Origin of the sequence: Candidatus Methanoperedens sp. (genome assembly GCA_027460535.1) — an archaeon.
Classification (GTDB): Archaea; Halobacteriota; Methanosarcinia; order Methanosarcinales; family Methanoperedenaceae; genus Methanoperedens.
Genome location: JAPZAR010000011.1, coordinates 221,718 through 270,731, shown reverse-complemented (window position 1 = coordinate 270,731; position 49,014 = coordinate 221,718). Strand labels below are relative to the sequence as shown.

At 46.6% G+C, this 49,014-nt stretch carries 55 protein-coding genes, 1 tRNA gene and 1 pseudogene (1 of these 57 cut by a window edge); 33 read left to right on the top strand and 24 right to left on the bottom strand.

Going from position 1 to position 49,014, the window contains the following annotated elements; all coding sequences use genetic code 11:
• The 14 genes from O8C65_05975 to O8C65_05910 form a co-directional block, all read right to left on the bottom strand.
• Positions 1-209, bottom strand: a 209-nt coding sequence (locus O8C65_05975; GenBank protein MCZ7356462.1) for a hypothetical protein, incomplete at its 3' end; no start/stop codon positions are given.
• A gap of 242 nt (positions 210-451) precedes the next feature.
• Complete coding sequence (locus tag O8C65_05970; protein ID MCZ7356461.1) at positions 452-1,369, bottom strand: cobalamin biosynthesis protein; 918 nt, start codon at positions 1,367-1,369, stop codon at positions 452-454.
• The gene (gene cobD, locus O8C65_05965) at positions 1,366-2,769 is read right to left on the bottom strand and encodes a threonine-phosphate decarboxylase CobD (GenBank protein MCZ7356460.1); all 1,404 of its coding nucleotides are present in this window, start codon (positions 2,767-2,769) and stop codon (positions 1,366-1,368) included. The genes O8C65_05970 and cobD overlap by 4 nt, the downstream gene beginning before the upstream one ends.
• Before the next feature lie 54 nt (positions 2,770-2,823).
• Positions 2,824-3,765, bottom strand: coding sequence for an ADP-ribosylglycohydrolase family protein (locus O8C65_05960; GenBank protein MCZ7356459.1), 942 nt, complete (start codon positions 3,763-3,765; stop codon positions 2,824-2,826).
• A 20-nt stretch (positions 3,766-3,785) separates the two neighbouring features.
• Positions 3,786-7,178, bottom strand: coding sequence for a GAF domain-containing protein (locus O8C65_05955; protein ID MCZ7356458.1), 3,393 nt, complete (start codon positions 7,176-7,178; stop codon positions 3,786-3,788).
• A complete protein-coding gene (locus O8C65_05950; protein ID MCZ7356457.1) occupies positions 7,175-7,540 on the bottom strand; it encodes a response regulator in 366 nt (121 codons plus the stop codon). The genes O8C65_05955 and O8C65_05950 overlap by 4 nt, the downstream gene beginning before the upstream one ends.
• Positions 7,541-7,858, bottom strand: a complete 318-nt coding sequence (locus O8C65_05945) for a hypothetical protein (protein MCZ7356456.1) — start codon at positions 7,856-7,858, stop codon at positions 7,541-7,543. It lies immediately after the preceding gene.
• Positions 7,855-8,082 carry a hypothetical protein gene (locus tag O8C65_05940; GenBank protein ID MCZ7356455.1) on the bottom strand — a complete coding sequence of 76 codons (228 nt, stop codon included), beginning with the start codon at positions 8,080-8,082 and terminating at the stop codon, positions 7,855-7,857. The genes O8C65_05945 and O8C65_05940 overlap by 4 nt, the downstream gene beginning before the upstream one ends.
• A gap of 23 nt (positions 8,083-8,105) precedes the next feature.
• Positions 8,106-9,572, bottom strand: coding sequence for a hypothetical protein (locus O8C65_05935; protein ID MCZ7356454.1), 1,467 nt, complete (start codon positions 9,570-9,572; stop codon positions 8,106-8,108).
• 330 nt (positions 9,573-9,902) lie between these two features.
• Positions 9,903-10,187 carry an antibiotic biosynthesis monooxygenase gene (locus tag O8C65_05930; GenBank protein MCZ7356453.1) on the bottom strand — a complete coding sequence of 95 codons (285 nt, stop codon included), beginning with the start codon at positions 10,185-10,187 and terminating at the stop codon, positions 9,903-9,905.
• A 31-nt stretch (positions 10,188-10,218) separates the two neighbouring features.
• Positions 10,219-10,626: a hypothetical protein gene (locus O8C65_05925; protein MCZ7356452.1), complete on the bottom strand. Its 408-nt coding sequence runs from the start codon at positions 10,624-10,626 to the stop codon at positions 10,219-10,221.
• Between the two features lie 7 nt (positions 10,627-10,633).
• Positions 10,634-11,026, bottom strand: a complete 393-nt coding sequence (locus O8C65_05920) for a carboxymuconolactone decarboxylase family protein (protein ID MCZ7356451.1) — start codon at positions 11,024-11,026, stop codon at positions 10,634-10,636.
• A 22-nt stretch (positions 11,027-11,048) separates the two neighbouring features.
• The gene (locus O8C65_05915; GenBank protein MCZ7356450.1) at positions 11,049-11,312 is read right to left on the bottom strand and encodes a hypothetical protein; all 264 of its coding nucleotides are present in this window, start codon (positions 11,310-11,312) and stop codon (positions 11,049-11,051) included.
• A gap of 279 nt (positions 11,313-11,591) precedes the next feature.
• A tRNA-Ser gene (locus O8C65_05910) sits at positions 11,592-11,680 on the bottom strand.
• A 65-nt stretch (positions 11,681-11,745) separates the two neighbouring features.
• Between O8C65_05910 and O8C65_05905 the strand changes: the two genes are divergently transcribed.
• Positions 11,746-12,390 (top strand): S4 domain-containing protein, encoded by a 645-nt coding sequence (locus O8C65_05905; GenBank protein ID MCZ7356449.1) that lies wholly within the window; start codon positions 11,746-11,748, stop codon positions 12,388-12,390.
• On the top strand, positions 12,390-13,370 hold the full coding sequence (gene dph2, locus O8C65_05900) for a diphthamide biosynthesis enzyme Dph2 (GenBank protein ID MCZ7356448.1): 981 nt from the start codon (positions 12,390-12,392) through the stop codon (positions 13,368-13,370). The genes O8C65_05905 and dph2 overlap by 1 nt, the downstream gene beginning before the upstream one ends.
• A 7-nt stretch (positions 13,371-13,377) precedes the next feature.
• On the opposite strand, the gene tmk is transcribed toward dph2, so the two are convergent.
• On the bottom strand, positions 13,378-13,980 hold the full coding sequence (gene tmk, locus O8C65_05895; GenBank protein ID MCZ7356447.1) for a dTMP kinase: 603 nt from the start codon (positions 13,978-13,980) through the stop codon (positions 13,378-13,380).
• A gap of 84 nt (positions 13,981-14,064) precedes the next feature.
• Here tmk and O8C65_05890 point away from each other — a divergent pair, with 84 nt between their 5' ends.
• On the top strand, positions 14,065-14,454 hold the full coding sequence (locus O8C65_05890; GenBank protein ID MCZ7356446.1) for a secondary thiamine-phosphate synthase enzyme YjbQ: 390 nt from the start codon (positions 14,065-14,067) through the stop codon (positions 14,452-14,454).
• A gap of 5 nt (positions 14,455-14,459) precedes the next feature.
• On the opposite strand, the gene O8C65_05885 is transcribed toward O8C65_05890, so the two are convergent.
• A complete protein-coding gene (locus O8C65_05885) occupies positions 14,460-15,656 on the bottom strand; it encodes a methionine adenosyltransferase (protein MCZ7356445.1) in 1,197 nt (398 codons plus the stop codon).
• Positions 15,657-15,758: 102 nt separating this feature from the next.
• Between O8C65_05885 and twy1 the strand changes: the two genes are divergently transcribed.
• From twy1 to scpB, 3 genes are all read left to right on the top strand, one after another.
• Positions 15,759-16,682 carry a 4-demethylwyosine synthase TYW1 gene (gene twy1, locus O8C65_05880; protein MCZ7356444.1) on the top strand — a complete coding sequence of 308 codons (924 nt, stop codon included), beginning with the start codon at positions 15,759-15,761 and terminating at the stop codon, positions 16,680-16,682.
• 115 nt (positions 16,683-16,797) lie between these two features.
• Entirely contained in the window at positions 16,798-17,490 is a 693-nt protein-coding gene (locus O8C65_05875; protein MCZ7356443.1) for a ScpA family protein, read from the top strand.
• On the top strand, positions 17,487-18,581 hold the full coding sequence (gene scpB / locus O8C65_05870) for an SMC-Scp complex subunit ScpB (protein MCZ7356442.1): 1,095 nt from the start codon (positions 17,487-17,489) through the stop codon (positions 18,579-18,581). Before O8C65_05875 ends, scpB begins: the two co-directional genes overlap by 4 nt.
• 4 nt (positions 18,582-18,585) lie before the next feature.
• Here the strand turns inward: scpB and O8C65_05865 are convergent, their stop codons facing one another.
• Positions 18,586-19,182, bottom strand: a complete 597-nt coding sequence (locus O8C65_05865) for a YIP1 family protein (GenBank protein ID MCZ7356441.1) — start codon at positions 19,180-19,182, stop codon at positions 18,586-18,588.
• A 238-nt stretch (positions 19,183-19,420) separates the two neighbouring features.
• Between O8C65_05865 and O8C65_05860 the strand changes: the two genes are divergently transcribed.
• Positions 19,421-19,924: an amino acid-binding protein gene (locus tag O8C65_05860; GenBank protein ID MCZ7356440.1), complete on the top strand. Its 504-nt coding sequence runs from the start codon at positions 19,421-19,423 to the stop codon at positions 19,922-19,924.
• A gap of 77 nt (positions 19,925-20,001) precedes the next feature.
• Here O8C65_05860 and O8C65_05855 read toward each other — a convergent pair whose 3' ends face one another.
• Positions 20,002-20,829: an acyltransferase gene (locus tag O8C65_05855; GenBank protein MCZ7356439.1), complete on the bottom strand. Its 828-nt coding sequence runs from the start codon at positions 20,827-20,829 to the stop codon at positions 20,002-20,004.
• Between the two features lie 93 nt (positions 20,830-20,922).
• Between O8C65_05855 and O8C65_05850 the strand changes: the two genes are divergently transcribed.
• The 3 genes from O8C65_05850 to O8C65_05840 are packed head-to-tail and all read left to right on the top strand — an operon-like array spanning position 20,923 to position 23,364.
• The gene (locus O8C65_05850; GenBank protein MCZ7356438.1) at positions 20,923-21,135 is read left to right on the top strand and encodes a CooT family nickel-binding protein; all 213 of its coding nucleotides are present in this window, start codon (positions 20,923-20,925) and stop codon (positions 21,133-21,135) included.
• Positions 21,136-21,162: 27 nt separating this feature from the next.
• Positions 21,163-22,191, top strand: coding sequence for a type II glyceraldehyde-3-phosphate dehydrogenase (locus O8C65_05845; GenBank protein ID MCZ7356437.1), 1,029 nt, complete (start codon positions 21,163-21,165; stop codon positions 22,189-22,191).
• 36 nt (positions 22,192-22,227) lie between these two features.
• Positions 22,228-23,364: a hypothetical protein gene (locus O8C65_05840; GenBank protein MCZ7356436.1), complete on the top strand. Its 1,137-nt coding sequence runs from the start codon at positions 22,228-22,230 to the stop codon at positions 23,362-23,364.
• Here O8C65_05840 and O8C65_05835 read toward each other — a convergent pair whose 3' ends face one another.
• Positions 23,365-24,471 carry a hypothetical protein gene (locus O8C65_05835; protein MCZ7356435.1) on the bottom strand — a complete coding sequence of 369 codons (1,107 nt, stop codon included), beginning with the start codon at positions 24,469-24,471 and terminating at the stop codon, positions 23,365-23,367.
• Between the two features lie 114 nt (positions 24,472-24,585).
• Between O8C65_05835 and O8C65_05830 the strand changes: the two genes are divergently transcribed.
• From O8C65_05830 to O8C65_05790, 9 genes are all read left to right on the top strand, one after another.
• Positions 24,586-24,777, top strand: coding sequence for a hypothetical protein (locus O8C65_05830; GenBank protein ID MCZ7356434.1), 192 nt, complete (start codon positions 24,586-24,588; stop codon positions 24,775-24,777).
• A 44-nt stretch (positions 24,778-24,821) separates the two neighbouring features.
• Positions 24,822-25,121 (top strand): hypothetical protein, encoded by a 300-nt coding sequence (locus tag O8C65_05825; protein MCZ7356433.1) that lies wholly within the window; start codon positions 24,822-24,824, stop codon positions 25,119-25,121.
• A gap of 60 nt (positions 25,122-25,181) precedes the next feature.
• Positions 25,182-25,991, top strand: a complete 810-nt coding sequence (locus tag O8C65_05820; GenBank protein MCZ7356432.1) for a hypothetical protein — start codon at positions 25,182-25,184, stop codon at positions 25,989-25,991.
• Entirely contained in the window at positions 25,988-26,524 is a 537-nt protein-coding gene (locus tag O8C65_05815; protein MCZ7356431.1) for a metallophosphoesterase, read from the top strand. The genes O8C65_05820 and O8C65_05815 overlap by 4 nt, the downstream gene beginning before the upstream one ends.
• 56 nt (positions 26,525-26,580) lie before the next feature.
• Positions 26,581-27,852 carry an ATP-binding protein gene (locus O8C65_05810; protein MCZ7356430.1) on the top strand — a complete coding sequence of 424 codons (1,272 nt, stop codon included), beginning with the start codon at positions 26,581-26,583 and terminating at the stop codon, positions 27,850-27,852.
• Positions 27,849-28,589, top strand: coding sequence for an MBL fold metallo-hydrolase (locus O8C65_05805; protein ID MCZ7356429.1), 741 nt, complete (start codon positions 27,849-27,851; stop codon positions 28,587-28,589). The genes O8C65_05810 and O8C65_05805 overlap by 4 nt, the downstream gene beginning before the upstream one ends.
• A gap of 370 nt (positions 28,590-28,959) precedes the next feature.
• Positions 28,960-29,508 (top strand): hypothetical protein, encoded by a 549-nt coding sequence (locus O8C65_05800; GenBank protein ID MCZ7356428.1) that lies wholly within the window; start codon positions 28,960-28,962, stop codon positions 29,506-29,508.
• A gap of 59 nt (positions 29,509-29,567) precedes the next feature.
• Positions 29,568-30,452, top strand: coding sequence for a serine/threonine protein kinase (locus tag O8C65_05795; protein MCZ7356427.1), 885 nt, complete (start codon positions 29,568-29,570; stop codon positions 30,450-30,452).
• Positions 30,437-32,419, top strand: coding sequence for a DUF460 domain-containing protein (locus tag O8C65_05790; protein MCZ7356426.1), 1,983 nt, complete (start codon positions 30,437-30,439; stop codon positions 32,417-32,419). Before O8C65_05795 ends, O8C65_05790 begins: the two co-directional genes overlap by 16 nt.
• A gap of 4 nt (positions 32,420-32,423) precedes the next feature.
• Here the strand turns inward: O8C65_05790 and pth2 are convergent, their stop codons facing one another.
• Entirely contained in the window at positions 32,424-32,771 is a 348-nt protein-coding gene (gene pth2 / locus O8C65_05785) for a peptidyl-tRNA hydrolase Pth2 (protein MCZ7356425.1), read from the bottom strand.
• A 12-nt stretch (positions 32,772-32,783) separates the two neighbouring features.
• Positions 32,784-33,137 carry a hypothetical protein gene (locus O8C65_05780; GenBank protein ID MCZ7356424.1) on the bottom strand — a complete coding sequence of 118 codons (354 nt, stop codon included), beginning with the start codon at positions 33,135-33,137 and terminating at the stop codon, positions 32,784-32,786.
• A 408-nt stretch (positions 33,138-33,545) separates the two neighbouring features.
• On the opposite strand from O8C65_05780, the gene O8C65_05775 reads away from it, so the two are divergent.
• Complete coding sequence (locus tag O8C65_05775; protein MCZ7356423.1) at positions 33,546-34,295, top strand: DUF72 domain-containing protein; 750 nt, start codon at positions 33,546-33,548, stop codon at positions 34,293-34,295.
• A 48-nt stretch (positions 34,296-34,343) separates the two neighbouring features.
• Here the strand turns inward: O8C65_05775 and O8C65_05770 are convergent, their stop codons facing one another.
• The 3 genes from O8C65_05770 to O8C65_05760 all read right to left on the bottom strand — a co-directional run bounded on the left by O8C65_05770 (position 34,344) and on the right by O8C65_05760 (position 36,721).
• The gene (locus O8C65_05770; protein ID MCZ7356422.1) at positions 34,344-34,952 is read right to left on the bottom strand and encodes a DUF169 domain-containing protein; all 609 of its coding nucleotides are present in this window, start codon (positions 34,950-34,952) and stop codon (positions 34,344-34,346) included.
• Between the two features lie 63 nt (positions 34,953-35,015).
• Entirely contained in the window at positions 35,016-35,243 is a 228-nt protein-coding gene (locus tag O8C65_05765) for a hypothetical protein (protein MCZ7356421.1), read from the bottom strand.
• A gap of 110 nt (positions 35,244-35,353) precedes the next feature.
• A complete protein-coding gene (locus O8C65_05760; GenBank protein MCZ7356420.1) occupies positions 35,354-36,721 on the bottom strand; it encodes a hypothetical protein in 1,368 nt (455 codons plus the stop codon).
• 224 nt (positions 36,722-36,945) lie between these two features.
• Between O8C65_05760 and mcrD the strand changes: the two genes are divergently transcribed.
• The 13 genes and pseudogenes from mcrD to O8C65_05695 form a co-directional block, all read left to right on the top strand.
• On the top strand, positions 36,946-37,461 hold the full coding sequence (mcrD, locus tag O8C65_05755) for a methyl-coenzyme M reductase operon protein D (protein ID MCZ7356419.1): 516 nt from the start codon (positions 36,946-36,948) through the stop codon (positions 37,459-37,461).
• Between the two features lie 11 nt (positions 37,462-37,472).
• On the top strand, positions 37,473-37,631 hold the full coding sequence (locus tag O8C65_05750; protein MCZ7356418.1) for a hypothetical protein: 159 nt from the start codon (positions 37,473-37,475) through the stop codon (positions 37,629-37,631).
• Positions 37,632-37,778: 147 nt separating this feature from the next.
• A pseudogene (locus O8C65_05745) lies at positions 37,779-38,342 on the top strand ((Fe-S)-binding protein).
• Positions 38,343-38,417: 75 nt separating this feature from the next.
• Entirely contained in the window at positions 38,418-38,837 is a 420-nt protein-coding gene (locus tag O8C65_05740) for a (Fe-S)-binding protein (GenBank protein MCZ7356417.1), read from the top strand.
• Positions 38,834-39,403 carry a 4Fe-4S dicluster domain-containing protein gene (locus O8C65_05735; GenBank protein ID MCZ7356416.1) on the top strand — a complete coding sequence of 190 codons (570 nt, stop codon included), beginning with the start codon at positions 38,834-38,836 and terminating at the stop codon, positions 39,401-39,403. Before O8C65_05740 ends, O8C65_05735 begins: the two co-directional genes overlap by 4 nt.
• A complete protein-coding gene (locus O8C65_05730; protein MCZ7356415.1) occupies positions 39,400-40,332 on the top strand; it encodes a CoB--CoM heterodisulfide reductase iron-sulfur subunit B family protein in 933 nt (310 codons plus the stop codon). Before O8C65_05735 ends, O8C65_05730 begins: the two co-directional genes overlap by 4 nt.
• Positions 40,329-43,382, top strand: a complete 3,054-nt coding sequence (locus O8C65_05725; protein ID MCZ7356414.1) for an FAD-dependent oxidoreductase — start codon at positions 40,329-40,331, stop codon at positions 43,380-43,382. Before O8C65_05730 ends, O8C65_05725 begins: the two co-directional genes overlap by 4 nt.
• Positions 43,379-43,828: a hydrogenase iron-sulfur subunit gene (locus tag O8C65_05720; protein ID MCZ7356413.1), complete on the top strand. Its 450-nt coding sequence runs from the start codon at positions 43,379-43,381 to the stop codon at positions 43,826-43,828. The genes O8C65_05725 and O8C65_05720 overlap by 4 nt, the downstream gene beginning before the upstream one ends.
• Entirely contained in the window at positions 43,825-45,831 is a 2,007-nt protein-coding gene (locus tag O8C65_05715; protein MCZ7356412.1) for a CoB--CoM heterodisulfide reductase iron-sulfur subunit A family protein, read from the top strand. The genes O8C65_05720 and O8C65_05715 overlap by 4 nt, the downstream gene beginning before the upstream one ends.
• A complete protein-coding gene (locus tag O8C65_05710; GenBank protein ID MCZ7356411.1) occupies positions 45,828-46,280 on the top strand; it encodes a hydrogenase iron-sulfur subunit in 453 nt (150 codons plus the stop codon). The genes O8C65_05715 and O8C65_05710 overlap by 4 nt, the downstream gene beginning before the upstream one ends.
• Positions 46,280-47,431, top strand: a complete 1,152-nt coding sequence (locus O8C65_05705) for a Coenzyme F420 hydrogenase/dehydrogenase, beta subunit C-terminal domain (protein MCZ7356410.1) — start codon at positions 46,280-46,282, stop codon at positions 47,429-47,431. Before O8C65_05710 ends, O8C65_05705 begins: the two co-directional genes overlap by 1 nt.
• 3 nt (positions 47,432-47,434) lie before the next feature.
• Complete coding sequence (locus tag O8C65_05700; protein ID MCZ7356409.1) at positions 47,435-48,838, top strand: hypothetical protein; 1,404 nt, start codon at positions 47,435-47,437, stop codon at positions 48,836-48,838.
• A gap of 5 nt (positions 48,839-48,843) precedes the next feature.
• Positions 48,844-49,014, top strand: partial view of a hypothetical protein gene (locus O8C65_05695; protein MCZ7356408.1) — the beginning only. It continues 177 nt past the right edge of the window; the window shows 171 of its 348 coding nt (coding positions 1-171); its start codon is at positions 48,844-48,846; its stop codon lies off the right edge, out of view.

Here is a 49,014-nt window from a genome sequence, read left to right as displayed (position 1 = left end):
TGAAAATATGCAACCGGTGATTTCGTGTTAAACCCCGCCAGCGGCGGCGCATCCGTTGGGGTCTGGGGTCGTAACCCCAGCGCCGTTAAGATAATGCTGACCGAAAGTGTTAATAGTACGCTTATCTGCGGTTTGTTTTTCAAAACTAATAATAACAATCTCTTGATACGTTTTATCATTCTCTTCAATCCAATAATCTGATAATCCATTCAGTCATCTGCGGCTCGCTAGCTCAAAATTTAATCAAGAACTCTTCAATTACGCTCTTCCGTATAAATTTTTTCGAAAATTGAAATTTTGATGAACACTCTCGTAATCTCATGTATGCAGTTCCATAAACCCTAACAACCTTATACATAATCGCCGATTCATTAAATCTGCGTTCATCTGCGTTTATCTGCGGTTTGTTTTTTCAAAATGCAAGTGTCAGAAGAATTCTGCGGTTTGTTTTTTAAAATTTGACTAATGGCACTTTCCCTATCAAAAAGCTTCCTGCAATCACCAGAAACGATGAGAAGCCCACAATATAGACAGCTTTTCTAATCTGAAATGACCGCGGTTCATCATATCGTGCTCCTAATACATGATACCCTACCTTTTCAAGCCTTACCTGCAGGGCGCCTGAGACCGCAGACATCGGCCACCCTGAATTTGGCGAGGCGGTCTTATCATGGTCCTTCATGCATGTCCTCACCGCATCCCATGGCTTGCCAAAGAATATCGAGGCAATGGCAATAAACACCAGCGAAAGCCACGCAGGCACCCAGTTCGCCAGGTCATCGAGCTTTGCAGCAACATATCCAAGTTCGATAAATGGTTCTTTTTTGTAACCCACCATGGAGTCAAGGGTATTGACCATACGGTAGGCAAGTGCGCCCGGAAGACCGAATAATAAAAAATAAAAAAGCGGTGAAAGGATGCCGTCCACAAAACTTTCTGCCAGTGATTCTATCACAGCAGAAGCGGATTGGTATATATTCATTTTCATGGTGTCTCTCCCAACGAATGTTCTCAAATCTTTTCTTACCTTTTCAATCCTGCCTTCATCGAGGTCTTTTCTTATCCCGAGTGCGGAAACCAGAAGCATCCGGATGGAAAAGCAGGATTTTAAGAAAAAAGCTGAAACCAACATACCAGGCCTGCCCAGAGAAATCAGCACCAACCCTGCAAATAACGCTATTCCCACACAGAAAAAGACCATAAAAAACCCGTACATCTTCCTGTGGCTGTGGGGTGCGCGCGATACAAGCAAACCTATCAGTTTTCCCATCCACACCACCGGATGAATAACCTCTGGCGGCTCCCCGAACAAAATATCAAATAATAACGCGAGAAGCAGGACCTGGAGCCAATAATCCAAAACGATCATGCATCCATCACAAGTTTCCTTACATCGTTGATTTCCCTGCCATCCATCAAAGCTTTGAGCACTTTCTCCGCGATCTTTCCCCTGTGGATTATCTCGCATTTAGCGCAGCTCCAGACCGCACCACCTGTGGATTTCTGGACGAATTCCCCTCCGGTTTTTTCATTTTCACAGGGATACAAGGGGCAGAAACAGAACGTGCAGTCCTGGCCTTCAAAGTGGCAGGGATAATATTCGCATTCGACCCTGCTCCTGGCTGTTACGCCGCTTTCCAGAACCCTGCCAATCTCTTTTTCTGCAAGCTCGCTGCCCCATTCAGAGATGACTTTGGCAAGAGCGCGGATCAACTCCTGGTTCTCTGCTCTTCGCCTCACCGCAACCCTGATATGATTATCAAGGCCAAAAGAAGCACAATCACGGATAATAATGCCGTGTCTTAACATCCTCTGCGTCAATTCCGAGGCATCAAGCGCGAAATCCCTGATATCCACCAGAATGAAGTTTGCATCGCTTGCATAAGGTTTAAATCCGCGTACTGAGACGAGTTTGGACGCCAACCACTGCCGCTCCTTCCTGATCAATTCAAGTGACCTGCTAAGATACTTTTCATGGTCCTTAAGTAGATGCTGCCCGACTTCAAGCCCCACTGAGTTCAGGTTCCATGGAAGACGGATGTTATTCATGATCCCTGCAAATTCGGGAGATGCAACAGCAAAACCAATCCTCAATCCCGGGACTGCGTAGGTCTTGGTAAGTGAACGAAGGCAGATGACAAAATCGCTCGATGCCGCAAGATCAGCAATAGTTTCGCCCGGGTCTGATAATTCGATGAACGCCTCATCGACGAAAAAGAAAACCTCAGATTCAATGCATTTCTCTGCCACTTTTAAGACCTCATCTCTTTTGATGAGCTTGCCCGTGGGATTGTTCGGATTGCAGAGGAAAACCGCTTTACAGCCTTGCGGTTCAATCCCTGTGAAGTCATCGTATTCTATATTTCCAACTCTTGCCCCAAATAGCCTGGACTGGAATTCATACTCTCCAAACGTAGGTGACGGAATTATTACTTCATCCCCCGGCTCAATCACCGTCTCGGCGAAGAGGCGGATCAATTCCGATGAACCGTTCCCTGGAACGATATTCCCGGGTGAAACATCGAGGTATTCAGCAGCCGCCTTTTTGAAGCCCTGATACCTGTTGTCCGGATAAATTGCCACGTTTCTCCAGGTTTTTTCCAATATTTTTTTCAACTTTGGCGGCCCAAGAGGATTCAGGTTTACACTGAAGTCAATAAGCTCATCTGCCCTTTTTCCCGAAGCCTCCGCGCTTTCCTCAACCCTTGCCCCGTGTATGCATGGAGCGAGTTTGATCGCGGCATCCCTGACTTTATCTTTAAGAGGCACATGCCCTTTTTTTGTTCGCTGGTATTATTAAGGTGCTGTAAAGAAATGACCAGATCAGAAATATCTTGAGATCGATCTTTCAAAAATCATTTCAGCAAGATGGGCTATCATATCTTCATTCTCAAGCCCGTTTATCCACGTCTCCGGGAAAGAGGCGATGCCGTGCAAAGCGCCGCACAAGGCCCCCGTGATACAGGCTATGGAATCCGTATCCCCGCCTGCATTTGCTGCTTCCATGATCGCCTTCCCAGGATCATCAAAATACCGTGAAAAGCAGTAAAAGGCACATGGAACCGTCTCATAGACCGAATACGAGGTCCCGAGTTCAGAGAACACCTCCTCTGGCCCCGTATTTCTTTTCGTGAATGATAGCTTTATCTTTTTTCCAAGGCCGCTGTCATATTTTGATGCCCTTTCGGTTACATCTTTTATGATTTTTTGGAATTCCATACCCAGAAGCGCACCTCTAACCCCGATTGCCACGGCTACGGCGCCTGCAATCGCACCTTTGCTATTATGAGTTGGGATTGATGAGAGGGCAGCATTTTTCTCGATTTCATCCGGGTCTTTGTAAAAAAGCCCGATGGGCGCTACCCTCATGGCGGAGCCGCACGTTGGAACGTGGCTTCCCGAATACTTCCAGCCCATCCCGGAATTCAACCGGGTTACCGCTGCATTACTTGAAGGTCCAACCAGGGATTTCCTCTCCGGGTCATTCAGGGCATCCACACCCCATTTAGCTATCCCGGCTGCAAAATCCCCTGCATCAAAACCATTGCACTTTATTATCGATCGCGCCAGTACGATCATCTGCTCAGTATCATCCGTGTATTGACCTGGCCTGAGTTTAAATCCCGGACAGCCAGCTGGTGTCCTCCCATAATCTGCTGCACATCCTTTTTTGAGTATGTCTTCCCTGCTCAACCCCTCATTCTGCTTGCCCAGCGCATCTCCGATAGCCGCACCCACCATGCAGCCTATATATTTATCTTTCATTGTCCGCTCATCACTGTAGACTACATTTTCCTGGGCAATCTGACATGAACTGTTGTCCCCACGCCCACCTTGCTTTCTATCCATATCTCCCCTTTATGGGCTTCGATGATACTTTTGCATATGTATAATCCAAGACCCGTGCCGCCGTATTTCCTGGTCAGGGAAGCGTCGACCTGGTAAAACCTCTGGAAAAGGAAAGGTATCACATCTTCAGGGATCCCTATGCCCATGTCAGTAACAGTTATATGTACGCTGCTGTCCTCTTCCCTGGCGGAAATTGTAATCTTGCCCCCGGGATGAGTGAATTTTATAGCGTTGTCTATCAGATTAAGGAAAACCTCTGTCAGCCTGTCCCTGTCTCCCATTACAATAAGGCCCGGAGGCACATCTTTTATCATACTAAGGTTCTTTTTCTCTGCCTGGACCTTCATGTCAGACATGGAAGCCGTAATTATTTCATCAATCGCCTGCGGCACAGTCTTCATCCTTATCTCAGGTTTTCCCATCTGCTGCGTGCTCAGGAACAAGAGACTATCTATAAGCCGGGTGAGCCTGTCTGTGTTTCTGATTATGGCTTCAAGCGCCTTCTTTTGTGTCTGGGGCAGGTTCCCGAGTTTTTCATCGTATATCAGTTCGCTGAATCCCCGTATGGAAACGAGTGGGGTTTTGAGCTCATGGGAAACATTGGAGAGGAATTCGCTCTTCATTTTGTCCAGGGACTTAAGTTCCTCGTACGCAGCTTCCAACTTTTCATACGAGATCTTTGCTTCCTGGTAGAGTCTGGCATTTTCGATTGCCACACCTATCTGGCCCCCGATAGAAGCCAGAACATCAAGATCATCTTTTGAAACTATCCGCCTGCTGCGGTTTGCAAGGTTCATGGCCCCTACTACCCTGCCTTTGGCCATGAGCGGCGTACCCACAAGTGTTATCAGCCCCTCTCTTTCTAAAAAGGGAAGAAGATCGCGGCTTGGATAATGATCAATATCTGTGACGAAAGGTCTCCTGGAAAGCGCCGCGGCTCCTGCAATACCCTCCCCCATCTTTATTTCAGAAACCTCCCCGGCAAAATCCTCGGACAGGTTTGTAAAAGTCTCCAATTTCAGCACATTCGCGGTTTCATCGAGCAAATAAATCGCGCCTGCGTCGGAAGATGTGACCTGGATGGTCTTAGCAAGTGCTTTTTTGAATATCTCCTCCAGATCTAAAGACTGGCTGACCACCCTATCTATTTCAAAAAGTGTCTCCATAGTCTCATCATGGTACTTGAGTTCTGAGTATAAACTCGCATTTTCAACCGCTACCCCTACCTGGCTGCCTATAGATGACAGGACATCAATATCTTCTTTTGAGAATATCCTGTGCTTTCGGTTTGAGAGTACCATGGCCCCTAAAATCTTTCCCTTTACCGCGAGAGGGATGCCCACCAGTGAACTTATGCCATCTTTTTCCATAAGCGGGAGTAACCACGGATACGGATAGTTTTCAATGTCCATCGTTACAGGTTCACCCGACGCGACTGCCATTCCCGATACTCCCTGCCCTATTTTCAATGTGGAAGCTGCCGCTGCCAGCTCAGAGGATATCCCCTCATAAGCTCTCAGGTTCAGGGTTTCACCGTCCTCCTGGAGAATATATATCCAGCCCGCATCCGAAGATGTTACCTGAATGGTTTTCGCGATCGCCTTTTTCAATAACTCTTCCTGATCAAGCGATTGGCTCACCACCCGGTCTATTTCAAAAAGAGTTGCAAGAGTCTGGTCATGACGCTTGAGCTCAGAATACAGGTGGCCATTTTCAATAGCTATCGCCACCTGGTTGGCGATAGTCTGGCAGATATTTATCTCCTCGACCTGGAATCCCTTAACCTCCTCGATGCTGCTCAACAACATCATGCCCAGTGTCTTCTCTCCCAGGACAAGCGGGACTATAAGAACGGACCGCATTCTCAACGTTTCTGCTATTTCTCTCTCTTTCGGGGACAATTCCGCTTTGGTGGTATCTTCGATCAGGACGTATTGTTTTCCCTGATACGCTTCATTCAGTTTCGGGCAGTTCTCCAGATACAGCATTTCTCCCCGGGATGATTTTAAGTGATCTTTTGGACTGTATTCTGACGCAACAGTGCCGTATTCCTTTCCCTCTTCCACCAGTATAATAGAACAGTAAGAGACATTGACTATTCTTACGGCTTCCCTGACCGCAATATCCAGAACCTTCTTCAGATCAAGACCCGCTGAAATGCTCTGGTTCGTTTTGATGAGGGCAGAGAGTTCAAGATTCCTTTTGTTCAAATCCTTGGTCCTCTCATTTACCTTCTGCTCAAGGCCTTCGTATACCTCTTTTAACCTCTGTACCATTACATTGAATGATGCTGCGAGTTCCCCGATTTCATCCCTGCTTTCTGGCTCGATGTGGACGGTGAGATAACCTTTGGTCACTTTCTTGGAGGCATCTGAAAGTCTTATAAGTGGACCTGTGAATCTCCTGCCGAAGAGATAGGCCAGGACTGCTACCACCGCAAAATAAAATATACCAAGTGCAATAGACCTCTCATTAAACCTGGTTAGTGGAATTAACGCCTCTTCAGCATCCATCTTTACTACGAGTCCCCAGTCAACGACAGGAATATATGTATAGGCCGCAAAAACCTCAATTCCATGGTAGTCAAGAGCCCTGATGGTACCGTTCCCTCCATTCGCAGCAAGTATAGCAGGCTTAGCCCGTTCGGAATCGAGAGGATATTTCAAGTGCAGAGTTGCATCTGGATTGTAGCGCAGTGGATTTAAATAGACGATATCGTTCCCCCTTTTCTGAACCAGAAGCGCTTCACCACTGCGTCCCAGACCTGTATAATCACTGGTAACATCGTATATGAAAAGGGGGTAAACAACTGCTACCAATACTCCTATGGGTTTCCCTGTACTTCTATTCAATACAGGATATGAAATAATATATCCAGTTCTGTTATCATAGAAATCTAGGTTTCCAATATACAGGCCGTTCTTGGCTTTTTTGAAGAAGTCTTCTTTACTATAATTAACATTCAAAAGCCCGCTTTCGGTAGAAGCCAGAACAATACCGTTTACGTCAAGGGCGGATAGCTCATAAAATTCGGGGATCTCCCTTCTTACCCTTAAAAGATTGAGATTAATGTCACCTGTATTCCTTGTTTCTATCTGTTGCAGGAAACTTGAGGTAGAGACCTCCTTTACCTGCTCTATTCTGAAGTTAACGACTGTTGAAATATGGGTCCTCTTTGCCTCGACGAGCGCGCTCAGGTCCTGGAATACCGTTTTCTCGAGTGCATCCCTCTCTGCAGAATAATTGATATAGCTTATTACGGCATAAGGCAGAATCGATATTAATATAAAAAATATTATTAATTTTTGAGTGATGTTCAGACTTTTCACAGGTTTACCATCTTTTTAACTCTTTCAACCAGTTCTTTTCTCCCAAAGGGTTTGGTGATATAGTCATCAGCCTTAAGCACATGCAGACCTAGCATTTTATCGATGTCCTGGCTCCTCACCGTGAGCATGGCTACTGGCAGGTCTTCATACTTCTGCCTGATTTTTTTAAATAACTCCCAGCCGTCCATCTCCGGCATCATAATATCAAGGAGCACGGCATCCGGCTTATCGAGTTCAAGTTTCTTCAGGCACTCACTCCCGCTGAATGCTGTCATCACCTCAAAACCTTCTGTTTCAAGTACGAGTTTCACCAGGTCAACGGTATCCGGTTCATCATCCACGACCATTATTTTTTTATCCATTTATTTACCTCCCTTTCCACTTGTCCATACCTCATTTTTCAACCACCACCAGTACTTAAAAGAAGCAGCCATGGCAAGAATATTTCCTGCTGTGAGCAACGCTAGCAAATTATTTTCAGGGCTCCTATCATTGGCATAATAGATTGACCAGCCCAGAGGTATTGTCAGTATTATGGCTAAAATAGCGATGTAGTAAAGACGGTAATATTTCGGAAGGCGCATCCCTTCACCCATTCTTGAACTCAATCGTATCAAAACTGAATACAGTATGAGTATGCCCAGAATGCCTACCAGGAACATGCCCAGATCTAGTATCATTTCCCCCTCCTGGTCATTACATTGTATAGCCTGAAACTTGCCCCCCCCAGAATAACACCCCCCATGGCAAAGGACAGATTCCCCCACGAATACTGGAATGATGAAGCGATATACAGGACGAGAGCGATCAAAAAAAGATAGGGATAAGTATTTCTTTTGAAGATCCGCTGGTAAAATAATGCTATGCTGTAAGGTAAGAGAAGTAAAAGGGCTGTTGATATCATATAGAGAATAAGTAAGGGATAATTCATGATTTCTTTCCGCCGAACAATTCCATGAATATATCTGCAGCAGGCTTCCTTGCCATACCCACGAGCACGTTCTCGTACCCTTTTATTGCGACCTTCACAACGATACCTTTATTTGTTATTTCGTATTCCCTGATCTCTTTATCGTGGTCAGAACCCCTGGATTTCAAAAGGCTCAGGGCTTTTCTCATCTGTCCCTCCACTTCTACGTGCCGCAGCAATACTATTACATCAAATGTGCCGGAAAGTGCTTCATGGGTTAACCTAATCGTACCGAAAAGTTCCGGGATCTCGCTCGTTAATAGCGTTGTGACATCCTGGGCTGAAAAATAATTAACAAGAGCATGAATGTAGTCTCTTCTTTTTATTTGATCTGGCAGGGCCGTCTCTAAATTCTCAATCCCGTCAAAAAAAATCCTCCTGATGCCATGTTGTTTCAATATATCCTTTATCAACAATGCATGTTCATCCGCGTGATACATGATAGGTGAGAAATGCAGGAATTTAACGAGACCTTTTTGTTCAAACTGTGCAAAGTCCCAGCCCAGGGTAGCTGCGTTGCGTATTATTTTCTCAGGCCATTCCTCGAAGGAAATGATCAGGCCGGGTTCTCCCTTCATTGCCCCCTCTCTTATGAAGTGAAGCCCGAAAACCGTCTTGCCTGTTCCGGGGCTTCCTGAAAATAAGATGACGCTGTCCCTTAACATACCACCTTTCAGCATGAGGTCCAGACCTTCTACACCCGTGCTCACCCTGGACATGGGAACCTGTCTCCTGAATTCCATCTCGGGAAGCAGTCTTGGGAACACCGAAATTCCGTTATTGTCCAGTTTGTATGTGTGCCTCCCCGAGATATAATTCCTCCCTCTCATTTTAATAACGCTGAGATATCGTTCGCTTTTGTCACCGATAAATACCTCGGAAATATGTATGACGCAGTCCACGAGATAGCTGGCCGGGTTTTCTTTCAAGGTCTCAAGACTGAACTCACCTGTGAGAAGGACAAGCAGGTTCCAGCTTTTCATCCTTGTAAGGAGTTCGAAAAGAAAAAGACGCTTTTCTAATTCATTTTGTCTCGATTCCGCAAGCACAGTGACCGGGTCTATTACAAGCCTGTTGGGCTTGTACATCCGTATTTTTTCCTCAATAAATTTCAAAACCTCGGGTGCGCCAGCCTTAAGCATGCTCTCTTCGATGTTAAATAACCTTATTTTCTTCTTCTCAATCAATGAATAATCAAAAAATGAGTAATTGGATACGAAACTTTCCATCATTGCCACAGGTTCTGAAATGGCCGAAATGAAAAGGCAGTTCTCGCCTTCCTTGGCGGCATTGAAGAGTGATTGCATCACGAACGTGGTCTTGCCGGCCCCAGCCGTCCCTGCTACCAGAACAGTGGAAGGATGGTTGAACCCCCCATTGAGAACCTGGTCCATACCCTTTATTCCAGTAGGTACTATTTTCATTTGACCACCCTGAACAGGACAATTGTTCTCTCACAGGCTTTCGATGATGCTATGCTTCTTTTACAGACCCCAATATGAAACTTCAGATGTTCTTTTACCACATAATTATGTATAGCTTGTGCATTACATATAGGTTTTCGCAAAAGCTATCCGGTTCTGGCATTATTTTAAGCGCCTGTACCACATAAGTCTTTGAATAATTCGCCAGGGCAAGCAAGAAAATATTTATATGGGGCCCCGCTGAAATTTATTGCCACCCAAGGTGAAACCGGCTATCATATACTTCACGATGCGTGCCTGATGGAAGCAGATAGTTCCGTGTCTTTAAAATCACACGGAAACTCTTTCAACTTCTTCCAGGAAGTACACATCAGGCTTGTCATTAACGCCGGCTCGCTGCATCGTCTTCCTCAGATCCTCGGACTGGGCGAATTTTTTTGCCTTTTCAATGCTCTCCCATTCAAAGATGATGATTACCTCATCCGGATTATCAGCGCTGCGGAAGAGACGTCCCCCGGTGGAGCCTCCTGCTTTGCGGGTAGCGGCATGCTCATCGAACACAGGTTTCCACCTGGAAAAGTCTTTGACTTTATGCCGCACAAGCAAATATGCCATAATATATTTCCTCCATTTTCAAGTATTTTACCTATTTCCATTCCCACAGTTTTGCATGGGTCTTTCCATTCTCATCCATTTCATATTCGAAGATGACTGCTACACTGGCAAGACGTGCAAGTTTCTGAGAAGATGTCTGGAAGTAAAGGGATCCCCTGAAGCTAACAGCACTGCCACGCCCGGTAAACTTTCCAACTCCCTGTGCTGTGTAAGTCAGTGCCTCTCCGTCCCTGGTCATTTCAACCCCATTTGCTTCACCGTACAGCCCTCCCCCGGCGCGCATGACAGAACAGTATGTTACTATATCCGTTACATCCATTCCCAGGAGCTTGCCGCTCTGCTTAACTGATGTTTCGACCTTCGGGCCAGGCCCGTCATATGAAAGCACGCGCTGGCCTGTCATTTCACCATGCAATTCACCTATCATTTCTCCCAACATTTCTCACTCACCTCTTGCTCCTCTTTTGCAGATGTTCTCCCACCTGTTCGACCTCTTTTTTGAATGTTTCATAGTCGTAGTTTTGAGCATGTATCATTGCGCTCCATCTTGCGGTAAGGCTTGCCAGATAGAATACTTCGGATAGTTCCTCGTTTGTGGCGCCATGGAGTTTAGCCATTCCCGTGTGCATGAGCTGACAATATGGACATTTAATATTAGCTGCTGCTGATAATCCCATCAGTTCCCTGTATTTGGCCGGGATCTCAGTTTCTCCCAGTGAATATTTCTTCCAGAGCGCCCAATCCTTTACAAGGACGTCTGCCGGGAGTGTTTTCATGAATCCCGGCACTATCCCCATTGTGCTTTCTATATCCTCCAATGTGTCTTCATACTCTCCCATTAAAATCACCTCCAGATAATGCCTACGCCTTGTGCGCTTCTTTGATCTGCTGCGGGGTGAACTTAGTCACCTTGACGATGCGTGCCTTGCTGCGCACAAAATCAGGAACCATATTACGGGCTGCTGATTCGCTTCCCGCTTCCACGGTTGCCCAGCCTGTATGCTCCCCTGCCATGCAGCCCCAATCGAACTTTGCGAGTAAATCCGATCCTTTTCCGAGGGTTTCATCCAGTGCCTGCAGACACTCTTCCTCGGTGTGCGGCGATTCTATCAAGTATTTTGCCATAATATTTTCCTCCACTCTCTTCTTAGTAAAATCTACGTGGATACATCGCTGTATCTCATGATTTTTTTGAACCTGTTGGTATTTATAGTTTGGGTAAATGAATTCTTGAAAAAAAGCTCCGGTGAAAAAACGGCTGGTCCATATAGAAAATTTCTTTCTGGTTAGCGTGATATATTGTAACCTTGGTTTTTTTATTTATGTTGAGTGCGCAGGGATTCGGAAAGAAAGCTTGCCGTTCCATAATGACATCTAACAAATCTTATTCAGGGCATTGTGTGATGGCGCCGAGGTAGGGATTTGAACCCTAGCTTACCAGAAGGTAAAACAGGTCTCGAGCCTGCCGCGTTAGTCCGCTCTGCCACCTCGGCACGGGTGTGTTTTTAATATAGTTTGTAGGCTATTAACCTTTGTAATATGCATTATCAGGTGTCCGATGAGACTTGACTCTTATCTTGTAGAACTTGGCAACCTTGGTTCGCGCGGTCGGGCAAAACACGCCATCGTTGAAGGGCATGTCAGAGTTAACAATATGGTCGTTACTAAACCCTCATATGATGTCGCCTACTCAGACAAGATCGAGGTAGCAGAAGGTCAGGACAAACCCGCAGGATACTGGAAACTCAAAGAGATCCAGGAGAAAGCAAACATAATCAGATCGGGCGATAACGTCCTGGATATAGGTTCAAGTGCTGGAGGATTCCTGCTGTTTGCTTCGGAAATCGCTTCCCGTGTACATGGCATAGAGTTCAGTCATGAATTCCGTTCGGATCTTGGAAAAATAGCACATGAACACCCCAACGTGACAGTGGAATTCGGGGATGCGTTCACAATGCATATAGTGGGAGAATATGATGTTCTGCTTATGGACATTACTGTGGAACCTCTGGCTTCAATAAAAGCCCTTGAGAACGTGCTCCCTGCGCTGAGAAATGGAGGAATGCTTCTGCAGGTACTGAAGTTGCAAAAGAAAAGTGATAGAGAGCCCATACTGGAAAAGCTTTCCTCGCTCGGCCTGGAAATTATCGAAATACTTGAGCCTGAGAAAAAAGAGGCGTATATCATAGCAAGGAAGTTTTAATGGAAACATTCGATTTTGACCTGGAACGCGTATTTGAAATAATAAAGGATAAGAATTGTAAAACTGTGGGGCTCCAGTTCCCCGAAGGCCTGAAAAGGCGCGCGGTCAATATTGCCAGGGAAATCGAAGAAAGAACCCGGGCAATTACAGTTATTTCAGGCAACCCCTGTTTTGGGGCCTGTGATATCGATACAGTCCTTGCAGGGAAAGTGGATGTGCTCTTCCACTTCGGGCATGCAGGAATGGGAAAACATGAAAACGTGGTTTTCATCGAAGCGCGCTCGAATATCGATGTTTTACCCGCGGTCATGGCTGCCCTTCCTCTTTTAAAAGCCTACAGGATAGGTCTTATTACCACGGTACAGCACGTTCATAAATTGGAAGATGCATGCCGGGTTCTCAAAGAACATGGAAAAGAATGCATCATCGGGAAAGGAGATCCAAGAACCGTTTACCCCGGGCAGGTCCTGGGGTGTAATTTCGCGGCAGCACGGGTTAACTGCGAGGAATACCTTTACATCGGGGGCGGCCTTTTCCATCCGCTCGGCGTAGCCATCGCCACAGGGAAAAAGGTGATCGCGGCAGACCCTTATCTGAGGATGGCCCGGGAAGTCGATCCTGAAAAGTTTCTCCGAAAGCGCGGCGGGTATGTTGCAAAGGCAATGGACGCCAGCGTTTTCGGGATTATCGTTTCCACAAAAAGCGGGCAGAACAGGATGGAACTTGCCCTGAAACTCAAGGACCTTGGAGTTAAGCATAAGAAAAAAGCGTTCATTATCCTGATGGATCTTGTTACACCTGAACAGTTGCTGGCATTCAAGGCCGATGCCTATGTGAACACTGCCTGTCCCAGGATTACGATCGACGATGCAGAGAGATTCCATGTGCCAGTCCTGACGCCGCAGGAGTTTGAGATAGTGATCGGAGAGAGGGAATATGAGAATATGGAAATGGATGAGATAGTTGAGGAGACAGATTGATGTGCGCTTATTTGCCCAGGAATTCTCTTATTACAGATTCAGCTTCACGCCCTACAACTTCAAGCTCCTGACATGCATCTATCACCACAAACCTCAGCGGTTCCCTCTCCGCAAGTCTCATAAAATTCCCCTGGACTGTCTTCAGGAATCCTATCTTTTCGAATTTCGTATGAGAGCCGCGAAAACCGCATCGTGAGACTGCGATTTCCGGGTCTATTGTAAAGAGAATGGTGAGATCCGGAACTATCGTCCAGCCTCTATGGATGCTCTGCACCCAGTCCATTGCATCTTCGAATTTGTTTGAAAGTGTTGCCCCCTGGTAAGCATACCTGCTATCGGAGTATCTATCCGATATTACGATCTTTCCCCCCTCGAGAGCGGGTCTTATTACCTTGGCTATATGTTCTGCATGGTCCGCTACAAATAAAAAGAGTTCAGCAAGTGGATCGGTATCTGAATCTATCGACTTTTTTACCGCTTTTCCTATCCAGCTCCGGGTAGGCTCCCTTGTAAAAATCCCTTCTGGAAATTTGGATTCGATCATCGCTGAAACGCTGGATTTCCCCGTCCCATCGATACCTTCTAGGGTGATCAATTTTCCTTTTGGCATTCTGGCTATATATTAAAGTTATAATGAAAAAGCTTATCCATTTTCCAAAATAGTTTACTTGTGGGATGATTTATTGGAGGTAATATGGACATCCAGACCACCGCCCGGACTGAACTGATCGACATAACCGACCGCGTGCGCGCAACGGTGAACGACAGCGGCATAAAAGATGGCGTCTGCATCATCTCCACGCGCCATACCACAAGCAGTATCATAGTTAACGAGAACGAACGGGGGCTCAGGGAAGATATTCTGGAGATGCTGGAAACCCTTGTTCCCGAGAATAAGAGCTACGCCCATAATTCCATAGACAATAATGCCGACGCGCACCTGCGCGCTGTGCTTCTGGGCATGAGCGAGACATTACCCATCAAAGACGGGCACCTCGTTCTCGGCACATGGCAGAGCATATTCTTCGTTGAACTTGACGGGGCGAGGAAACGCAGCGTGAATGTGACGATAATAAAGAAATAAGAGAGTTAGAAGGTATCCAGCTCTCCCCTGGTTATCATCTCAGTTATCTTCGTGATATCCCTGAGCCATTTATCGATGATGGCTTCAGACTCTGATTTAATAACTTTCATATTCGCGCCGTCCTGGGGTATCACCTGCGCGCTTGCAATCAGCGGCTGGTCAATGGGCTTCCCTATCTGGGAAAGGATGCGGATATACACATCTTCGATCCCGGGAACGTTCTTTGCAATATCAATCGCTATCTGGTTGGAGAGAAGATTGTACAGTTTACCCACATGGTTTATCGGGTTCTTGCCGCTTGTGGCTTCCATGCTCATTGGCCTGTTCGGGGTGATTAGACCATTGCACCTGTTCCCGCGGCCAACCGAGCCGTCATCGCCCATCTCTGCTGAAGTTCCGGTAACAGTCAGATAGACCGATCCGCTCTTTTCATCATCGCCGGTATTAACAAAGACCTCTACTTCGCGGTCAGTGTATTCGCCTGAAAGGTCGAGGATCTTATTTTGCAATTCATCTTTTATCGAAAAATAGTGGTCCTGGTCGTCGATATGCTTCCCGATCATCGCACAGGCGACCGTGAGGGTTATATTATCATTCTTTCTCATACCCATGACCTTGATATCCGTCCCGATGGCGGGAAGGTCTTTCTTGAAATTCAGCACCATCTGCCTCTCGGTATTGTAGACTATCTGTTCGACCTCTGAGAATGGGGCGTGCCCCACACCGAAAGAGGTGTCATTGGCCATCGGAGCCTTTCCGCGCTTGAACACGCTCTGGAGGTCTGTTGAGCCCACGCCAAGTCTGCAGTCGATAATTATGTCATGTTCAGAATCAATATCGGGAAGAGTTGCCTTCAGGTACTGCTTTGCTGCCTTTACCGCCGTAGTATCTGTCGGGATTTTTATGTCCTTGAATTCTTTCGTCGCCCTTCCCACCAGAAGAACATAAATGGGCGATATCAGCTCTCCGCCCCTGTACTGGGGATGCGAGCGTCCTGCCACGACCTCTACCTGGTCCGTGTTATGATGAAGGACAGTTCCGCATTTTTTGATATATTCATTGCAGAGCGCCCTGCTCACCGCTTCTGCAAAGCCGTCCGCCATGCTGTCCGGGTGCCCAACCCCTTTCCTTTCGACTATTTCTATTTCCTGTTTTTCGATCGGGGTTTGTGTAATCTTTTCAACGCGAATGTTTCTTGCCATCTAATTACCTCTAACGGTTTTCTTCAAATGATGCTATTTTGTATTATAATACCTTTCGGTTTGGGTAATCTATTTATCAAGCCTTAATATTATGCTGGATACATGACCCCGGTCCCAGAACCCACAAAGGCGCTCCTGAAAAAACATGGCTACCATCTCGCTGGAAGCCACGGGGCGGTTAAAACATGTCTCTGGCTCAACAAAAGCCTGCGCAATGAAGGGAGCTGCTACAAATCAAAGTTCTACGGCATTGCTTCACACCGCTGCATCCAGATGACGCCAACGCTTGTATGCAACCACCGCTGCCTGCACTGCTGGCGCGCCGTGGAGATGACGGCGGAAGTACCACGAGTCTGGGATTCCCCTGAAGAAATAGTTAAGAGCTGCCTTATCGAGCAGCTCCGCCTGGTCTCAGGCTATGGCGGTTCGGAAACCATGGACAAGGCAAAGTGGAAAGAGGCTTTTGCTCCGAAGCATGTCGCTATATCCCTATCCGGGGAGCCCACGCTTTATCCATATTTACCCGAACTTATAGAGGAGTTCCATAATAAGGGTTTGACCACATTCGTGGTCTCCAACGGGACAAACCCGGAGATGCTGGGCAAAATAAAGCCTACCCAGCTTTATGTGAGCCTGAATGCGCCTGATAAAGATGCGTACGAAAAAGTATGCTTTCCTCTCGGGGACACATGGGAGAATTTGAAACAGTCACTGGAAATACTGGGAGATGCAAGCACCAGGACAGCCATAAGGATAACCTTGACGAAAGGGATAAACATGGAAAACCCGGAAGGTTTCGCGCATTTAATAAATATTGCAGAACCCGATTATGTGGAATTGAAAGCTTATATGAACCTTGGATTTTCACGAAAACGGCTCTCCCTGGACAATATGCCCTCCCACGAGGAAGTGCTGGATTTTTCAAAAAAGGTGGCGCAGGCTCTGGGTTACTGCATTGCCGATGAATCTGAGGCAAGCCGGGTCGTGCTGCTGTCGAAGGATGGGACAAAGCATAGCATTGTGTGATCTTAGCATCCTTTATACAGTAATTGAAAACTATCCAGACTGATGTTTCCTGGGCAAAAAGCAATATTGCATAACAAAATCCTTATCTGCTTTTATATAGTTATATAAACTGAACATGACCGATGGCGCTAAAGGAGAGGCTCAAATAGTTTCCAATGTGCTCGAAGAGCCGATCGAGATCCTTGTGAACCTTGCAAAGAACGGCGAGATAGACCCCTGGAATATCGACATCGTTGAGGTCACAGACAAATTCTTGCGTCAGGTGGAAGAACTCGAAAAGATGGATCTGCGTGTGTCAGGGAGGACATTGTTATATGCATCCATCCTTCTGCGTATGAAGTCCAATGTTCTTGTGGAAGTGGATGACACGAATGAGACAATTGATGATGACCTTTCGCAATTTGAGGTCAGCGATTACCCCGTTCCGGCACTGCCTCTTCGCAGATCATCAAGACGCCCTGTGACGCTCGAGGAATTGCTTTTGGAGCTGAAAAAAGCCGAGTCAATAGAAAAGCGCAGGTTTGAACGTTTTGAAAACCGGAAGATTGAACGCCGCACCACAATCGAGGAAGTGCTTTCAATAGCTCATGAAGAAGATATCGAAAGTCGGGTCGGCAAGATGAGGAATCTGCTTAACGAGCTTTTTGAAAAACAGAACATTATCAGATTCTCGGACCTCGCAGGAACACTTGACAGGACGGGAAAAGTGATGGCTTATCTTGCGCTTCTTTTTCTTGCAACGAAAAAGGAGATATGGCTTGACCAGGAAGAGCTTTTTGGTGAGCTTTTTATCAGGAGGGCCCATTGAGCGGGGATAAGGACATTATCGAAGCCGCTCTGTTCGTCTCCGGTGAACCCCTGGATGTGGAACAGCTTCGCAACCTTATGAGAGGGAAAAATGTACGCTTACTGCTTCAGGAACTGATGGATGAATATTCACAGCGCAACTGTGCCCTTGAAATTAAGGAGATCGAGGGCAGGTTCGTAATGCAGGTCAAGCCCGAATATGCGGAAATGGTCAGATCTGTTGCGCCCAAGGAACTTCGCTCCCCGGTATTGCGTACACTGGCGATGATAGCTTATCACCAGCCCATAACAATGGCCGAACTTGTGGATAGGCGCGGCGGCGCAGCTTACGATCATGTCAGGGAACTTGAGGAGAGCGGGCTTGTATCAGCTGCGCCTCAGGGCAGGACGCGGCTTCTTCAAACAACACAGAGGTTTGCAGAGTACTTCAATCTCGATTCCCAGGACCCTGAAGCCATCAGGAAGAAGATCATAGAACTTGCGAGAGAGCAAAAGATGGGACTTGATAAGTGGCTCGGAAAACAGGGAATAGGCGTCACTCCAATGTACGAATCATTGATGGAGCTTTGCGGAATTGAAGGATATGAGGTGGTAAACCCTTATGATCCTACAAACGGGGAACGGGATAAGATACAGGAACTTGGAGTCCTTTTGATTCCAAGAGGATATGAGAACAGAGTGGGTTCATACTTTGACGGAAGGATAATCGAGATCACTGCCGCCACTTTCGAAGACCTGATCAATTCGATAAATATCCTTGCTGAGTACGGAAGTAAAATGAAAGTCAAAGAGAGTATCGACCGGATCTTGGGATTGAAAGATGAGTATATCGAGAGAACTTTTTCTATCACAGCAAAAACCGCCCCGCAAACAGAAATGGTATCGCGCATGGTAAATGAACTGCGCCTGGGTATTTCATCCGATGGCGTGAAGATCGCGCCTGATTACGGCACGTCAAGCGAAGGAAAAGAGATTGGGGGCGGGGCTGATATCCTGATCCCCACACATAAAAATGCAGAGGTGGATGTCGTTAAGAGAATATGTCAGAGGTATGATGCTGTGATCGTAGGTTTGAAAAAGATAAAGAAGTAGAGGATTAATAACCTCTACCATAAGGTCCACCTATTCCGAACATAATTGCTGCAAAAATAATTGCAATAACTATGGCTATTATAACAGCTATTATGACAGGTATAAGCACAGCAAGAGCCGCTTTTCCGGTGGTGAGTTCCTGAAGCTGGCGTATTCCGAGAATCTCAAGAACTAATGACCATATGGTTGCGATAAAACCTATGATTGGAATCCAGCCAAGCAATAACAACGGCGTTAATCCGTACATAACAGCTTTTATTGTCTGTTCAATTCCTTTTCTTCCGCCTAAGAGATATACGAAAATGTGAAGGATTGCCCCGCCTATGAATGCGCCTATAATTACTAAAATCATGGACTCTATAAAGAATAGTATCGCCGCACCAGCGCCTACACCCATCATTATCATCCCAAGGCCCCTAAATCCCATCATCGAGCCAAGAAGGGCACCTGCGAATGCCAACAATACTGCAGAAAGTGCGGAATTTATAGCCGCAATAATAGCGTAATATTTTATTGTCTCTTCCAGACTGTCTTCTTTCACGGCGTCAAATGTCTTTGCCGGCTCTATTAAAAATCCCTTTACTTTTTCAATGAAATCCAATATTACCACCGAAGATTAATCAGCTGTTTAATTATATATATTTGCGTATTACATGAAAATTTTTAATGCATGCGGTAAATACAAAATCTTGCATCGATCAGGAAATGTTTGTAGTTGTGATTTTCCCTGATTTTAGCCACAGGATTGTATAAGGTGTACCCATTATCATTATTCCACAGAGCCATCTTCCGAATCTCGCAGCAAAGCATTTGTATTCAGCTTTACCATATTACTTGTAATGTGGAGCGTACTCCAGGAAAAATTCAGGAACCATCCGGCACAGGAAAAGGTAATCAGGCTGCTTCTCGAGAGAGGGTTCCAGATCAATGATAAAGGCAGGGTGGTCTCCGGGAACATCGAAATAGCCCATACCCAGATCGCAAAGGAGATCGGGGTGGATAGAAGGGTAGTTGATGCCACATGTGAAACCATTCTCAAGGATGATCAGCTCATGGCGATATTTAAAAATGTGCGTACCATACCTTTCCTCAGGGACGTTGCGCCCCAGCTCGGTCTGGGAGTAATAGTCATCATGCCGGACAACGCAGCCCAAAAAGGTCTTCTGGGAAGCGTGTCATCCACAGTAGCAGAGCACGGAATATCCATCAGGCAGGCTGTATCGGAAGATCCCTATCTATCCGAAAATCCAAAACTCACTATAATAACCGAAGGCAAGGTGAGCGGAGAGCTTGTGAGCGCGCTTACCAGGATAAAAGGCGTACAGAGTGTAACGGTTTACTGAACGGAAAAACCGCAAATCCTGAAGACAGAAAGCCCAACTCCTGACGCATTGGTGCGTTGTTCATTTTTTCCAGCCGACTAGGGATTTTCAAGCAGCATGAATCCATAGAACAGCTTCTTTTCGAGATCATCCAGACCTTCGAGGTCGTCCTGTTCTATTGTTACCCCATTTGCAGCTATTAGATCTCCATCAACTCTGGACGATTCATGAACCAATATGGAATCTGCGGTCACTTTTCCTAGAACGTTGCAGTTTCTCCCGATTTTAACTTTCTCCCTGGAGGCCAGATTACCATGGATGGTGCACCCTGCGCCTGTGGTGATATTACCTGTCGTGCGGATACTTCCGAACAGAGTCACATGGTTCCCTACGGAAATGGAACGGGCGCGGATATTGCCCACCAGCTTGCAGTGGTTCCCGATAATGGCGCGCGTGGTGGTCTTTATAGCTTCAAGGTCGATCTTTGCCCTGTTGGGTACGACCATGACCTTATTTTCAGGCATATCATCCGAGAACAGCTCCTCAAGCGCTTTTTCCACCTCCTCTTCGCTGCCAAGGCGCAGCAATGCCATCATATAAAAGAAAATGAACATCACAACTGGTAGCGGGTTTCGGACAACGAGCCATCCTTTAACTTCGTAGCCCCCACTGATCGTAACATCATTTCCCACATCCAGGTTCCCTGCGGCAAAGAGTTTTCCATTTATCTTTACGAATTCTCCAAGATATGCATCTGTCTTTGTCCTGACCTCACCAGTTATCTCAGACCACATGTCTATCCGAATATCGCTCTCGGAAATGATGTTGCCGTTGATCCTGACATGCTCCCCTGCAACTACCGATTTGGCAATCAGGCCGTAGCCAAGTTCTGAATAATTCCCTACCAGGACGTCACCGTCAACCAATATGGAATGCTCCTCCATAACCGTATGATCCGGTATTATCAAGCCTTTGAGTTCAGGGATATCTAAGTCTCCAGAGTATAATAGTTCCTTTATATGATAAATCTTAATATCAACAAGACCGATTTAGCTGTCATGTGCGAGCTCAAGGTGATCTTTAAAGGAAAAACCATTATGGAAGATGTAGTGAGAATAACTGCAGATAAGAATTCCATCCGACTTCAAAGCCTTCTGGGTGAAACAAGAACCGTATCGGGAAGGATAATCGACGTCAATCTTACAAAACAGGAAGCTGTAATAGATACCTGAATGATCTGGTTTCTGGGAGAATAACAGATGAAAGCAAAAGTCGCAATAAACGGATATGGAACAATAGGGAAACGTGTTGCAGACGCAGTAGCGGCACAGGATGACATGGAAATCACGGGTGTGGTGAAGACAAAACCGAGTTATGAAGCGCGTCTCGCCATTGAAAAAGGATATGACGTTTATACGGTATCCGGGGAGAATACCGAGCAGTTCAATAAATCAAACATCAAGATCAGTGGAACGCTGGAAGACCTTCTGGATAAGGCAGACATCGTGGTTGACGCCACTCCCGGGGATTTTGGGGAAGAATATAAGAAACTTTATAAAAAACATGGCATAAAGGCCATCTGGCAGGGCGGGGAAGAGCACGAACTGACTGGGTTCTCCTTCAATTCCGAGGCAAATTATGAGGACGCATTGGGGCGGGATTTTGCTAGAGTGGTCTCATGCAATACGACCGGGCTTGTCCGGGTGCTCTATGCCCTTGATACTGCTTTCGGTGTCAAGAAGGCAAGGGTAACTCTGATGAGAAGGGCTGCCGATCCCAATGATATAAAAACGGGCCCCATAAACGCCCTTGTTCCGGACCCGATCAAACTCCCTTCACACCACGGGCCGGATGTGAACTCGATTCTTCCCGATATTGATATCACGACAGTGGGTGTAAAAACCTCAACCACTCTCATGCACCTCCATGCGCTGAACATAGAGTTAAAAAAGAGATGCAGTGAAGATGATGTCGCGGAGGTTTTTGAGAAAAGACCTCGTATCAGGCTCATTAGCAGCAAAGACAGGATCAAATCAACAGCCGAAGTAATGGAATTCGCCAGGGACATGGGAAGGCCGAGGGGGGACATGTGGGAAAATATAGTATGGAAAGACTCGATTTCCATCAACAAAGGGGAGCTTTACTTCTTCCAGGCGATACACCAGGAATCAGATGTGGTTCCCGAAAATGTGGATGCCATCCGCGCGCTGCTTGAGCTTGAGAAAGATGGTGCAAGCTCAATAAAAAAGACGAACAGGGCACTGGGAATAACAAATTCAAAATATTGAGAAAAGTTTATCATGTTTCACTTATAATCTATGCTCATGGGAAAGGTATCTCTCGGAATCTGCCTTATCTTATTGTTCTCCACTGTCAGCGCAGCCGGGGCTGTTTCCATAGAGAACCTGAGAAAACTCAATATCTCCGAAACAAACCTCTGGGATCCTGTGCTCAGCCCTGATGGCACGATGATAGCTTACGTATCCTATGATGATTCTTTCAACCAGCAGATATTTATTATAAACGCAGACGGTTCTGGAGAGAAAGCCATTACCAACGACACGACTAAAAAGTGGGGTCTTGCATGGGGGCCGGAAAAGATAGCTTATGTTTCTTTTGGAAAAGACGGTCTGGAAAAGATATTTGTTATAAATCCTGATGGGACAGATAACAAGCAGCTCATACTGGATAATACTAGACAGGGCAACGCTGCGGAAGATAAGCCTCCGACCTGGGCACCCCCCTCCTGGAGCCAGGATGGAAAGACGCTGCTATATACCTCCCTTGATGAGACTTCAAACCCGAAGATGTATACGGTCTATGCGAATGGAACCGGGAAAAGGTTAATTTTTGTAGATAATTTCAAGCAGTGGAGCCCTTCAATCAGCACTGATGGAAAGAATATCGTGTATGTATCCTACACCGCCAATTATGAAATTGAGCTCTTCAAAGTGGATGCAGGAGGAACATCAAGAGAGCGGCTGACCTTTGATACCATCAAGAAGAATAACCCAGTCTGGGGGCCGGATGACACAATAGCATACATTTCATATGAAAACGTCACGTCCTCAGGGGAGAAAATCTTTGCGATCAACCAGGACGGGACAAACAAGAGACTGTTCGTTGATTCCGATTTCAAACAGCGAAGCCCTTCCTTCAGTCGTGACGGAAGCAAGTTCGCGTATGCGGCGATAGATGCTGCCGGTACTGTTCAAATCGCTCTGGGCGATGTGGCAGGGAGAATCGCAGGAACGCCGATTGCAGCGCCGACAATTGCAGAAGGGACAACAGTGGCCACTGCAACACCGGTCACGACGGTGGTCCAGACTCCAGAAGTCAAGGAAACTCCGGCTGCCAGTGCTCTTAAGGATGTCATAACAACTATGCTGATAATCCTGGCAATAATAGTTATAGCGATGATAGTGATCCTGGGAATTTCGAATCTTATTTCTAAGAAATGATCAGTCCACTTTGAACGGCAACAATCCTTTCCTCTTAATCCACCAGTAAGCCGCCCATGTAGAGATTATTGTGGATACAATGAGAAGGACGGAATACCATATTTTGTCCTGCGGTCCCATATTGAAAGCCGGGTTGCTGAATACAGTCGCCAGGGTATTTGGAACTAACACGGCGGTTCCAAGTATGGTAAGCCATGTCATCACAAGAGCAAGCCTGTTGTTCAATATCTGCAGCTGGTTGTTGTAGATGCTCTGGAGCACCTCAAGACCTGACGCCAGCACGTCCGACATGTGCTCGCTGAGCGCTATGTGCCTGTTCACATCGTCGGAAAGTATGCCCACCCGCGCCAGTAATTTAGGGCTGTCGGTTATGAGTTCCGCATCCCCATGTCGCAGTGAGTTGACCACATCAAGGGTAGCCCAAAGCGTATCCATGTAGCTTATGAGAGCATGCTTCATGTTATATATCTCTGGGGCGATCAGTCCTCTTGGAGTATTGGTGTCCAGGAGAATCTTGCTCAGCTCGTCCCCCTGGGCCTCTATCTCCCGCAAATGGTCAAAGTTCCTGTTAATGTTCTCATCGATTATTCTTGTAAGGACTATTGTTAATTTATCTTCAGGTATGAGATTGGGTTTTATTTTTCTCATGAAGGCATCTGCATAGCGGGAAAGACGGATAAAACGGTCCACATTCTCCTCATGGATCGTGACGATCAGGTCTTTTCTTATCAGAATCAGAACCGGGCTTATTAAGACATCGAATTTTTTTACAGCCACTGCAGGGAGCATCAATCCCATTTCGGTGTCGCGGTCTTCATAAGCAGACAGGTAATTGGAGATGACGGTGGGTACGAGAGAAGAGCTGAAACCAAGAGAAACCGCAATCATGTCCGCATCTTTTCTCATGTCCGTCACCGGAAAATTCAACCAGGCTACAGATGAGTCTTTAAGGAACTGGATAAATTCGTGCGGGTTATCGCCCATTAATTTTAACGGTTTTCCACCGGATACCGGGAGCGCCACGCAAAAGGCCCGCTTTCCATTGGTCTGAGGAACTGGAACCTGTTCTTTTTTTTCCTCGACTATCGTCTGAATCTCCTCGCTCATATAATAGTTCAGGTAGTATTATTATGAATGTATTAATCTTTCTATAGTTTGGATAGGGATTGTGTTTGAATTCAGGGAAAGATATTTGCTATAATAAAGCCATGTGTTTATTTCATGGAAAAAAAAAGTCCTTTTTTTACGGCATCGGCGGCTTCAGTTGTTTTTTTTATCATTTTTATTGCCTTGAAATATCTCGTCTCTGTAGAAAAAATCCTGGACTGGAAAGGAGCTTTGGAAGGAGCGGTTATTTTCTGGATAGTTATTTTTCTTGTACATCAGTTCTTTCTCAGAAGAACTGCCGATTAAAGAAATCCCAAGTTTTATATTCTTGATAACTCACTATGTTTTTAATGGTAACAATTAGTGCAAGGAAGAGGCTTGAATCCATAGAACGGGACGTTCTGCCCGCGATGTTCGTTGGGGTCTTGAACAAGGATGACGCATGGTTTGAACATACAATTAAGGAGACACTCCCAATGCTTGAAGCGCGTGCCCTGCGTCTGGCACAGGAATGTAAAAATGGCGGAGAATGTGGTAAAGATGAGGCGCTGTGCGATGAAGCCCACATCAAAACTGTTTTCGAAGAGACGCGCTCCAAGCTTGAAAAAGAGCATTTGACACGGGAATCCCGCACAAGGTTCTACCACTGAACCAATGTAACCTGGATCCAGGCCACTAACTATTTATCCCGCGGTTGCGATTATTCACTCATGCAGAGACAGCTTTCCAGGAAGGAGTTTGAAGAAGAGTATACCCTGTGGATAGAATCTGCTGCAAAGGACGTAGCTTTCGCAATAAGCCAGTTAAAGCCCCATGAAATAAAGAAAATTGTCAGCCTGAGCGAGCAGTACCTGGAGAAACCCGAATCCGTATACGGGACCGATGGCCTTGATGTCGTGAAAAAACTCGCCCCCGGGAAAATCCTGCTGCTCTCGACCGAAGCGGTGGTCTTCTCACAGAGCATCTTCGTTCCGATGCCGTGTGTTTTTGATTACGCCGTGGCGCTGAACAGGCGGTATTACCTGGGTTCATGGTACTCGATAATAACCCTGAATAGAATGTACCTGGAAGAAGCCAGTGAGAGCATGTTAAGATACACGCTTGAACATGAACTGCTCCAGAAAGAGATATACGAAGAGAACATGAGGAACGATGCTCGTAAATTCACGCCTGAGGAAAAGCGGAAAATCAGCGACCATACATTGGATAAAGCCATTGAAAGGAGCGGGATAACCCCCGATGAACTTGCAAAAGAAAAAAAACTCATGCTGAAAATCTCCCATGTATCTCCCCTTGTCCCAAAACCCTATGCTGAGACCGCACTTTATTGGTATGTTGAAAGAAACCTTGAAGATCTCAAATGTTTGGGTGAAGCCAGCATGACAGAAAAAGAGGATATGCTTGGAAGGAAATTGAATTCCGATTTCAAGGAATGGATTGATTTTTCCAGTGGTGTATACAGGATATTTTTATCGGATATTAAAAAAGAATTGAACTACTCGGATTATGGTTACGCATGAGAATCATAACAATCGCTGACACGCATATAAAGGATGGACCGATCAAGGGACAGATACCACCAGCCCTTATTGAGTTATTCAAAGAAGCTGACCTCTTGATCCACGCGGGAGATTTTGTCTCGAGGGATGTATATGAAGAACTCTCAGGCATTAAAAGGCTTGAGGCCGTGTATGGGAATATGGATGAAATGGCATTAAAAAATATATTGCCACGGCGTAAAGTCGTAGATATCGAAAACATAAGGATCGGAATCGTCCATGAGGCTGCCCTTTCTCTCCAGGATACCACGGGTGCGCGCTATATGGCAAAAGAAATGGGCGTGGATATCCTGGTATTCGGACATATACATAAACCTGTGATCGAAAAGTCAGATGTGCTCCTCGTTTGCCCCGGAAGCCCCACCGCCCCCAGATTATCAGAGCCGAGTGCTGTCGAATTAATTATAGATGAACGTGGCGTATCAGGAAAAGTCATCACGTTCGAGGGGGAGGGATGCAGTGCAATCCAGAGTGCCAGGTATTTTATGAAATAACCGATTTCTTTTGAGTAAACTATATCTCGTTCAGTTACCTAATAATGAAGTTTAACATGACCGATGATAAACTCTTAATAACGGAACTGGTACTGACCGCATATCTTTATAATGAGACAGATAGGCTCGGCATTGACGATCTTCCCCAGAAAATAAGGAAACACTACTGGGACGAGAATGAAAAAACCGTAAAGCGTCCCATATATGTCACAGAAGGGGACATAAAAACCATATACGGACTTGAGAATGTAAAGAGCAGCACTAAAGCATTGCCTTTCCTCGAATTCGAAGAGTTCGGTTCCCAGATTAAATTAACAGTTTTCGACCTTGCGGCAAAATGGTTCGCGAAGCACGCTGAAGGTGTTGACAATATCAACAGGAATCCGGTTCTTGCTTCTTTTTTTGAGAATTATGACTCGCTTCCTGTCAGCTACGAAAAGGCAAAGGCATCCAATATGCCGAAGGAGAGCGGAAGGGAATGGATTAACTCCCTCCTCAAAGGTATTGAATCTGAGAAGGGGGCAGAGGATACACTGAAACTAGTCCATATCGATGCCCCCGAAGACATCAAACAGAACCTGAAAGACCTTGTCCTGACAAAGGGACAGGAAGAAGAAATCGAGAAAATGTCAAAGGCTATCCAGTACCGTGACTACCTGAAACGCATCGGTCTTCGCGAAATAGGTAAACTGTTATTCGTAGGTCCGCCAGGTACAGGGAAAACCTCAACTGCCAGGGCTCTTTCCGGAAGACTCGGGATCCCGATCGTTGAGGTGAAACTTTCCCAGGTGACCGACCAATACCTCGGTGAGACTGCCAAGAACATAGACCGGGTTTTTGAACTATCAAAACGCCTGAGCCCCTGCATACTTTTCATAGATGAATTCGATTTTGTCGCTAAGGCGAGGGCTACGGATGAACACGCGGCACTGAAAAGGGCTGTGAATACGCTATTAAAAGCCATAGATGAGATAAGTCTGGTCGAGCATGGCGTTCTACTCATAGGCGCAACAAATCATCCTACGATACTTGACCATGCGGCCTGGAGGCGGTTTGACGAGATAGTGGATTTCTCGTTACCTGACAAGGATATGAGGAAAAGGATACTCGATATAGTACTGCGCCAAATCGAAGGAAGCTTTGATACCGCGGAGATCGCGGAAAAGACCGAAGGATATTCCGGCTCGGATTTGCGCCTGATAGTCAGGGAAGCTGTTCTGAACGGCCTCATAACAGAAAGAACTGTTCTTACGCAGCAGGATTTATTGCGGGGGGTCAACGAATTTAACAAGAGGATCCTGATTCGGAAAATGGATGAAACGGGATGAAGATAACTCTGCTTGGAACGGGCGATGCGGTCGGTACACCTAAGATCGGATGTTCATGCCCTACATGCATGGATGCGCATGCTGGAGGCAAAAGCAGAAGACTGCGGTTCTCAATTCTGGTCGAAAACGAAGACGGAAGAGTCCTTATTGATACCAGTCCTGACCTGCGATGGCAATTGCTGAAATGCAATATCAGCCATATTGACGGGGTGATCTGGACTCATCCGCATTACGATCATTTCGCAGGCTTTGGGGATTTCTACCGTGTTCAGAACAATGTCAATGTCTATGGGCTGAAAAGCACGATTGATTCTATACTGAGTTATCTCTATTTCATGAAACCGGTCAGGCATGATGTGGATTTTTTTGCACCGTTTGATTTAATCAAGCTTAAAATAACATTGCTGGAGGTCACGCATCCTCCCATTAAGGAATCTGCCGGTGTGGTCATTAGCGATGGAAAAAGTAAGATTGTAATTACCGGCGATACTTCCAGATTCATTCCTGAAAAAAGCCTCAAGTTGATGTTCGAGCCCGATCTCCTCATCGCAGATGCCATAATCCCTCCCAGAGGAAATATACCCAAGCACATGAATTCCAAGGATGCTATGGAACTTTCATCTTTCTTGAAAGCAAAGAAAGTTGTTCTTACACATTTGAGCCACAATTTCCCGCCCCATGACGAATCAATAAAAGAATGGCCTCTGGGGTACGACGGCATGGAGTTTGAGTACTGAACACTCGGCCCGTTGATCAATTTTTATGTAGTTGGGGTTTGCTTCCTTCCATGTGCGAAGAACGCGCCGTCTCTTGAAGCAACCGCACCCATATATCTTTCCCTAAATCCTTAAACTCTTTTTCTTCCATCTAGATTTTTCGACCATTAGTCAAAAGGTTTTTAAAGTATATTAATTTTATGGAAATATCAAAAAATATATAGACTATTAAAAAAACTCCACCATAGCCTTTAATTCCAGATTCTTATGCGGAAACTATATTAAATACACTAACATTAATGTGTTCACTTCTTCTGACTCAAGAACAGGTGAATGAAATTCCATCTGGGAAATAGCATGAGGGAAGTTAAAATCAAACAAAGGTAATAAAATGGAAACGACTGCTACCAACACGGCAACAAATTTTAATGTAAAAGACCTGACAGAAAATTCAAAAAATGTTAATGCTACCCTTAAAGTAATCGAAATCGGAGAGACTAAGGACATCCAATCAAAGTTTGGAGATAAACGCGTATGCGAAGTTAAAGTCGCCGACGCAACAGGAAGTATAATCCTCTCCTTATGGGATGACCAGATCGGAAAAATAGCGGTCGGGGATACTATATCGATTCAAAATGGTTATATTTCTGTCGTCAGGAACTCGATGCGATTGAATATCGGAAAATATGGAAAGATGCTGTTATCTGAAGAAGCGCTTACCGAAGTCAACACTGAGAATAATGTTTCGGACAGGCATGTTGAACAGCCCGAGCGAAAACGCAGCAGCTTCGGGGGTGGAGGCGGCGGCGGTTACGGAAGCATGTACGGCAGTGGCGGAAGTGACTTTGGCGGGTTCAGGCGCAGCGGATATGGCGGAGGAGGAGGCGGCCGCAGAGATTCCCGCGGAGGGGATAAAAAAGGCGGGCGCGGAAGAAGGTGAATGCCTTCCTTTTCTTTTTTATAATTACTTTTTATAGTCAGAATCGCTTCTAGTAATTAATGCTGGAAAATATTCCTGAGACATTTCTCAGCACTTCGAACAAAGAATTTCGGGTTCTCATTGCCATAGAGAACAAAATGAAATTCTATGAGTGGGTTCCGCTGGATGAGATAGTCAAGTTTACAACATTCGATGTAAAAGAAGTCGGGTTCATCCTATCCAATCTTGCAGAAAAAAAGCTTGTCCATAAGAACATACCTGGCTATGAAGGATACAGGATATACTTTGAAGCTTATGATCTGCTGGCCCTGAAAGCCCTGGTAAGCCGGGGGTCTGTCAATGCGATTGGAGATGTGGCGGGAGTAGGGAAGGAATCGCGCGTTTATAGCGCTACAAGCGGTATTACCAACAGGGAGGTCGTCATCAAGTTCCACAGGGAAGGCATGATGAGTTTTAAACAGGTCAAAGTAAAAAGGGGGCATTTATCCGGAAAAAAACATCTTTCATGGCTGTATGCCTCACGCCTTGCTGCAAAAAGAGAATACGATGCACTGAAGATCCTCTATCCCGAAGTGAGTGTTCCCGAACCGATAGATAATAACAGGCACGCTATAGTAATGTCCATTGCAGAAGGGCGGATACTTGCGCACACAAAAGTGGATGAACCTGAGTGGTATCTGGATGAGATATTGACCGCAGTAAAAAAAACCGCCCGGCTGGGGATCGTCCACGGGGACCTGAGCGAGTTTAATGTTTTCGTTAACCCATACGGATGTGAGATTATCGACTGGCCGCAATACATTACCCTTTCGCATCCGAATGCAAAGGAGATGCTTTACCGGGATATCGACAATGTCCTGACCTTTTTTGCGAAGAAATACAGGGTAAAAAGAGATATTCAGGGAGTGATAAACAGTATAATAGAGATATGGCCGAAAAAATAATCTTCGGGATAGACATAGCAAAAGGTTCTCTCAGGTCGAAAGAAAAGCCCGGATATGCGCTCGTGGTCCTGAAGGATGGTGAGGTCGAACACCACCGCATGGTAAGCCTGCATAAATTCCTGAGAATGGCCTGGAAAGAAAAACCTGATTTGATCGCGGTCGACAATGTTCATGAACTTGCTTCGGACAGGAATGAGCTCGTTTCACTTCTGCGGAAATTACCGGCAAGTACCAGACTCGTACAGGTGACCGGAGGTGAGCATCTCGAACCGCTGACAAAGCTTGCAAAGCAGCAGGGATTCTCATTTGACAGGTTTGACCCGAATGCTGAAGCTCTTGCCTGCGCCCGGCTTGCAGAACTGGGAATCGGGCATGAAGTTTCCGCATTTGAGGATAAGACAACGATCAAAGTGAGCAGGGGAAGATCGCTTGGAAAGGGGGGGTGGAGCCAGAATAGATACAGGCGAAAGGTGCACGGATATGTGAGGCAGAAAGCCAGGGAAATTGAGGATTATCTGAATGAACAATCAAAGCTTCGGGGATTCACGTACTCGCAAGATGTGGTCGAACGTTTCGGGGGATATTCAAAAGCCGAATTTTTTGTGGATGCGCCGCGGCGCTCCCTTCATATCAGTTCGGGCAAGTACGGGGATGTGCAGGTGAGCGCAAAGAGTATTGAACGTGATACTCTGGCGTTTAAACCTCTAACCACAAGGAAAAGGGATTATATTATTGTAGGAATAGATCCAGGCACCACAACCGCAATTGCTGTGCTCACACTTGAGGGGGAGTTGAGAAGGCGACACAGTTCAAGGACCATCTCGATACCTGAGGTTATAGAGATGATCGCTGAGGAGGGGAGACCGCTCATTATTGCAAGCGACGTGTTTCCCACTCCGAACGCTGTGGAAAAAATCCGCCGCGCATTTAATGCGGTACCGGGTTCGCCTGATGATATTATCACGACAGAGGATAAGATAGAATTTGCCAGACAGTATGAATATTCAAATCCCCATGAACGTGACGCCATAGCTGCTGCAGTATCCGTGTATCGCAAGAATAAGAACAAGTTTGAACAGATCAAGAAAAAGCTCCCACCGGGAATTGATGCAGATGAAGCGATCGCCCTCGTGGTCAGGGGCAAGTCCGTTGATGCTGTGATCTCAGAACTTACAAGAAAAGAGACAAAAGTTGCGCAAGCCGGGGTGGTCAAAGAAAAACCCGGGGAGGGAGAACTCCATTTAAGGGAATTGCTCCGAAGATATGAAGAAAATATCGAGGAAATGAAAAGGTACCAGGATGAGCTGAAAAACGAACTTGGGTCAAGGAAAAACGAGATCCAGGGATTGGAAGAATTGATCGGACGGCAGCGAAATCAGGTATATAAAGAGCTTAAAAAGGAAAAGGCGATCAGGATCCGCGATAAGGAAATCGCAAGCCTGCGCGGGAAAGTTTCTGAGAACAATAAACGGATCTCATTCTTGAACGAAAGAATAAATAAGTTGAAACATGTAAGACGGCTTGAGATCAGCGGACGAGTTCTCCCCGTGAAAATCATCCAGGCTTTTACAAAAGATAGCATCCTCAGGACGCGTGAACAGTTCGGGATCAATAAAGACGACCTCATTCTCCTTAAAGACGCAAGCGGAGGAGGTTCGATGACCGCCAGGATTCTTGCCGACCTCGCGGTGCGTGCTGTGATAATCTGCAATGAGATGTCGCATGCAGCGGAAGAAGAGCTGTTTAAGCTGAAAATTCCGGTGCTGTCATCAAAGGATGTAAAGATCAGTTTTGATTCGGCGGAGGAGATGGCCGTGATAGATCCTGAGGAGATAAAGAATGCGATCGAAGGATGGAATAAGAAGGCAGAGGAGAAGCGAAAGGCTGATAAAGAGGAGTGGCTCGCATCGCTTGTGGATGAGTACAGGAGCGAGAGGAGGCGTGCCGTGAAAAGTTCGGGAACATGAGCGTTCAGAGAAGCTTCAAATGCCCTGTTATCTTATCAAGTTCGCCGGCTTCCGCAGGACCGATGCCCAATACCGTGACCGTTCCAGGGGGCACTTCTGTAAGTCCCGCATCCTCGATCAAAGCCGTAGACAGACCATGCTTTCTAGCTATCTCCTTTAATTCAAAAAGTTCCCGCAGCGTGTTTACTCTCAATACGACTTTTTTTTGTCCCCCTTCCTTCCATGCCTCTCGGACATCCCTTCCTGCAAAATCAGAAGCTGAGACAGCGGCATGTGCTACCTGGACAGCAAGTTTGCCTTTTGAGAGCTTGAGATCATCCCGCACAACGATGCACTGTTTGTATTCTGGCATGTCCAGTAAGAATTATTGAGGCTCGGGTTTGTTTAAAATAAGCATTCCCTTATCATCAAATTTCAGGGTATCCTTTTTTTCAAACCACTCTTTTCCAAACTTCCGGGATTCTTCCATGTCAAAATCACCCACGACAATTTTTTCTGCGTTGGTCTGGATTTTTTCAAGCGGGATGGAAGAATAACTATCCGATTTCTTTATTATGAGCCTTCCCCTTTCAACAGCAACACTTTCACCTATTTCAGCCCCGTTTTGGACCACGAACTTTCCCACATAATTATGGATTTTGACTTTGTCTTCTTTTCCCGGAGCATACGTCCGGTCTTTTTTCTTAAAAAATTTTGAAACCTTATTGATGAGAGACATTAGTTACTTATTCGCTTATTCTAAAATAAATATGTTGGTATAGATAATACACCCTGTGAGAATTCAAATTTATTCAAGCGTTCGCAGAACCCAGCAAAAGAGCAAGAAGGATGAGCAACAATCCAAGTATCAATCCTGTTCTTTGATCTATATGTATTTGTGGTGGGAAATAATACTTTAACTTTTTCATGTACCAGCCTCAAGATCTCCATCACAATATAGTATATTCGTAGATTTATATCTTTCTATGAATTATTCAAAAATCTTATTTCTGATCCTGACTTCAGTGACATAAGTAATAGAAATCACACTTTCATTGCTTTCCTTTGATGCAGATCAAAAGCCCGCAGGAAAAGAAGCGGGAGAGATAAGATTAAAGAGGTAAAACAAACTCTTATAATGAAATAGATGAAAGAAAAGTTGCATATAGGTACCATGGGCTGGAGCTACGATTTCTGGACTGGCAGTTTCTATCCTGAGAATACCAGTGCTGGAGACCTCCTTCATGAATATGCGAAGGTTTTTAATACAGTCGAGATAGACAGCACGTTTTATCGAATACCCTACGCGGAAACGGTCAAGAAATGGAATATGCAGACACCAAAGGATTTTACGTTCTCGGCAAAATTCCCCAGGGTAATAACACATGATAAAATGCTGAAGGATTGCGAAAGAGAAATGGAGGTCTTCATCGAACACATGTCTTTGCTGGAAGATAAACTCGGGCCGATGCTTATGCAGTTCCCGGCGGGATTCAAACCCGATCAATTCGATATCCTGAAGGAGTTCCTGTCCATTCTGCCTGCAGGATACCGCTATGCTTTGGAGGTGAGAAATAAAAAATGGCTTGAAGAAAAATTTTATGATTTGCTCAGGGATCATGGAGTGGCATTGGTCTGGATAGACGCCTCATCGATGCCCAGGATAGATACTTTGACTGCTGATTTCACTTACATAAGATGGGAGGGGGATAGGAAAACAATAAACGGGATGCTCGGAGAGGTGGAAAAAGATAGGAAAAGTGATATAAGCCTTTGGGCAGAGCGGATCAGAAGATTGACGGGAGAGTCTATTGAAGTTTTTGGATATTTCAGTAAATATTATTCAGGCTTTCCACCTGAAGATGCCAGAATGCTGCAAAGTTTTTTGGCCGTTTAATTTCTAAAAGTTTCATCCTTATTCAAAAGACCTAGACAACTACGACAGTTATGAGTGTGTCTCCGGGATCCTTCCAAGGGCCTCATCGATTTCGCAGGCAATCTGAAAGGGTACTCCCACTACAACTTCATCATCCGGGTACTTGCTGTGTTTTCGCGAGCCTTTGCAGCCAAGAGATATCCCTAACCTCCCCTGTGTCGGACTTGATGTGCAGTCACTGCAAATCGAGGCTATACCTCCGGTTTTAATTTCAACAGGTATACCGCTGCTGTACGTGTAAGCCTGGATGAGCCTCATCGCCCTCTCAGGTTTCAGGAAAAGTATAAGAATATCGAAATCTTCTCCTGAGTAAGGGGTTATTTTTATTGAGGTTCCTTTTCTTGAAAGTCTATTAAGATTAGAAACCGCCCTTTTTATTGCCTCCTCGTCCCTGTATCTCCCTGAGCTATAATAATAATCCCCCGGGCTTTTTTCTGTTTCTCCCAGCACATACGCCCCTACACTGCATCCCTGGTTTTTTATAAAAAACGACTCTCCGGACCTGGCTTTCTGTATCAATTCGCAATACAATAAAGCGGATTCAATTCCCTCTTCTTCGGTAAAAAGAACCGCGACTGGTTTGCCTGAGCCCATTAATGCCGGGATGCGATGTAACATATGTGTTAATTGTATCAGTGATTAAAAGGGTTTTGCAGGAAAAGTACCCGCAACCTTCCCATATCATGCGATTACGGAAACCATTTCTCGCGCCATGCACTTTTTTTCCGGGATTTCAAAATCAACCTGTTCAATAGGGATAGAAAAAAGTACTATTTTGAAACCGTTATTTTTGATATAGAGCATCTCGATTTCCTTTCCAGCGAAACCAGCCTTCAACAATTTTATCCTTTCTTCTCGAGTTCCCAATATTAAATCTACTTGACAAGGTCGTTTATTAGAATCCATCATTATCTATATGAGTATCATGTAGATTAATAGTTTTCGCTGTAAGATTAATAAAAATTAATATATAAAATCAAAAATGTGCTTGGGTTTAAAATCCGGTTTTTGATAAAGGTTCAATGGGCCAACGTCGTCAGCCCATCAACATATCCGGCTTTCCGCGCAGCCACATTAATAGTTCCCGTGCTTGCGGCATTAAGCAGCAGTGTTACCTGTCCTGCTGAATTCGTCATGCCGTCCATCCCGATCCCGCCGCCTGATACGCTAACACTTGCTCCGCTGATAGCCGAACTTCCGCTCATAACCGTGAATGTTACGTACGTTGGCACACCGTTTGTGATATTTGATGGTGCCGCGCTAACACTCAACGTCTGCTGCCCGGTCGCGCTTATCTGTGTACTTGCACCAGAGTATCCTGTCTTGCTTACGGACGCAGTTATTGTTCCCGAAGATGTGGAATTGACCATCAATATGACCTGCCCATTCTGATTTGTGACACCGTTACCGCTCGCTGCGCCGCTGAGCGTGACATTGGCTTCGCTTATTAAATTGCTGCCGCTCGTGACCGTGAACTGCACGTAGGTTTGAAATCCCGCCGTTATAGATGCCGGACTCGGGGATATTGATAATGACTGTGTGCCTGCCGAGGTTATCGTGGTCGAACCGCTGGCATATCCTGTCGCAGTTGCTGAGACGGTTATTGTTCCTGATGACTGCGGGGTGAACTGGATGATGACTTTCCCATCCTGGTTTGTGATCCCACTTCCAGATGCTGGACCGCCAAGTGATACCCTGGCATCAACCACAGGCGAGCCCCCAGCCGTTATCGTGAACATGACAAATGCAGGGACACCGATAGTAACAGAACCCTGGCTCGCCGATACGCTCAATGTCTGCTGACTCGTTGAGCTTAAGGTCGTTGAACCCTCTGCATATCCAGCCTTTCTGGCGGCTGCAACGATCTGGCCTGTGTTCGGGGCATTTATTTGATGGATTATCTGACCATTTGAGTTGGTTAACCCATCCAGAGATACCCCTGCGCCTGAAATGTTCACTTCGGCTTCATCAACGGGTCTGCCAATGCTTGTGATGGAAAATGTCACATACGTGGCTGTTCCGGAGGTAATTGAGGCGGGTGAAGCGCTGATTACCAGTCCCGGCGTTGCCGTGATATACGAAGTAGCATTTCTAAATCCTTTCTTTTCAGCTGTAACATTGATGACGCCGCGCGTAGAGGCATTGACCAAAAGTGAGAGCATTCCTTCAGAATCCGTAATACCGCGCGCATTTCCAGAATCATCCAGCGTTATGTTAGCGTTACTCGCTGTTGCATCATTGCCGAATGTGAAGAAGGTAACACTGGTAATCTTTCCAACACTTATGTTAGTGGGTATGCTCACCACATACAACTGCTGGGATTCCGGCCATACCACGTCTCTTACAATGCCGTCAAAGGCAAATCCCGCTATTATTCCTCCGATCAACGCGATTAAAATAAAACTTCTTGTTTTTCGGTCGTCATCGTATCCACGAATAGTACCATCCTCCGATTAACCTGTTTATTACAAGGTAGATAGATATAAAGATTCCCGGCTCAAAATCACGTCTCCAAGGTGATAACTATCACGATTATATATTTTATTCGTATAAGTACGAACCAAAACACTTAATATTCATGACATCGTTTATTTGGACAAGAAGGAATTAGATGGAAAAAACTACTCCAGACAAACCCATCCAGGTAAGGGTATTTCCGCAAAGACTGTTACAACCAGAGACTGCGGAAAAAGTTTTGAACGAGATCGATAAGACAAAAGGTGTAATCAGGATGCTCATCAATGGGAAAAATCTGCCCAGAAAAGTCACATGCGGACCCGGTACTGGTGCAGACGTGAACCATCCTGACAGGAAGGTCATCCATGTCGGAGATTGCGCTTTGGAATTGCATATCATAGTTGGAGAGATCCTTGTGGAGGTCGAGAAGGAAAGCGTTGTGGAAGATGTGAGGGCAGCATGCGAACGGTCGCTTCCATTCTCCTTTGAGTTCAAGAGAGGGCATTATATTAAAAGAAGACCCACACTGACAGATTTCGGCAAATACGGGTTCAAAAGCAAGACAGATGAAAGGATCAACCTTGAAGACGAAAGGCTGCTTGGTCTGGTAGACCCTCATGCAAAAGCGGAAAATAACCTCTGTATTATCCGGGCAGAGGAAGAAAAATAGATTATAATAATATGACAAGATATGTCAAAAGAAAAACGGCGGACAGACTTCACTGCACTTACAGTGCAATAATAGATGTCTTTGAGCTTGAAAACAACAGAGAACCCACGAGTCAGGAATTGAACAACATTATAATTGCGATAGGAGACCGTGGAGCCATATCAAAGTAACATTATTAATAATTATGCTCCATTATTAATAATGATGCTCTGCATCGTTAAAAATCGAAATCTTTAAAACCAATTATATCTTCTAATCATTAAGAAAGTTATAAACCATAGAAATGCTGGAGGGTACAAACGAGTAACGTCCAAGTCTGTTATCAGTGCGGCAAATGCACATCCATATGCCCCATGCGCCGAGTCTCAAAAACATCTCCGCGCAGTTCTATTTATAATTCCAATGTCTACGGGCATGAAACAAAGGACATCTGGACATGCCTCACATGCGGATTATGCCCGCAGGAGTGTCCACAGCAGGTGGATTTCTTAAGTTTCATAAAGGAGGAAAGGGAAGGGAAGCAGCCCCTTGAGGTAGCACACCTCGGGGTTTTCACGGAATTTGCGGAATTGAGTTCCAAACTTGATGGGAACAAACCTGAAAACAAATCCGATTCAAAATATGGTTACTTCCCCGGATGTGTGGATTCGCTGGGTTTATTCCTTCACGATGTCAAAACCGATTTTGGGGAGATAACCACCTCATCGCTAAAGCTTCTTGGAAAAATAGGCATAGAACCCCGGATCATGCAGATGAAGTGCTGCGGTCATGATGTGCTATGGCAGGGGAAAAAAGATGTTTTTGACAGGCTTAAAAATCACAATACCAGATATCTGAAAGATAGTGGTATCGAGACCCTTATCACAAGCTGTGCCGAATGCTACCGCACTTTATCGAAGGATTACGATCTTGGTATCAGGGTGATCCATATAGCCGAACTCCTGGACAAGCTTGGAATGAAGATAAACTCGGAAGTGACCTACCACGACTCATGCAGGCTTGGGAGACATATGGGCGTGTATGATGCGCCCCGAAATGCTCTTTCCGCGAACGGTGCGAAAATAAAAGAGATGGATCATTCAAAGGAGAATGCCCTTTGTTGCGGGGTGAGCAGTTTCATGAATTGCAATGAGCAGACAAAAGCCCTGCGAATAGCCCGTATGGATGAAGCTGAGGCGACAGGTGCAAAAACGTTGATCACAACCTGTCCAAAATGCCTTGCGCACTTTAATTGCCTTAAGAATGAAAAGGATGCCGTGAAGAAATATGATCTTGATGTTGTCGACCTGAGCGTGTTCCTTGCTCGACAATTGGATGAACCCATCAAGAATGACCAGATATCTGCGGGTTTATCAAAACTGGAGGCTGGCGAATGATAAAGACAAGCGAGCTTGATCCTGATTTCAAATATGAAATTGCAAACGAGGCGGGCGGAGAAAATATCAAGAAATGCTTCAACTGCACAGGCTGCACGGTGGGCTGTCCCGTGACCGAGATTGACAAAGGATACAATCCGAGGATGATACTTCGGAAAGCTCTCCTCGGTATGCGAAAAGAAGTCCTGACCGACGATTCAATCTGGCTTTGTGCGTCATGCTACATCTGCTACGAACGCTGCCCTCAGGATGTCAAGATAACAGAGGTCATTGGAGCTATACGGGCCATAGCCCAGCGCGAGGCAAAAGCCGGGAAGATAATAATCAATAATCCCAAACCTGTCTTTGATAATCTTTTTATTGATTCAGTCAAAAAGAACGGCAAATGGTACGAAGCCGGGGTGAGCGGTACGTTCATGCTGAAAACCAAAGGTATCGGAGGGGCAATTGGCTACGCTCCTATGGGACTTGGTTTGTTCAGGAAAGGGAAATTGAGCATTCTTCCGCATAAAATAAAAGGCACTGACCAGATTAAACGCATCTTTGAGGAAGTGGAGAAAAAATGAAGCTTGCCTATTATCCCGGTTGCACCCTTCATGGCACTGCGCGCGAATACGATGCATCCACAAAAGGAGTGTGCAAAGCGGCAGGCATAGAGCTTGTTGAAATAGAGGACTGGAACTGCTGCGGCGCGCTTGAGGCGATATTTGATAAGGAACTGTCCATGGGTCTTTCTGCGCGCAATAACATGCTGGCACAAAAAACAGGTCTTGACCTTGTGATACCATGCAGCATCTGCTCGCACAACCTTTCAAGGGCCGACAGCGCCATGAAACAAGACGGAGCCTTCAGGGCAAAGATAGAAAAAGCACTCGGAGAAAAATATAATGGTATTAAGATCAAGCATCTTCTGGACGTTGTGGTAAATGATGTGGGAGTGGATGCGTTATCCAGGAACTTCAAAAAAACTCTGAAAGGCATCAAAGCCGTGCCCTACTATGGATGTCTTCTCGTCCGCCCCTCCGAGGTATCAAAATTCGATAACCCCGAAAACCCGATGTCTCTTGATAACCTTATCAAAGCTACAGGTGCTGAATGTCTCCCTTTCACCCAGAAGACTAAATGCTGTGGCGGGAATCTCCTGATGAGCAAACAGGACTATGCATTCATACTTACAAAGAAACTCTTCGATGAAGCAAAAGCTGCAGGCGCTAACTGCATCGTTGTGGCATGTCCCATGTGCCATATGCTGCTTGACGGCCAGCAGAGCATGATAGAGAAGGCACATAACACTGTTATCGATATGCCTGTTCTTTATTTCACCCAGCTTATCGGCCTTGCCATGGGTTTGAGCGAAAAAGAGCTTGAACTTGACAGGAACATGGTGTCGCCTGCCAGGCTCATGGAATCCATCGGGAAAGTAAAGCCCGAAGAAAAGAAGGTAGAGACCAAAGGCGAAAGTAAACTTGAAGCGGAAAAAGAGGTGGCAGAATGAAGGGCTCGGTAGCGGTCGTAGGTGGAGGAATAGCAGGCATCCAAGCTGCCCTTGACCTTGCAGACAGCGGCTTCAAGACCTATCTTATAGAATCAAGACCGAGTATCGGGGGAACGATGGCCCAACTCGACAAGACCTTCCCGACGAATGATTGCGCCATGTGCATACTTTCTCCCAAACTCGTTGAGACCGCAAGACATCCTAACATCGAATTGCTCTCATACAGCGATGTAACATCCATCACCGGCAAAGCCGGGGATTTCAATGTAAAAGTGGTTAAAAAAGCTCGTTATGTTGATGAGACAAAATGCACGGGCTGCGGCACATGCACTGAGAAATGCCCCTCGAAAGTGGCGGATGAATATAATGCAGGAATGAGCAAGCGCAAATCCATCTATATTCCATTTGCCCAGGCGATCCCGAGAGTGGCGACGATAGATTCCGCTCATTGTTTGTATCTCACAAAAGGGAAATGCGGCGTATGCAAGAAGGTATGCGGGCCAAAAGCAGTGGATTATGAACAGAAAGATAAAGAGATCGAACTCAACGTAGGTTCCGTAGTCCTCGCAACGGGCTTTAAACCCTTTGACCCCTCAGTTCTGAGGCAGTACAGGTTCGACCATCCAGATGTAATTACATCGCTCCAGTTCGAGCGTCTCCTGAGCGCAAGCGGCCCCACGCAAGGCCATGTGACAAGGCAGTCAGACGGCAAAGTCCCGAAAAAGATCGCATTCATACAGTGCGTTGGCTCCCGCAATCCGCGCATCAACAGGAAACACTGCTCCTCGGTGTGCTGCATGTATGCCACCAAGGAATCCATAATCGCAAAAGAGCATGACCCTGAACTGGATATCACGATTTTCCACATAGACATACGCGCCTTCGGCAAGAACTTTGAGGAGTTCTACAACAGGGCACGGAGGGAGTACGGCATCAAATACATTAATTCCAGGCCACCTGAAGTTATCGTAGATTCGAACAATGCTTTATCTTTGAAATACGAAGATTTCAATACAGGGGATCTGGTGAACCGGGATTTCGACATGGTAGTGCTCTCGATCGGCCTTGATCCCGCAGATTCGACCCGTAATATTGCCCAATCTTCCGGCATTGCACTTGATGATTTCGGGAATATTGCCACAAGCATTGAAAACCCCGTGGAGACGAGCGTTGCCGGGGTATATGTCTGCGGCGTGGCCCAGGGGCCGAAAGATATTCCCGACACCGTGGCCCAGGCAAGCGCAGCGGCATCCAAGGCTGCAGCGTTATTATCCGGTGAAAGGGGAACCCTTATTAAAGAGAGAAAGTTCCCTGTAGAGAAGCCGCTTTCTCCCGTGCCTCGCATCGGCGTTTTCGTCTGCCACTGCGGGATAAACATAGGAAGCGTTGTCAATGTCCCAGCCGTCGTAGAGTATGCAAGAACGCTGCCCGGTGTTGCGCATGCGCAGGAAATGCTGTACGCATGTTCCTCAGACTCCCAAGTCACGATAAAAGATGCTGTCGCAAAGAACGATCTTAATCGTGTTATCGTGGCATCATGTACTCCGCGAACCCACGAGCCTCTTTTCCAGAATACATGCCGCGAGGCAGGACTTAACCCGTATCTTTTCGAACTTGCCAATATCCGCGAGCACTGCTCCTGGGTACACATGAAAGAGAAAGAGAAAGCCACCGAGAAGGCAAAGGGGATCGTGCAGATGGCAGTTGCAAAATCAGCCCTTTTCCAGCCTCTATACAAGCAAAAAGTGTCGCTTATCAACAATGCGCTAGTTCTCGGCGGCGGGGTGGCCGGTATGACAGCTGCGCTCGATATTGCCAATAATGGTTATAATGTGACCCTTGTCGAGAAGGAAAAGGAACTTGGCGGGATGCTCCGGGAAATGACCGAACTATACGATGGAAAGAAACCTGCAGATGTGCTAAGAGACCTTATCAAGAGAGTTGATGAGAATAAGAAAATCAAGATCGTAAATGAGGCCAAACTCATGAAGGTGGAAGGCTATCTTGGTAACTTCAAGGGAGTTGTGCTTTCAAAAGGAAAAGAAATACCAGTTGACTTTGGGGCGGCCGTTGTTGCAACGGGCGCACGGAACTTTGAGCCTTCCGGATTGTTCAATTATGGCAAGGATAGCCGTGTGGTCACGCAGGCGCAGCTTGAAAAAATGCTTGGAAAAAGTATTACAGCAAATACTATCACGATGATCCAGTGCGTCGGGGCGCGAAATAAAGAGCGTGAATACTGCGGGCGCACATGCTGCGTGGATGCGGTGAAAAACTCAATAAGGATCAAAAAAGGGAAAAGCAGCGCAAACGTCTATGTGCTTTACAGGGACATGAGGACGTACGGAGTGATGGAAAAGCTTTACGAGAATGCAAGAGACCTTGGCGTAATATTCATTAAATATGATGCGGAAAATCCCCCAAAAGTTCAGGGCAGTTCAGTTGTCGTGCATGATTCCATGCTCAACGATGATATCGAGATCGCTTCAGATCTTGTGGTCCTGAGCACACCTCTCGTTGCGGGCGAGAACGAAGAGATTAACCAGCTATTCAAGATACCTCTTGATAAGAACAAATTCTTCCTGGAAGCCCATCCCAAGCTTCGCCCGGTGGATTTTGCCACTGACGGCGTATTCCTGTGCGGGAGCGCCCAGGCCCCGAAGCTCATGGATGAAGCCATATCGCAGGCAAGCGCCGCTGCATCCCGTGCCTGCACAATTCTATCCCGGAAGTTCATCGAGACCGAGGGCGCGATATCCGTTGTGAATGAGGCAAAATGCATAGGATGCGGAACGTGCGTTACTATGTGTCCATATAATGCACCATCGCTGCAGGATGTGACGGTCAAAGTCGAAGAGGTCACTTACACCACTAAGAAATCGCGCATCAATCCTGCTGCGTGCAAGGGCTGCGGCTCTTGCGCGGCTGCATGCCCCGCTGGAGCAATCACAGCCCAGCATTTCTCATCAAAAGAGATAGGTGAGGCGATCAATGCATTTGATAAGGGCGTAAAGAGCATTTCCATCGGCGTTGTGGAGGTAACGGTATGAGCGCAGAAGCGGCGTCAGGCGCGCAGGCGGGAAATGGCTGGGAGCCGAATATCCTGGCATTCTGCTGCAACTGGTGTTCATATGCTGGCGCAGACCTTGCGGGCGTGAGCAGGTTCCAGTATCCTCCGACTGTGAAGGTACTCCGTGTTATGTGCTCAAGCCGGGTCGAACCCGCATTTATCCTGAAAGCATTGAAAGACGGAGCAGACGGAGTGCTCGTGGCTGGATGCCATATCGGTGACTGCCACTACATCGACGGGAACAAGAACGCAGAGGTCAGGATAAATAATACAAAGAAAGCACTGGCAAAACTGGGGTTTGATAAAAGGCTTCGGCTTGAGTGGATCTCTGCCAGCGAAGGATTACGATTCTCAGAAGTTATTCGAGATTTTACAGAAGAGATCAAGAAATTGGGGCAAAACCCTGTCAAGGAAGTGAAGAAATGAGCGATGGTACTGAATCAAAAAGTACTGATATTAAGAAGGATAGCGATGAAAAACGGGTAGGCGTTTTTGTATGCGAATGCGGCGTGAACATAGGCGGTGTTGTTAACACAAAAGCTGTTGTTGATTATATTGGAACTCTGCCCGGCGTAAAGGTCACTTCCGTCAACAAGTTCACGTGCTCTGATTCCGGACAGGCCGACATCCAGCAGAAGATAAAAGAGTACAACCTCAATCGTGTTGTGGTTGCGGCATGTTCGCCAAAGACACACGAACCCACATTCCGCGCATGTATCGAGCAGATGGGATTGAACCAGTACTTCCTTGAATTCGTGAATATCAGAGACCACTGCTCATGGATACACATGTGGGAAAAGGAGAAGGCCACAGAGAAAGCCAAGGATCTCGTGCGCATGGGTGTTGAGCGCGCAAAATTGCTTGAACCCCTCCAGGCAAGCGAAGTACCGGTCACTGACAAAGCCCTTATCATCGGTGCGGGTGTGGCAGGAATGCAGGCTGCGCTTGACCTCGCTGACATGGGATTCCAGGTGTACCTGGTCGAGAAGGAGCCCTCAATCGGCGGCAGGATGGCACGCTTTGACAAGGTGTTCCCCACGAACGACTGCTCCATCTGCATCCTTGGTCCGAAGATGGTGGAAGTGGCAAGGAACAAGAATATCAAGATAATGAGCTATTCAGAAGTGAAAGCCGTGGACGGTTATGTGGGCAATTTCAATGTGAAGGTCGAGCATAAACCCAGATACCTTGATATCGCCAAATGCACAGGCTGCGCCAAATGCAGTGAGGTGTGCCCAGTTGAGGTGCCCTATGATTTCAACGAAGGACTTGGCACGCGAAAAGCGATCTTTGTTCCCTTCCCCCAGGCTGTGCCGCTGCGCGCCGTTCTTGATAAGGAGAACTGCATTTCATGCAAGGCATGCGCAAAGGCGTGCGAGCGCGGCGCGATAAATTATGATATGCAGCCTTCGTATACTGATCTTAACGTGGGCGTCATAATAGGGGCGGTCGGCTTCAAGACCTACGATCCCGAGCCCAGGCACGATTTCGGGTACGGATTATATGATAATGTCATCACTGCAATGGAATTTGAAAGATTACTTAATGCCGCAGGTCCAACGGGCGGGCACGTCGTTCGACCTTCGGACTGCAAGGAACCGATACGTGTTGGATTCGTGAACTGCGTTGGCTCGAGGGATAAGGCTACCAATATTTACTGTTCTGGCGTGTGCTGCATGTACACCATCAAGAACGCGCAGCTGCTGAAAGAAAAGCGCCCGGAGACAGACCATACGATAATGTACATAGATATCAGGACACCCTTCAGGGGTTACGAGGAATCGTATAACAGGTCTCGAAACCTGGGCGTGAAGTTCCTTCGCGGAAGACCTGCGGAAGTGAAGGAAGACCCGGTTACAAAGAACATCAAGGTGCGTGTCGAGGATACGCTGGCAAATGATATTCGCAATCTTGAATTCGACCTTCTTGTCCTCGCCACGGGTATTGTACCGAATGAGGGCATAAACCAGATCCAGCAGTTATTGAAATTATCGAAAGCGGCTGACGGCCTGCTCATGGAAGCCCATCCAAAGCTGCGGCCCGTGGACACCACCATCGATGGAGTGTTCCTTGCAGGCGTTGCATCAGGACCAAAGGACATTCCCTATGCGGTCTCCCAGGGCAGCGCATGTGCAAGCCGTGCAACAATACTGCTCAAGAACAAGAAAGCCATAACAGAAGGCATCACTGCCGTCGTTAATCCGGATGTATGCGTGGGATGCGGTGTATGCATACCCATGTGCCCGTTCCAGGCCATAAAGATGGATGAATCGATCGGTAAGGCAAATGTCATGAAAGCACTTTGCAAGGGCTGCGGGACGTGCGTGACAGCATGCCCGACCGGTGCGCTCGAGCAGAGCCACTTCAAGAACGAACAGGTGCTTGCTCAGGTCAAGAACGTGTTCAAGTTCCAGGAGGTAGCAGCATGAGTGCTGCTGAGAAGCCCACGGTGGCGGGGAACGGCTGGGAACCCAAGATCGTGGCGTTCTGCTGCAACTGGTGCTCCTACGGGGGCGCAGACAGCGCGGGCATGGGGAGATTCCAGCAGCCACCGTCCACAAGGATCATACGAGTCATGTGCTCAGGCAGGATAGACCCGCTTCATGTGTTCAATGCGTTCCTTGAAGGTGCAGATGCTGTTTTGGTCACGGGATGCCACATAGGGGATTGCCATTATGTCAATGGCAACGATAAGACAAAAATAAAATACAAATTCCTTGAAAATGTGGTGCGGGAATTGGGAATCGAGAAAGAGAGGCTCCAGCTTAACTGGATATCTGCTAGTGAAGGGGAGAAGTTCGCTAATTTCATCCGCGATGTCACGGAGCAGATAAAAAAGATCGGGCCAAGCCCGCTTAAACCAGAGGGGGTAGCCTGATGCAAAAAGGTGAGATGTACGTGGGCTGGTCAACAAAAGAAGAGGTCAGGAGCCGGGGAGGCTCGGGAGGTCTTGTAACCTCAATGCTGGCGGCGGCGCTTGAAAAGAAGCTTGTGGATGCTGTTGTAGTACTTAAGAAAATAAATGAGTTCGAGGCTGTTCCGATCATCACCTCTGATGTCAACGAAGTATTGAACTCTGCAGGTTCCCTGCACTCTGTTCCGAGCAACTTTGCAAAGTTGATCGCGAATAGAGATTTGAAAATAGCACTTCCTGCCAAGGGATGTGATGTACGCGGAATAATCGAGCAGGGCAAGCGCAATGCGGTAAATCTTAATGATACGTTCATCGTGGGATTGAACTGCGGAGGATCGATGCATCCTGTCGTAACCCGCGAGATGCTTGAAGTGATGTACAAGATAAAACCCGAAGATGTTCACGGTGAAGAAATTGAGAAAGGGAAACTCATCTTCGAGACAAAGGATGGAAAAGAGCATGCAATTACCATCGACGAACTTGAAGAGAAAGGATACGGAAGACGCGAGAGCTGCCGATATTGCACGATAAAGATCCCCGGCAACGCCGACATTGCCTGCGGCAACTGGGGCGTCACCGGAGACCTTGTTGGCAAAGCCACATTCGTTGAAATAAATTCTGAAAAGGGGGCAAAGCTCCTTCAGAATGCCATCGACGCCGGATATGTACAAGTGCAGAAGCCAGATGAGAAAGGAGTTGCAGCACGTGCCAAGATAAAAGGCGTGATGGAAGGTCTTGGAAAGAAATGGAAGGATAAGGTCTTTGTCCCGATCGATAACAGGCTCGATTATTTCAGGAAAGAGCTTGAGCACTGCATAGACTGCGGGGCATGCAAGGCTGTGTGTCCCACCTGCTCATGCGGCGATATTTCAAAGTGCACGGAGTATCATTCAAGAGGCGATGCCTACAAGATGTCCATGTATCACCTTGTGCGCTTCTTGCATCTTGCTGACTCTTGCATCGGGTGCGGGCAGTGCAGCGATGTATGCCCGGTGGACATACCGCTTACAAGGCTGTACAGACGCTTTGCAAATCCTGTGCAGGAGCAATTAAAGTACGAGCCCGGAATGGATCTGAGGAAGCCACCATACTTTGAAGCAAAGCTGGAGGTCTGAGACATGAACGTATATTCAACCATATGCCCGGGCTGCAATTTCGGCTGCGGTCTGTATATCCGCGAAAATGGCGCTATTGAAGTGGATTTCAGGAAATCCTCACCTGCCAATGCCGGGAAGTTATGCAGGTTCGGGATGAGCCTTCCCCGCCTCTATTCACCTGTAAAATCGGCGGTGGATGGAAAAGAAACAACGCTTGAAGATGCGGCAAAAGAGGCGGCTGGGAGGATCTCGGCAGGCAAGGTTGCATTCTTATCCCCCGGAAATACCACATGCGAGGAGCTGCTTGCGTTCCAGAAACTGGCTGAATCATATTTGTGCACAGGAGCAAACTTTGAGGCATTCCCGAAGGATGTGTATCAGACGCTCAGCATTGGGATACCCTATAGCGAAATCGAGGCTGCAAAGCATATAGTGCTTTTCATTGATCCCTATGAGCAATATCCGCTGATAGTCCGGCGGCTTCTTTCTGCCAAGAATAAAGGTGCAAGAATTACAGCTGTATGGTGGAAAGATCTGCCTCTTGCCGATGAGAATATCAGACCTGCCGATATTCCAAAACTTCAGCTTACGAAAGATTCGCTTGTTATCTCGGATTTCCATCCGCTCTCGGATGTTGAGCAGGTGAAGAGCGTGCTTTCACTTGCAAAGAGCGCAGGCTCAAAAGTAACGTTCCTCAAGCCCTTCGCGAATTCGACGGGCGCTTATATCCTTTCTAAGGATGCAAAGCAAAAGTCACTGGCGCAGCTTGTTGAGGATATCAACAAAGGGGCGGTAAAGACTCTGTTCTGCCTGGAATCCGACCCATCCGCGCTGATTCCTTCTGAGACCCTTTCAAAGCTCACGAACCTGATCGTCCAGACCGGACATGCAGGCACGACAAAAGCGAACGTGGTGATAGCCCATGAGCCCCTGTACAGGAAAAAAGGCACGCTCCTCAATAATGAAGGAAGGGCGCAATCACTGGGCGGCGCTGGAACTAGCGGGCTTGATGCGCTCGGGATAATTGCGGGTACCAAATTCGAGTTCAATTCACTGCACGAGACCATGAAAAAGGTGCTGGGGATTAACGCAGTCGATGAGTTCACGATCCCGAAATACGAGAGACCAGCATACGGCGCAATCCAGGCGGCACCAAAACCGCCTGAAACAAAAACTGCACTTGTGAGCGTGTATAACCCTTTCATGTGGTTTGGTTTGCCTGATGACAACGATTTCGTGGAGCTGAATCTCAACACTGTAAGGGCGCTCAAACTCCTGAAAGGCGGCATGTTAAAGATAAAGTCAAACGGAAGCGCCGTTGAAAAGAAATTTAAGGTCGCGCCTGTACAGGATAGTATCCTGCTCACAGGTAACAGGTTCGGGATAGAGAAAGGTATTATCACGCCCGTTGAGATATCGAGGTGATGGGCATGGCGGAAGTAGTAAAGAAAGCAGTCAAAACAGAAAAGCCAACTGAGAATGCAGCGACGCCGGGGACGGCCGATGTGCAAAAGGCGGCGCCCAAAGCTGTAGAAGCTGAAGCGCCTTCGCCTGAAATAAAAGCCGAGGCTAAGAAGGAAGCTGACCGGGGCAAGGAGTTC

Bases quoted from the DNA above. Each gene is read 5' to 3' on its own strand.
- O8C65_05970 (MCZ7356461.1), bottom strand. From the start codon at position 1,369: ATGATCGTTTTGGATTATTGGCTCCAGGTCCTGCTTCTCGCGTTATTA.
- O8C65_05960 (MCZ7356459.1), bottom strand. From the start codon at position 3,765: ATGAAAGATAAATATATAGGCTGCATGGTGGGTGCGGCTATCGGAGAT.
- O8C65_05950 (MCZ7356457.1), bottom strand. From the start codon at position 7,540: ATGGATAAAAAAATAATGGTCGTGGATGATGAACCGGATACCGTTGAC.
- O8C65_05945 (MCZ7356456.1), bottom strand. From the start codon at position 7,858: ATGATACTAGATCTGGGCATGTTCCTGGTAGGCATTCTGGGCATACTC.
- O8C65_05940 (MCZ7356455.1), bottom strand. From the start codon at position 8,082: ATGATATCAACAGCCCTTTTACTTCTCTTACCTTACAGCATAGCATTA.
- O8C65_05935 (MCZ7356454.1), bottom strand. From the start codon at position 9,572: ATGAAAATAGTACCTACTGGAATAAAGGGTATGGACCAGGTTCTCAAT.
- O8C65_05930 (MCZ7356453.1), bottom strand. From the start codon at position 10,187: ATGGCATATTTGCTTGTGCGGCATAAAGTCAAAGACTTTTCCAGGTGG.
- O8C65_05925 (MCZ7356452.1), bottom strand. From the start codon at position 10,626: ATGTTGGGAGAAATGATAGGTGAATTGCATGGTGAAATGACAGGCCAG.
- O8C65_05920 (MCZ7356451.1), bottom strand. From the start codon at position 11,026: ATGGGAGAGTATGAAGACACATTGGAGGATATAGAAAGCACAATGGGG.
- O8C65_05915 (MCZ7356450.1), bottom strand. From the start codon at position 11,312: ATGGCAAAATACTTGATAGAATCGCCGCACACCGAGGAAGAGTGTCTG.
- O8C65_05905 (MCZ7356449.1), top strand. From the start codon at position 11,746: ATGAGACTTGACTCTTATCTTGTAGAACTTGGCAACCTTGGTTCGCGC.
- dph2 (MCZ7356448.1), top strand. From the start codon at position 12,390: ATGGAAACATTCGATTTTGACCTGGAACGCGTATTTGAAATAATAAAG.
- tmk (MCZ7356447.1), bottom strand. From the start codon at position 13,980: ATGCCAAAAGGAAAATTGATCACCCTAGAAGGTATCGATGGGACGGGG.
- O8C65_05890 (MCZ7356446.1), top strand. From the start codon at position 14,065: ATGGACATCCAGACCACCGCCCGGACTGAACTGATCGACATAACCGAC.
- O8C65_05885 (MCZ7356445.1), bottom strand. From the start codon at position 15,656: ATGGCAAGAAACATTCGCGTTGAAAAGATTACACAAACCCCGATCGAA.
- twy1 (MCZ7356444.1), top strand. From the start codon at position 15,759: ATGACCCCGGTCCCAGAACCCACAAAGGCGCTCCTGAAAAAACATGGC.
- O8C65_05875 (MCZ7356443.1), top strand. From the start codon at position 16,798: ATGACCGATGGCGCTAAAGGAGAGGCTCAAATAGTTTCCAATGTGCTC.
- O8C65_05860 (MCZ7356440.1), top strand. From the start codon at position 19,421: ATGTGGAGCGTACTCCAGGAAAAATTCAGGAACCATCCGGCACAGGAA.
- O8C65_05850 (MCZ7356438.1), top strand. From the start codon at position 20,923: ATGATAAATCTTAATATCAACAAGACCGATTTAGCTGTCATGTGCGAG.
- O8C65_05845 (MCZ7356437.1), top strand. From the start codon at position 21,163: ATGAAAGCAAAAGTCGCAATAAACGGATATGGAACAATAGGGAAACGT.
- O8C65_05840 (MCZ7356436.1), top strand. From the start codon at position 22,228: ATGGGAAAGGTATCTCTCGGAATCTGCCTTATCTTATTGTTCTCCACT.
- O8C65_05835 (MCZ7356435.1), bottom strand. From the start codon at position 24,471: ATGAGCGAGGAGATTCAGACGATAGTCGAGGAAAAAAAAGAACAGGTT.
- O8C65_05830 (MCZ7356434.1), top strand. From the start codon at position 24,586: ATGGAAAAAAAAAGTCCTTTTTTTACGGCATCGGCGGCTTCAGTTGTT.
- O8C65_05825 (MCZ7356433.1), top strand. From the start codon at position 24,822: ATGGTAACAATTAGTGCAAGGAAGAGGCTTGAATCCATAGAACGGGAC.
- O8C65_05820 (MCZ7356432.1), top strand. From the start codon at position 25,182: ATGCAGAGACAGCTTTCCAGGAAGGAGTTTGAAGAAGAGTATACCCTG.
- O8C65_05815 (MCZ7356431.1), top strand. From the start codon at position 25,988: ATGAGAATCATAACAATCGCTGACACGCATATAAAGGATGGACCGATC.
- O8C65_05810 (MCZ7356430.1), top strand. From the start codon at position 26,581: ATGACCGATGATAAACTCTTAATAACGGAACTGGTACTGACCGCATAT.
- O8C65_05805 (MCZ7356429.1), top strand. From the start codon at position 27,849: ATGAAGATAACTCTGCTTGGAACGGGCGATGCGGTCGGTACACCTAAG.
- O8C65_05800 (MCZ7356428.1), top strand. From the start codon at position 28,960: ATGGAAACGACTGCTACCAACACGGCAACAAATTTTAATGTAAAAGAC.
- O8C65_05795 (MCZ7356427.1), top strand. From the start codon at position 29,568: ATGCTGGAAAATATTCCTGAGACATTTCTCAGCACTTCGAACAAAGAA.
- O8C65_05790 (MCZ7356426.1), top strand. From the start codon at position 30,437: ATGGCCGAAAAAATAATCTTCGGGATAGACATAGCAAAAGGTTCTCTC.
- pth2 (MCZ7356425.1), bottom strand. From the start codon at position 32,771: ATGCCAGAATACAAACAGTGCATCGTTGTGCGGGATGATCTCAAGCTC.
- O8C65_05780 (MCZ7356424.1), bottom strand. From the start codon at position 33,137: ATGTCTCTCATCAATAAGGTTTCAAAATTTTTTAAGAAAAAAGACCGG.
- O8C65_05775 (MCZ7356423.1), top strand. From the start codon at position 33,546: ATGAAAGAAAAGTTGCATATAGGTACCATGGGCTGGAGCTACGATTTC.
- O8C65_05770 (MCZ7356422.1), bottom strand. From the start codon at position 34,952: ATGTTACATCGCATCCCGGCATTAATGGGCTCAGGCAAACCAGTCGCG.
- O8C65_05765 (MCZ7356421.1), bottom strand. From the start codon at position 35,243: ATGATGGATTCTAATAAACGACCTTGTCAAGTAGATTTAATATTGGGA.
- mcrD (MCZ7356419.1), top strand. From the start codon at position 36,946: ATGGAAAAAACTACTCCAGACAAACCCATCCAGGTAAGGGTATTTCCG.
- O8C65_05750 (MCZ7356418.1), top strand. From the start codon at position 37,473: ATGACAAGATATGTCAAAAGAAAAACGGCGGACAGACTTCACTGCACT.
- O8C65_05740 (MCZ7356417.1), top strand. From the start codon at position 38,418: ATGAAGATAAACTCGGAAGTGACCTACCACGACTCATGCAGGCTTGGG.
- O8C65_05735 (MCZ7356416.1), top strand. From the start codon at position 38,834: ATGATAAAGACAAGCGAGCTTGATCCTGATTTCAAATATGAAATTGCA.
- O8C65_05730 (MCZ7356415.1), top strand. From the start codon at position 39,400: ATGAAGCTTGCCTATTATCCCGGTTGCACCCTTCATGGCACTGCGCGC.
- O8C65_05725 (MCZ7356414.1), top strand. From the start codon at position 40,329: ATGAAGGGCTCGGTAGCGGTCGTAGGTGGAGGAATAGCAGGCATCCAA.
- O8C65_05720 (MCZ7356413.1), top strand. From the start codon at position 43,379: ATGAGCGCAGAAGCGGCGTCAGGCGCGCAGGCGGGAAATGGCTGGGAG.
- O8C65_05715 (MCZ7356412.1), top strand. From the start codon at position 43,825: ATGAGCGATGGTACTGAATCAAAAAGTACTGATATTAAGAAGGATAGC.
- O8C65_05710 (MCZ7356411.1), top strand. From the start codon at position 45,828: ATGAGTGCTGCTGAGAAGCCCACGGTGGCGGGGAACGGCTGGGAACCC.
- O8C65_05705 (MCZ7356410.1), top strand. From the start codon at position 46,280: ATGCAAAAAGGTGAGATGTACGTGGGCTGGTCAACAAAAGAAGAGGTC.
- O8C65_05700 (MCZ7356409.1), top strand. From the start codon at position 47,435: ATGAACGTATATTCAACCATATGCCCGGGCTGCAATTTCGGCTGCGGT.